Below are 55,239 nucleotides of genomic sequence, written 5' to 3' on the forward strand. Positions count from 1 at the left end.
CCAAATCTCGTCCGCACCCTTCTGAGAGCGCTTGCGCAGCACGTCGGCCGTCGGCGGGAACTCACTGTGTTCGTACCGGCCGCCGACTCGGGATTCCTTGAACAGCTTCATGACGTCGGGGATCGCGGACTTGATGAGCGCGGCCTGGGCGGCCTCCACGTCACCCTCGCACTCCTGCAGAGCAGCGTGGACGTTGTCGGCGATCTGGTCGGTCAGCGCCCCGGACGCATACGTACGAGGGCTCCGCGGCCTCGCCCCGGCCGCCGGTTCCGGCGCCCCGGCCCGGGGTTCCGGTGCCGGGGATGGAGGTGCAGCGGGCGACGGCTCGGGCCGGACCTGCTGCACGGCTGGCTCCGGCGGGAACGGCGCAGCCGGGGCCGGATCGGCGGGAGCCGGAGCGAGTTCGGCCTTCTGCCCGGCCTCCGCCGCCGCTTCCGGCGCGGGCTCCGGAGCCGGAAGCTCGGCGGGGAACTGCTGCGGAACGGATACCGGTGTGGGTGCTACCGGGGCCGCCTCCAGGCCCGGGGGTGCGGCGGCGACGGCGGCCGCGCACTCCTCAGCACTCAGGTGCTGCGGAAACCCGTCGACCTCCTCACTGCACGGCTGTCCGCACAGCACGCACGGCAGCGTGTGCGCAGCGGCCGGCGAGGCGGGCGCCTGCGGGGGCGAGGCCGGGGCAGGGAGCTGCACGGCCGGGAGGGGCAGTTGCGCGGCAGGAGCGGGGGCTGGCGGCGGGGCAGCGATACCGGAGGGGCGCAGGGCGGGGGTCGAGCCGTGGAGCACGCCGACTGCGTGGGTCGGGCCGGCCAGGAGGTCCAGGACGTGCAGACCGAAGTGGGCGGCCAGGCCGTCGACATCCTCCAGCGACCAGTGCTGACGACCGGCCTGCTTACGGGAGATCTGCGCCTGCGAGAGACCAAGGCCGTCGGCGAGGACGTTCTGGCGCACACCTGTCCGCGTCATCAACGCAGCGACCGTCAGCCTGAGAAGCTCTTCCGTACCCATCACCATGATGCAACCCTAGCCCAATCAATACTGATTCCGCATAGAGCATACGCAAATCGATGCCTTGGCTCGGCGCGGCACCGTTCAAGTGCCGTTCGCGGGACAGTGACGGCGATCTCTCGGTTTCATGTCAGTACGTGACACTGACACGAAACCGAGAGATCGCACCCGCGCACGCTCAGGTGGACCGTCGACTGGCAGCGGCACTCCGCCTACCTCACCCAGCTCCAGGACGACGGCGCCCGCCTGACTGCGGCCGTCCCGGAGGGTGACCCGGCACGGCGAGGACATCGGACGGCAGCTCGCCACCCAACAACGGGACTGGGACCGGCTGAACACCGAGCAGCAGCTCGACATGGTGAACCCGGCTTGAAGAAGGCCCCACGCGCCCGCAAGACGACCGCGAAGACGGGCCATGGGCTTCCCGCGGGCCGCGCACAGGCGGCGCAGCCTTCCAGAACGGCCTCCAAGCCCTCCAGCAGTACACCAGTCGGCGAAGTGGGCGGCGGGCCCGACAGACCATCCCCACGGGAATCCTCGTCCACGAGTCATCCCAGCGGGCACAGGGTCGACGCGGCCGCGGTGGAGGCACCCCTGGCCTGAACCGACCGCGTGCTGGCCGTCAGCCGCGGCCGCAGGGGCCGTACGGACCGCGCGGCGCCGTCCTCTGCTGCTCACGGCCGGCGGCGTGGGCTGTCGGGTCGCCGTGGCTGCGGCGGCGTCCAGCTTCGTGCGCGCTCCCTCGAGGAAGTACGGCTTACTTCGGGCGAGACGACCTGCCAATCAGAATATGCAGTCGCAAAGGACAAGACGTTCTTCATGCATTTCCTACCCCCCCTTGTCAAGACCCGACATGCAGTGCCGTGACACGAACCGACGGCCAGGACTTAATTGAGACATGAGTTCACACAGATCGGTGAACCAGCGGAGAGTCCAGAAAGATTCGATTCGCCATCAACCTGCGAGGGTTATTCCTATGCATTGCACACCCCTAAGGCAACGACTCGTGCCACTTGCTATGGCGGCAACCTTGGCCGTCGGAGCGGCAGCGCTTCTTCCCTCCAATGCATTCGCAGCCTCGCCGGAGCAGCACGCCGTAGACACCACCGCGCTCAAGGTAATACCGATCGCGGAGATGAGCGTCCCGGCAAAGCTGCCGAACGATAATTCGGGCGACTTGAACAATGACAAGTCCTATACGGGCTGCTTCCTCCACGGGATGGACCTGCAATCCCGGTATTGGACGGGTCGATGTGATGGCTATCGAGCGGGGCAATCGGCTGGAACTATGGACGGCGCTCAATGCCGCCATTACAGTTTGCCGGGATTTCCTTACGGTGGCTCTTATTATGAGCAGGGCCGCAGGGATGGCTACATAAGAGGCTATAGCTACAACTACAAACTCGCGAAAAGCAATGCGAATTGCTTCACTCCCCCCGGGAAGATCCGACCCAACTATCAGCTGTAAAGATTCCCCCCTCCCTGATTACCTGCCACCGAACTAGAGGCGAGGCCGTATGGGGCGATTTACCCGACGTTCGCTTAGAAAAAGCGACCTGTCCCGCCGGGGTCGGCACAGACGCCTACGACGCGCTCGCGGTCGCCCTTGCGGGGGCGCAGGACGCCGTCCCCGCGCCGGGACGCGGCGCAGCTCCGGCGCTACCGCGGGCCCCAGTACTCCATCCCGTTCCGGGCGTTGTACCGCGCGACCTACTCGGCGACATCGGAACAGTCCGCCAGCGGGAGGCGACGTCGCGCACGAGCTGGAGCGCCTCGGGGACGTTCACGCCCGGGTGCCTCTCGCGGACGCGTCCCGGCCCGGGCCATCGCCAGATCCACCCGCTCGTCCTTGAGGACGAGTTCGTCCGGTGCCCCGCACTGCGCGCACCGGACGTACGTCACCACCCAGCGCAGCCGGGTCACGACCGGACATCGCCGAGCAGGACCCTGTTCTGTTCCTTCGGGCTGGAGCAGGGCGGAGGTTCCCCCTGCCGCAAAGCCCGGCGGCCCAGCTAGTCCTGCAGAAGGCCGGCTGCCTCTTCGATGCTGGGGCCCGGTACCCGCTCTGCCGGTAGGACGAAGCGGTCCCGCTTGTGGCCGCTTACGTTGGTGGCTGTCGCTGTCCACTGGACAACCGCGTCTGCCGCTTCGCTGTAGCTGTAGAGGAGCACCGGAGGGAGCTGTACGGATTCGTGTGGCCGCAGGTCCACCGGCCTGTACCGGACGACGAGGCGACCCTCTTCCTGCTCGACCTGGGGCAGGGGATCCTGCCCGATGAAGACGGGCGGCCGCTGTGCTGCGATCCAGGGGTGCGGGAAGCTGCGTGTGCCGTATGCGGCCGGCTTCTGGGGCCAGTAGATCTCCTCATCTTCGTCCCACGCATAAGCCCGGACGGGCGCGGAGAGAGTCAGGACGACCTCGACCTTGGCGAAGAACGTTTCCCCCGGGTTGGAAAGCTTCACGCGGAGCGGAGTTCCCGCTGTGCCCGTGGCCCGTAGGAGGAACTCCTCTGTCGCAGCGGCGCGCTCGCGAAGGTACTCCTCGACTTCCTCCCGGAACTCGTCCTCCGTTCGGTGGTCGGAAAGGGCGAGGGACCGGATGGCCCACCTGGTGGTCAGGGGCGTCTCGTCGTCGCTCGGGGCGGACAGCTCCTCCAGCAGGTTGTCTCGATACTCGATGAGAGATTGCTCGATGGTGTCCTGGTTGAAGGGCACCAACGCGAGGGCGCCGGCGTTCATCTCGACAGCGACGTCGATGCGCTGGGCTGCGCGGCGCGCCCGTTCGGTCAACGCGTCGATCTCCCCAGGGCCCGCCGGCTGAGTCCTTCCCGGATAGCGGTGGAACACGGTGCCCGCGTATGCCTTCACATGCGTCTTGCGCAGCGGGTGGATGGGGTCACCCCACTTCGGGGGGAACACGTCGACGAACATGACGTGCCGGGTGCCGTCACCGATGTCCATCGGAACGTAGGTGAAGGTGTAGCGGTCGAAGTCCTCGCCGAGGTATCGCGCGATCCAGGGGTCGACCTTCTCGACATCGTGGGTGGTCACGCCGTGCAGTGCGCCTTCTTCCACTCCGACCAGGAGGTAGGCGTGGCCTCCCGCCCATCGGGCGGCTACATCCGGCATGCGGTTCGCAAAGCCGAGGATGGCCCTGGCCACAGCGAAGGCGCCGTCGGGCTTGGAGACGTCGAGATCCGACTTCCACTCCAGCCAGCGTGACTCATCGGCGCTCGTCGCTCCGAGGACAGCTCTGATCAGAGCCTGCTGCCTTCTCAGACCGACTACAGGCTGGTCCTCTTCGAAATCCCCCAGAGCCATGGCACCCCTGCTCTCTTCGTCATTCGCCCTGAATCACAAGCATGGGGGACCGGACCGACAGCAGGCACATAAACGTCCTCGCCCGGAGCGCAGCCACTGCTCGACGCGCGCAGAGGATGCTCAGGACTGTTCGACCCCCGTCATGAGAAGCCGGAGGGTCAGAGAGTGCTTCTCCGGTGGGAGGGCGTCCAGCGCCGCGCGGGCGTGGGCGGTGCCGGCGGCGGTGTCGCCGGAGCGGGCGAGCATCAGGCCGCGGTGCATCTCCAGGTGGGTGGCGAACCGGGGCAGGGTCGCGGGGAGCTGCGCCGCTGCGGCGTCCTGGGCGGCGACGGCGGTGGTCTCGTCGCCGAGGCGGGCGGCGAGCAGGGAGGTGAAGACGTTGACCCGCCACCAGGGGACGGCGTAGTCGGAGGTCTGTTCGTGGGAGCCGGCCTGGTCGAAGATGCGCCGACCTTGTGTGAGGAGCTGTCCCGCGGTGGTGCGGTCGCCGCGGAGGGCTGCCGTGTGGGCCTTGCCGAAGACTGCGTTCAGCAGGCCCAGTGACGGGCGGTCGCTGATGGCCATGGCCTGGTCGGCGAACACGTCCGCGATCGGGAGGGCGGCGCCTTCGTAGCCGAGGGCGATGGCGGCGCGGCCGCGGACCCAGACGCGGGTGTCGACGTCTTCGGAGGCGTCGGCGGCCTTCGCGGCCATCCGGTACCAGTGGACGGCCTTGGCCCCGTCCGAGCCGGGGAACGTCTTCGCGTAGAGGGTCATCAGGCGGGCGGCGACGGACCAGAGGCGGGGGTTGTCGAGCTGCTGCTGGACGGTGACGAGTTCGGCGCTGACGCGGCGCTGGATGTCGGCTGCGCCCAGGCTCATGTACTCGGTCCCGTACACCGCCAGCTTGGCCTCCCATGCCTCCACGGTGGGGCCGCCGGTCAGGCGGGCGGCGAACCCCGCGCTGAGGAGGTCGGAGGCCACCACAGGGGCTATCGCGGCGCCGGCCGCGTCGGTGAGGAACTCACGCCTGTCCACTTGACCCTCCAAGACCCCAAGCGGTATGTCCAGAACGACGGACAGGCACCGCAGGTAGTAGGCGCCCGGCGTCACCGCACCGCGCTCCCACCGGGACACGTACTCGCGGGTCAGGGCCGTCCCGTACCGGGCGTTGATTTGGTCGGACAACCTGACCTGCGACCATCCTCGCGCGATGCGCAGGTCTCTGATCAAGTCCCCCAGGTCCATCACTCCATCTTGCCCCTACCGATGCCCCTGGTGAGGGGACATCAGATCACCGACGGTATGCGTGCGGGGGCCTGCGGAGACGGTCGAGGAGCGGTGACGGCATGACGTACGACAGCAAGCCCGGAGCGCCTGGCGGAGGCCAGGGCGGCCCCGTGCACGTGACACTTCCCCGACTCGACCCCGAACCCGCCCCCAGCTGTCCGCGATGCACCGGCGCAGCCTCGCAGCGGGCCGCGTGCCGGCGGGCCGGGGACCTGTCCGGGGTGTCCGACTGCAACGTCGCCATCCGCCACCACCCCCACGCCTGAGAGGGGGTGCGGGATGATCGACCGGAACGACATCGGACACCGCGTCCAGGACGCACACGGCAGGACCGGCATCCTCCGGGACATCGACCCCACATGGGATGACCCCTCCGACCCACCCGGCAGCCGCCGACAGCAGGTGGTGGCATTCATCTCCCCCGAACACGGCGGACGCGAATGGCACGCCGACCCCACCACCGTCACACGAGCATGACGGCGCCCGGGAGGTTCCCGTACAAGGACAGCTGGCTGTACGCGGGCCAGCGCCCAACGGGCGCCGGACACTCGAGATCGAGCTCCGCGAACCGGTTCGCGGAGCTCGTGGAAACCGGCGTGAGCCGCCTCGGCGGGACACCGCCGAGCGGCGAGCGGGGCGGGCCAGTACATAGACCGCTGCGCTAGGGTGGGGTCCGGTGCTGCGTGAGTGCCTTACGTTTCTGTGTCAGGGACAGACCGCGCTACCTGAGGCGGCCACCGCGCAAGCGGAGACCGTCCGCCCACCGCGTCGAGCGCCGCCAGGACCGGCAGGCGCAGCGGAGGGCCTGATCCGGGGTGCAACCCGGACCAAGCCCCCTGCCAGGTGACGGTGGTGCTAATGAGCCCGGCCGACTTTCACGCGGCCGGGCTCATTGCTGAGCCTGCCGACCGTCCGGTCCCACCACGTCGTCATCCGACGTTCTCCACCAGCCACGTCACCGCCTTGACGATTAGCGGCACCACAGGCGACCAGTCGACCAGCGCCTGAAACATCCTCAGCCGCCGCTCGCGCCGCTCCTCGTGCTCCACCTCGTTCGTCAACTACTTCCTCCAACTCCCTTGGACCACCCACGCGCAGGCGCGCAGGCTCTCCACACGACGGGGTGTCGGTGGATGTTCGGGAGGAGCTGGTGAAGCAGCCACCACTCTACGAGAAGCCCGGACACTCGGAGGACTTGAGGACCACAACCTCTGGGCGGCAGCGCTCATACAACCACTAGATCTTGGGTTGTGACGGATTTACGTGGCCCGGCGTGTCGCGGCGTCAATACACGGAGGCCAGGGCGGCGATGGTATAGGCGACCCTCGGCAAGACGAACGACTCCGGAGCCGCGAAAGGGCTGCTCAGGCGTGGACGGGGTGCAGTCGAAGGGCTATCCAAAGCAGCGCCAGCGGGACGAACCCGAACGTTCGCCAGCCGTGCGTGGGGATGTCCATGCGAGGCGATCTGCAACCTTTCACTCGAACGCACGTTTGGCGCAACCTTTCGAAAGCAACTACCGCTGTCCAGCTAGGAAGAACCTTTCGAGGGGGGGCCGAGGTGACCACCACCACAGACAGTGCCGTCATCGCTGCCCAGCCCAGCGCTCGAAGCCTCGCTCCGGTGCCGCCATGAACGACGCAAACCTGAACCCGGACGCGGAACCTTCAGGACGCAGCTAAAGGTTGTTGCAGAAGGTTGGGTGCGGGCAGGTCTGCGTGTGAGTGGACCTGCTTGTTCACCGTGTCACGGCGAGGTTGTGCATGATGGCGACGGCCTGGACAGCGTGGTGGAGGCCGTCGCCTTTCTGGCGGCAGTCGCGGAGGATCTTCCAGTTCTTCATACGGGCGAAGGAGTGCTCGACGCGGGCACGGACCCTTCGGTGTTCAGCGTTGTCCTCCTGCTGACCACGCAGGAGGGGGCGTCCAGCACGTTTGCGGTGCGGGACGATCAGGCCGGTGCCCAGGTAGGCGCCGTCGGCGATGACCGTCGTCCCCGCGGCCGTGGCCGGCAGGCCGGACTCGCGCCAGACGTGGGCATCGGCCTTGTTGCCGGGCGCGGGCCGGGCCGAGGCGACGACCAGCCGGGTGTCGGCGTCGATGACGACCTGCACGTTCGCCGAGAACCGGCAGTTCCTCGAGGAAGCGCCCACACTGCGGTCACGGACCGGGATCAAGGTGCCGTCCACGATCCACAACCGGTCCACGTCGGCGACAGGCCGCGGCGCCGGCTCCAGTGCCAGCAACGGCCCGAGCCGCTGGATGACCCGGCAGACCGTGGCCGGGGAGACACCGAAGAGCGGGGCGAGCTGCCGCATCGTGAGGTTGGTGCGGTAGTAGACCGCCACCAGCAGCACCCGGTCCGCCAGCGGCAGACACCACGGCCGGCCACCACCGGGCCCTTCCCCACCCCGCTCCCCCACCACCCTCACCAGCTTCGCAAACCGGTCCATCCGCAACCCGGTGAACGTCTCCACCCACACCGGCCCAGCCCACACCGGCCCAGCCCACAACACCCCACCCATACAGGCGCAATGCCCAGAACCGAGGCTTCCGCAACAACCTTTAGAGCGACGGGGTTGGAGAGCATGGGCACGGTCACCGAAACCGGTCAACATCGTGACCTCACGACTGCGGCTGTACGGGGTTGCTCACATATCCCCATCGGCTCCATGGAGTCGAGTCGCCGTCATTGTCAGAAGTGTCAGGATCTCGTCAGCTAGGTCATCAAAGTCATCCGCGGACCGGCCTGTACCAGAAGTCCGGCAATGCCCTCCTTTGCCGCAGGTGAGCACCGTCAGCGGACGCGACCGAGACGGTCGCGACCTAGCCGAGCCAGACGATGTCCAGGACGGACAGGTGGCGCATCGCACGGTTGGCGAAGTAGATGACGGACAGCTGGCCTGCGGACGCGATCCGGACGTCTTCGCCTTCGGCGTCGTCGGCGTCCCACTGGCGGAAGCCCCACGGGGCGGCCGCGGCGGCGTCGAGCAGGTCCCAGACTGTCTCCTCCGCGTGTTCGGGGAGTTCGGCGAGGACCTTCGCGGCCGGTGTCGAGAGGCGGACCGCGTATGGGGGCAGGCTCATCGGCGCCGCCGGCCGCGGACCTCGGCCATGTCCACGAACCCCGTTTCGTCGAAGCCGGAAGCGGTGAACGCGTCGACCGCGGGGGCGGAGGCAAGACGAGCCTGCCAGACGTGGACGACCTCGTAGAGGGTGTTCAGGGAGAAGGTCCGACGCGACTCCTCCAACGCGGCCGTCCACTCGCGCTCGAAGGCCGGCACCCACCGCTCTGCGCGACGGTCGGCTCGGAGCTGGGTGAGGAGTTCGGCCGGTGCGCCGGGTGCGGGTGCGTACGGGGCGGCGGGAGTGTGGTCGGGTTGGGCGCTCATCGGCTCCTCCTCGGCGGGGTGCTACCGGCAACGGTAGAACGACCTCGCCCAGGCCGGGACGGTTCCGGCGGAGCAGTCTTCGGGGCGTCCACGATCGTGAAAGGCCGATGGCGCAGCAGCGCCCCGGGGTGTCCTTGGTCGTCTTCAGCTCTTCAGCCCCGGCGCAGGACCTTCACCGGGCAGGTCAACCCAACGTCGTTCACACCGAAGGCCGACGGCAGGTCTGGCGGGCGGTAGACAGCGCAGCGGACGATGGCGTTCACAAGATGACAGAACGGGGTGGGGGTTCTTGAACCGGGATGATTTCTTCAGCAGTGGGGACGGCTGGGGGCAGCGCTGGGTTTTGGACGCGGCGCTGGTCGAGTCGCTGCGCTTTGGTCCCCTGGCTGACAAGACGGATCTTGATGTGGCGGTCGCCCTGACCAAGCTCCTGTACGAGGACTTCGTCAGCTACGGAACCGACGGCAGGGACAGGCGCCTCGATGACGAGGGCGTGGTGCTCGTCATCAAGGCGCACGGCGCTGTCGTACGGCGGCTGGCCCTGGAGGTGCCGGCGTGGCCGTTTAGAACCTTCGACGGCCCGCAGGGCTTCGGCACCTACTGGCGTAAGAACGAGATGAGCGGCAGTTGGCAGGCCCGGCGGGACTGCGTCGAGGGCATCCTCGGTCCAACCCGGGACGCGTTGGAGGAACTGCAAGAGCTGGAGTACGAGAGTCGCTTCAAGCAGGGGCCGGAAGGCAGCTTCAAGAACCTGATCTTCGCTGCGGTCGGGCCCAAGCCGGAGATCGTCCTGCGGGACGCGGTGAACAACAAGGTCGAGATAGTCCGCAACGCCGAGAACTGCCTGGTGTACTCGGACCCACTGCCGCCCCATGGCCTCACCTGGGGTCAGATGGTCGCCTGGTGGCGCACCCACCATCAACCCGACGCGGACGAGAAGACGGCAGCCGACGCCCTCTATCGTCGCCTCTACCGGTCGTTGGACTCACTCCCCGAGCAGCTCGTGCTGCGCACCTACTGTGCGGCCTACGCGGAGACCGACGGCTTCGAGCTTCCCGCGCTGATCCCGCAGGTCTATCTCCACTACGACCCGTACACGCGCAGGAGCGGCAAGCAGTCCGGTGCGCTGTACCGGCAGCGGATGGATTTCCTTCTCCTCGCGCCTGACCGTTCCCGGATCGTCATCGAGGTGGACGGCGTCCAGCACTACGGCCGCCAGAACCCACCCGATGCCGAGGGGCGGGTGACCTACACCGCCGTACCGCGGCTGTACTCGGAGATGGTCGCGGAGGACCGGCGCCTGCGTCTGGCCGGTTATGAGATCTACCGGTTCGGAGGCTGGGAACTCACACAGCCCCAGGGGGAGGGGGAACGGATCCTCACGGCCTTCTTTACCGACCTTCTCAAACGGCACAGGAAACCTGCCCTGTAGCACGGCGTCACGCGTCAGGCCCGCCCGCACGACGGGCTGCCGCCTGGATCCATACGGCACCCGGACCCCCAGCGCCCCGGCCCCTCCCCCGGCCGGGGCCCAGGGTCGCTCGTACCGTGATCCCCGGGCAACGGGCCCGACGGCAGCCCGCCCGGCATCGTGCACCGCTCGGCCGCCGACGACTAGGACTTGTCCGGCCGATCATGTGACTAGTCCGTGTCCGGGTCGTTGATGTGGACATGGGCCGGGGTGATCTGACGGATGCCGAGTGGGAACGGTTGCGGCCGTTCCTGCCGGTCAGCAACAGGCGTTGTGGCAGGTGGCGGGACCACCGGCAGGTGATCGACGGGATTCTGCACCGGGTTCGGACCGGCGTGCAGTGGCGTGACCTGCCCGAACGGTTCGGGCCGTGGAAGACCGTCTACGAACGCCACCGACTGTGGTCGGGTGACGGGACTTGGGAGCGTCTGCTCCAGAAGGTCCAGGCCGCAGCGGACGCGGCGGGTGAGATCGACTGGGACATCTCGGTCGACTCCACCATCGTGCGGGCTCATCAGCACGCGGCTGGCGCCCGCACCGACCCGCCGCCGGCCCCCGCCTCAAAGGGGGACGAAGTCCCAGAACACCAGGGCGAAACGCCGTGGCAGAGCCTCGTCGCCCGCCTGGTGGAGGTGGTGCTGGAGGTGAGGGCCTGGGCCGCTCGCGCGGCGGGTTCACCACCAAGCTCCACCTGAGCGCGGATGGCCGCTGCCGCCCGCTGTCCCTGGTCGTCACACCAGGTCAGCGGGCGGACTGCACCCAGTTCAAGCCGGTCCTGGAGAAGATTCGCGTCCCGAAACCCGGGCCCGGCCGACCGCGCAAGAAGCCGGACAGCGTCGCGGCCGACAAGGCCTACAGCAACGGACCCTGCCGCCAGTACCTGCGCAGCCGCGGCATCCGCCACACCATCCCGGAGAAAACCGACAGCCAGGCCGCCCGCCTGCGCAAAGGCTCACGCGGCGGACGGCCACCGGCCTTCGACGAAGAGCGCTACAAGAAACGCAACACCATCGAACGGGCCATCAACCGCCTCAAACAGCACCGGGCAGTCGCCACCCGATACGACAAACGCCGCTACGTCTACCTCGGCACCGCAACGCCCGCAGCCCTCACCATCTGGCTCCGAACATGATCGACCGGACAAGTCCTAGTCGACCGTCGCCCTGGCCGTCTGCCCGACCGCGGCCGCCAGTGCGGCCGACAGGTCGGTGCAGCGAACCCCGCCGCCGGGGTGCCACTCCAACACCGGCGCCACCGCGTCGCCGTGCTCGGCGCACCAGGAGACGGGAACCACGCCGCCGCAGTCGTGCCGCGCGCAGACGCAGGCCCCGCCCGGCCCGACATAGGCGACGCCGTGGCGGACCACCCCGCCCGCCGGCCCCAAGGCGGTGGTGCCGCGCAGGCCGGCCGGCCACGCCAGCGTCAGGCGCAGGCCCCCCGACCCGGACCGGAAGCGTTCGATCACCCGCACCTGACCCGGCACCGCCAGCGGGCCGGTACCGGGCGCGGCCAGCCGGCGCAGCGACGCACCGAACTCACCGCCGGCCAGGGCGGCCAGCTCGTCGGCGTCCTCGTCGGTGGACCAGCCGGACAACGTGTCTTCGCCGGCCGCGTCGTCGGCCAGGGACAGCCACGGGTCATCGAAGCGGAACCGGTGCGTGGCGCCTTTGGCCCCGGCCAGCACCAGGGCGGCGATCGTCGGCCCCGTTGGTACTCCGATCTTGTCGTGGGCGAGGAGCCAGGCCACGACCGCGCGGCGGTCGAACTGCGGGTGCACGTCCGTACCCGCCACCGGGTCGGGGAAGTCGGGGTTCCGGCGGCGCCAGTTCACCACCGCGGCCCGCCCCACCCTGGCGATCCGCGCCACCTCCGCCAACAACACCCGCTGCCACCCCGGGAACGGGTCCAGCGCAGCGAGCGGGGAACGGCGGCCCGCCCGGGCGGTGCGCACCGCCCGCCAGTCCACGCAGGGGCGAACCACCTCCAGCAGCGCGATCTCCTGGGCGTCATACAGGGGGACCGTGGTCACCCCGCCGTGGCGCTTGTAGTCGACGTCCACGGAGCCGATCGGGGCCAGCCACCCGAGCCGCACCACCTGGTCGAAGTCGGTACGGCGCACGCCCAGACGCACCGCGGCCTGGTCCGGGCCGAGGGGCACATGCTGGTCGAGGAGGGCGGGCAGGTCCCGCCGGCGGGCCAGGGCGGCCACCTGGTCCGGATGGACGACGGGGAACCGGGGCTCCCCGCCGAGGTAGACCAGGAGGCCGGCCTTGACGAGGTGACCGACCGCCGAGGCGGTCACCCGCGGACGAAGGATCGGGAGCGGCACCCCCAGGGCCTCCGTCAGCCGGTCCGCCGCCACCCCGGCCTCGATCCCCCGCAGCGCCGCCCGCACCTGCTCCGGGTCGGCGGCCTCCACCACCGCCCGCGACCACCGGCCCGGCCCGACGTCCGCAGCCGGGACCAGACCCGAACCCGTCGCCCACCGCCACGCCGCAACCGGCACCCGCAGCCGACCCGCCGCCTGCCCCTCGTCGAACACCTCACGCACCGAACGCGCCAGCGCCATGAACCCCACTCCAATCCGCACACCAAGCCGGCCCGACGATCGGACCGCGCCGGAAACATGCCGAAAGATCCCGTTTGTTGTCAATAGGCAGGATTCTGGGGCGAGTTGGGGGCGCACCGCACAAGTCGCCTACGCGTACGCGAGGGCCGGATTCACTCGCCCGGAGGACGCCTGGCGCCCGGTCCCGAACACAGCGAAGCGGGGCCGCCACCGGTTCGTGACGGCCCCGCTCCACGTACTCACTGCATCCGGCCAGCAGACGCCCGCACCGCTCTGACATGGGGAGTCGTCAATCTGTGCGTTACTCCGCCACGGTGTGCGTCATCGTCGGCGAAGCGCGATCGCGACCCCGAACGCGGTGGCCAGCGCCGAGGCGATCCCGCCCACGGCGCCGATCGGGGCGGCCAACGACGGGTGGACCATGCACAGGTAGAGCGTGGCGCCGAGGACCAGGACGACGACGATCCCCAGCACCAGGAGCAGCACCGGGTCCGTACCCGAGGGCTGCGGGACGGGCGGCTGCTGGGACTGGTTGGTGGTGACGGACATGAGCGGTTGTCCTCCTTGGGACGTGCCTGCGGACTGTCCGCAGGTGGGGAGTGGGGCATGGGGCGTCTACGCCCCAAGGCGGGGCCGGACGGACAGCAGGGTGCGAGACAGCGGGGTTGGCTCCGCAAGGGCAGCCGCGGGGCCGGTGCTCGTGGCCATCGGCCCGAGCAGGAGTCGGCTCACGGTGCCGCGGCTACGGCCTTTTTGGCCTTGCGCGGCTGCACGGCGGCGGTGCGCTTGTACTGGTAGGTCTTGACGAAGCCGGCCGGGGCCAGCGGCGCCTTGATGTACTTCTCGCGTCGTTCGACGAGGTCGAGGGCGAGGAGCTTGTTCAGCCCGCGCTCGTGGGTGTCGGCAGACCAGCCGTACCACTCGGGAGCCTTCTCCAGAGGGAAGGACGACCAGTTCTTCTCGCGGGCGACGACCAGGAACATGGCCAGGCCAGGAAGGTCCAACGGCTCGTCGCGGCCTGTCGTCCAGAACGTGGCCGGGATCTGCAAGTAGCGGTCCTCCTCGATGACGCCCTTGGGGCGGTCGTACGGCTGACCGGTACCGTCCTCGCGCAGGAGGGTGACCGTGATCTTGGTCCCGCTGCGGTGGCAGTCGATCAGCTTGCGGGCGCGCAGCCGCAACAGGGCCCGCCATGCCCCGGTACGGGCAGACTGGTCCTTGTTCGTCGTCTCCACGATGTCCAACATCCGCGCCCACACCAGGCTGTCGCGCGTGGTCGACCAGCCGTTGACCCCATTGCTGCACGCGGCCACGATGAGCAAGTACGCCTTCAGGCCTCGCAAGTCCCTCCCGGTCACGAACTCCTTCAGGGGACCATGCCGGCTGGCACCCCCTGCGTTCGCCTGCACGAAGGTCTTGCGCAGCGGGACGTTCGTCCGGATGGAGCCCTCGAGCACCGCCTTGCGGGTGTCCCGCCCGGTCGCCTTCGCGTCCTGCATGTTCGATGCCGCAGCAGCTGTCGTCTTCATGCCCCAAACGCTAGCTATCTGAAGCCGCGTTACTCAAATGATTCAGCTCTCACAGAGCCGCTGAGACAGCTCATGATCATGGACGCCCCAGCGGGAGATGTAAGGGCAACTTGATAGATCCAGTGATAGTTCACGGTGAGAGTCCCAGGTGACAGTTCAACTGGGATAACCAACTGGTGGGAGTCAAACACGGCTCAGCGCCGCATCCTGCATGCCCGGCCGCGACCACCCCCGCACAGCAGCGAACCCACCTGACTACCTCGCTGCCGCCCGAAACCGCACCCCTGACCTCCGGCCGCGCTCGCACAACAAGAGGGCGCAGGCGGTCCACTGAGCCCCTTTCAGGCATGCCCCCGACAAGGAGGCCAAGTCGATACCCGGAGACGCTCAGCGGGCCACACAGCGGCCACGCTGAGCACCCGCCGACCGAATGGGGGTCTGCCGACCCTCACCCCGCCGCTGAAACCGGACCGCTTCCAAACGGAGGGACATCCTCTGTGGTCACGTCCAGGCGCAGCCGCTGGAACCAGAGGGGGTGGCGGTAGACGCCGCCGCGGTCGATGGCGCGGTCGGCGCTGATCTCGGCGACCAGAGCGGGGTGGACGAGGGTGGTGTCGAGGACGTCGCGGCTCCCCCACGTCGCCGAGAACTTGGCCCCCGTCCACGGGTGTCCGGGCGCGGCCGCGGTGAGGTGCTCGGCGACCTGCCGGGCGGCGTCCGGGCGCAGCGGTACGGTCCGGCCGACCGCGCGCAGCCGGCCGTCGTGGTCGTGGCGGCCGAGGACGAGGAGGCCGGGGCGGGTCAGGGTTCCGGTGATCGCGCCGACGATCGCCTCCGTGGTGTCCCGGCGTCTGATCTTGGTCCATCCCCGGTAGCCGGGCAGGTAGCGGCCGTTCAGGGGCTTGACCAGGATCCCCTCCACCCCGGACACGTCCGTCCAGGACTCCAGCCACTCCCGCGCCCTGGCCAGGTCCGTCGTCATCGGGCAGAGCGTCCACGGAGCGGTCAGGGCATGCTCGGAGAAACAGGTTCCCCAGCAGGGCGCGCCGCTCGGCGTACGGGCGGGTGAGGAGTTCCTGGCCGTCGTGCTGCAAGAGGTCGAAGGCGACGAAGTAGGCCTGCCACTTCACGGCGAGGGCCAGGGCGCCGCGGGCTCGGGGGGCGGCCCGGCGCTGCAACACCTCGAACGACAGGCGGCCGGCCTCGGTGTCCCAGACGACCAGTTCGCCGTCGAGGACCAGGACGTGAGGCAGCTGCGCCTCGGCGGCCGCCACCAGGTCCGGCCACCGGTCCTGGACGAGCGCCCCGCGACGGGTCTGCACCAACACCGGGCCGCCCGGCCCGGCCGCGGAGAACAGCAGCGCCCGGTGACCGTCGTTCTCCAGACAGTGTGGTGTCTCACGAGACGCCTCCGTCGGCAGAACAACCGCTGACGTGGGCATGAAGCACCGCCGCACCCCGGAAGGTCCGCGGACGCCCTGCAACAAAAGATCGGTCCCAGCGGTCCAGGGCATGCCGATGGCGGAGTTGGCGTGCGCGGCCGATGAGGTCCTGCTCGATCTCGGGACAGGGCGCACCGTAGGGAGCGCAATCAGTGCCGGGCAGACCGGTAGAGGTCGTCACGGGCGCGGGGCGCATGTGCCGCACGGCGCGTGCCTTCGGCTCGGCGTGCTGTCGATCCCTGTCGGAGCCGTGTCGGCGGGTACTGACACCTTTCGAAGCGTCAAGGCCGGGCGGCTGCCCGGCGGTGCTTCGGAAGGGGATGTCTCATGTACGACGTGGTGATCGTGGGCGCGGGCCCGGTCGGTCTCTTCCTCGCCTGCGAACTCGGCCTCGCGGGCTGCTCCGTACTGGTGCGGGAGAAGGAGCCGGAGCCGGACTCGCGGTGGCAGGCGCAGCCATTCGAGAAGCGCGGCCTGTTCGGCTTCTCGACCGGAGCCTTCTACCGGCGCGGTCTGCTGGACGCGTTGCGGGAGACCTCTGCCGACGTGGCAGGACACGGGGCCCCGGCGGTGGCTGCGGCCGACGGGACGTCACGCCCGCTCGCCGTGGGCCACTTCGCAGGCGTGATGCTCGATCCGGCCAAGGTCGACCTGGCCGCTCTACCGTACCGACTGCCCAGCCCGGCCCCCGACACCCTGATGATCAGGCTTCCGGCGGTCGAGTCACTGCTGGCCGAGCGGGCGATCAAGCTCGGCGTCGAGATTCGGCGGGGCGCCCCGGTGGACGCGGTCGTCCAACACGACGAGCACGTGGTCGTCTCCGCGGGCGCGGACGCCGTCGAAGCGCGCTGGGTCGTCGGCTGCGACGGAGGGCGCAGTGCCGTGCGGCGTCTCGCCGGATTCGAATTCACCGGCACCGAGCCGGAGTTCACCGGATACACGATGGTCGCCACGCTCGCCGACCCGGAGAAGCTGCGCCCCGGGATCAACGCGACGCCGACCGGCATGTACCTCCGCATGGGTGCCGACGGAACCCTCGGGATGATGGACTTCGACGGCGGCGCGTTCGACCGCTCGCGGCAGCCGACCCTCGATCACCTCCAGACGGTGCTGCGCCGTGTGTCGGGCACCGACGTGACCCTGACCGACGTGCGGCGGGTCTCCACCTTCACCGACCGGGCCAAGCAGACAACGACGTACCGGGAGGGCCGGATACTCCTCGCGGGCGACGCGGCACACATCCACTCGCCCCTCGGCGGGCAGGGCCTGAACACCGGTATCGGCGACGCCGTGAACCTGGGCTGGAAGCTCGCGGCGATCGTACAGGGGCACGCGCCGGACGGCCTCCTCGACACGTACGACGAGGAACGCCGCCCCGTCGGCGCGCAGGTGCTCGACTGGTCGCGGGCGCAGGTGGCGGTCATGCGGCCCAACCGCGGCACGTGGGCGGCCCGCGGTGTGGTCCGCGACCTGCTCGGGACGCGGGACGGGACGACGTACGTCTTCGAGAAGATGTCGGGATTGTCGATGCGCTACGACCTCGGCGGCGCGCATCCGCTGGTGGGCCGCAACGCGCCCGACTTCCTGCTCGAAGACGGCGCCTCGCTGGGTGAGTTGATGCGGGGCGGACTGGGCGTCGTCCTCGACTTCACTGCCGAGCGCCGCTTGGCGGGACCGGCGTCGGCCTGGCGGGACAGAGTGCGGTACGCGGCCGGAACCCCGGTCGACGGTCTCGGCTTGGAGGCCGTACTGATCCGTCCTGACGGCACCGTGGCATGGGCGGAGGTCGACGACGCCGCTGGTGCCGGATTTGAGGAGGCGGCCTCCCGCTGGTTCGGCCGCCCGACGGCCTGACGGGACCGGGTTTCCGGCGGCCCTCCATCCTCCTGATCGACGGCTGCGCACCGACCTGGCACCCGGCGACACGTAGCGAGCAGCCCCTCTCCGACACAGGCACCCCCTGCGAGGACGGGGAATGAAGCACACACGAAGTGTCTGGAGAACCGTCCAGCTTCTGCTCGTACGCCACTCCCGCCCGCAGTGCCGCCGGGCCCGGTACGGCTTCCGCGGCCTGCGCCAGCATCGGCCCAACCGGCGGTCGGAGCGTCACGGGGCCTCCCTCGCGGCTTGGCTGCCCCTCTTCCAGGGTCCGCCAGACCAGCCGGAGACGGGCCCTGCAGGACGGCCATCGCATCATCCATCCGAGGGGCGCCGCGGGCCCGTCCAAGGCGCCCTGCGGGGCGTGTGCGGCACGGTGGCGGCATGCGCCGCTGCCTGCCTCTGCTCCTTGTCGCGCTGCTCGCGGCCCCGGGATGCGTCACCGTCCATCCCGCACCCACCCGGCCCGCCGGGGCCTCGCCCGTCGCGGCAGCGGAAGACCACAAGCACCCTGTCGACCCCCGGCCCGCACGACCGGACACGGGGGTGGCGCTGCCCCTCTCCCCCATGCCCGGCCCTGCGGCCGCACCTCCGACCAGCGCCACTCCTGAGGCCGGCCGTACTCCCGCGCCGGCCCGTCCCGCGCCCGCGGCCCGCGAGGCGGCCGCCGAGACCCAACCCGCCCGCCGGGCTCCCGAGCGCAGGGCCGAAAGCCCGGTTCGGCCGCGCCGGACGACCCCGCCCCGGCCCGCCGCGCACCCCGCCGCCAAGCCCAAGCCCAGGAAGGCGAAGGGGCCGAGACGTACACCCGCACCGCACCGCCCGGTACGCGCCCCAGGGGCGGGGGCCGCGGACATGACGGAGCTGGGCCGCGCCGCGCACACCGCACGGGAGGGTGGGATGCCGGGGCGGGCCGTCTTGGAACGGCTGCCCGACGGCAGTGAGCACCGCACCGGCATCTGGATCGCCAACAGAAAGCCCGCCGCGACAAGCTCGACGCCGAACAGCTGCGGGCACTCGCCGAACTGGGCGCGGAATGGGCTGCGGTGCGGCCTCTGCTGCCGGTGCCGGCCTGGCTGGAGGGGCGGGGTGGGCAGCTGTCGGCGTACTCATGAGAGTGCTCCACCGAGTACAGAGATCTGTGCCACGTCCGCCCCGGCCTCGGCGATCAGATGCCGCATGTCGGCGAGTGCCCTGCGGCCGCCCAGCTGCCTGCGGCAAGCACGCCCACCTTCCGGACCGCGCTACCGAAGAGCTGCCTGGCGGAGCTTCTCTGCTGCCTGGGCGGTGGTGGCGTCGACGAGCTCGGTGTCGTCGCCAGCTGACTCGGCGAACGTGACCGACACGGTGCTCGCTCCGACGCGGATCACGATCTCGTCGAATCGCTGGCCGTTCGCACGCATCCGCACGCCGTAGGACTCATCCCCGCGCGGCGGTGTGCTCAGCACTCCGTATTCGATGGTGTACGACTCCACCGCGGCCCCCGAGCACTTCTGCCGCAACTGACGCACCGTCTCCAACTTTTGGCGCGCGCCCTCAACGCTGGGATACGCGTCGACACTCACTCCCACCACGGTCTGCCGGTTACTATCCCGCATCGTCCTGCTGGCCACGGCGGTCGGCTTGGCGTCGCGGAACGAGCCGGCGACCACCTCGTCGCACGCCGCGTCACCATCCACGCCGATGATGCCGTGGTCACGCTCCTCGACGTGCGGAGACAGGTCCTCGCTTGTCGTCTTCCAGTCCCCGCGAAGGTCGACTGGCGCGAGCACCGCGGCAACCGTCTGCGCCCCGGTCAACGGACTTGGCAATGGACTGCTTGATGCCTTGGCGCCGGCGTCGTGGGACGAGGCATTGCCGCGCGGGGCATCATTGCCTGCCGGGTCCGCTCCGCATCCCAGGACGAAGACCGCGGCCAAAGGAACCCACCCCACTGCCGCAACTACTCGACGGCTCAGCCCCTGCATATAGACCCCTCCCTCTGACATGCACAAACGGGACACTACCGGCCTTCGGCGGAGCCGCGGCCTTGGTGGCCGTCGAAGTACCGCAGCAGCGCCAGCGAACTTCTTCGGGTCGTCCTTATGCCGGAGGGTCTCCCAGTACTGGGCGAGGTGCCGCAGGGTGGTGTCGGCCCGGTCCAGAACGACGATGAGGCGCGGCATGCCGTCGAGAGGTCGGTGCGGCGCTGGGGCTCGGTGGCGAGGCCGGCCAGGGCGTCGTGGATGCCGGCGACGTTTCCGCAGTGCGTCACCGAGCTCGGTGCGGAACGCCTCGACCGGCGGCACCCCGCAGACGGGGAGGCGGCATGGCCAAGCGGACCGACCTCACCGCGTCAGCACCCTCGTCGCCGCGGAGGGCTGCGGCGTGGGCCTTGCCGAAGACCGCGTTCAGCAGGCCCAGAGACGGCCGGTCGCTGATGGCCATGGCCTGGTCAGCGAAGACGTCCGCGACGGACAGGGCAGCGCCCTCGTAGCCCAGCGCGATCGCGGCCCGTCCTCGGACCCAGACGCGGGTGTCGACGTCGTCGGAGGCGTCGGCGGCCTTCGCGGCCATCCGGTACCAGTGCACGGCCTTCGCCCCGTCCGAGCCGGGGAACGTCTTCGCGTACAAGGTCATCAGGCGGGCGGCGACCGACCAGAGGTTCCGCACCTGGACCCACTACTCGGCCAGCGCTGCGTGACAAGCCGTCAGCTGTCCTTGAGATCCTCCAAGCCAGGCACCATCAGCAGTGGTGTGAACTCCACAACGCTGTGTGTGGCCACATCGTTGATGATGTAGGGATCAGTAGCGAGCAGGCGTTCGAGCTCTTCGGCCGGCATCGCCGCGGCGAGGTAGACACCACCCACCAGGGGCACTCGGCGTCCCGCCACGAGAAGCAGCCGCTGTGCGATGAGCTGGTTCAGCCAGTCGCCGTGGGCCGGCCTCCACTGGTCCACTTCGTTCAGCGGTGCTGTGTAAGTCACTGTGACAACGAACATGCGACAGAACGTATAGGCCCGGCCTGCCACACCTGGCCAAGTGATCATTTCGTTAGGACTTACTTGCACGACGGCCGTCACCCGCCGCGATCGTTCGCTGCAGCGGGATCGGCCTTCGAGGTTCTACCGATCCCGCTGCAGCAGCTGGCCCTCTGCCACGCTCACGGCCGGACAACACTCCCCGACAGCACCCGACGAACACCCGAGACCAGATCCCGGCGACAGCCAGAGGGACCACCGCCACCAGATCGATTATCAGGTCGACCTATCAAGCAATGCCACTAGGTCATCCAGGTCACCCGCGAACCGTCGTGCACCAGAAGTCCGGCAACCTGACTGTTGCCCTCCTTCGCCGTGCGCACGCCGTCAGCGGACGCGTACAGGGACAGAGATGGTCGGGACCTAGCCGAGCCAGACAATGTCCAGGACGGACAGGTGCCGCAGCACGTGGTTGGCGAAGTAGACGACGGACAGCCGGCCCGCGGACGCGATGCGGATGTCTTCGCCTTCAGGGTCGTCGGGGTCCCACTGGCGGAAGCCCCACGGGTCGGCCGCGGCCGCGTCGAGGAGGTCCCAGACCGTCTCTTCGGCGTGCTCGGGGAGTTCGGGGAGGACCTTCGCGGCGGGTGTCGAGAGTCGGACCGCGTACGCGGGCAGGCTCACCGGCGCCGCCGGCCGCGGACCTCGGCCATGTCCACGAACTCGGTCTCGTCGTGGCCGGACGCCACGAAGGCATCGACCGCGGGGGCGGAGGCGAGTCGGGCCTGCCAGACGTGGACGACCTCGTAGAGGGTGTTCAGGGAGAACGTCCGGCGTGACTCCTCCAACGCGGCCGCCCACTCCCGCTCGAACGCCGGCACCCACCGCTCCGCACGCCGGTCCGCCCGGAGCCGGGCAAGGAGTTCGGCCGGAGCACCGGGTGCGGGCGCGTACGCCGCGGCGGGTACGGGTGTGTGGTCGGGCTGGGCGCTCATCGGCTCCTCCTCGGCGGGGTGCTACCGCCACCGTAGAACGCCGTGGCCTGGGCCGTGGAGGTTCTGATGGATGCCGCAGCCCAGACCCGGCTGACGGTCAGTCTGCCCGCCCAGCGACGGCCGCAAGGCCGCGTGACCGGGACAGGTCAGTACAACGGATCCCGCCGCCGGGGTGCCACTCCAACACCGGCCCCACCGCGTCGCCGTGCTCGGCGCACCAGGAGACGGGCACCACGCCGCCGCAGTCGTGCCGCGCGCAGACGCAGGCCCCACCCGGCCCGACACAGGCGACGCCGTGGCGGACCACCCCGCCCGCCGGCCCTGAGCTTGCCGTTTAACCTCAGTACGACGGTTCCAGGACAGGCAGTCAGCATCAAGGTCAAGCCGGAGCACGCTCGCGTAGCCTGGATCCGGCAAGGTCACGGGCCTGCGTTGCCCTCAACAGCGCCCAGGTTGATCAGGCTTATTCGGTCGTCCCAGGCATCCCACCGCACACGCTTCTGCGCGCCCCAGTAGTAGTTGTCGTAGCCCATGAGGTCGCCGTATGCCTCGTCTTCGTGCGCCCTGTCGGGTGTGCCGAACACGGCCAGGAGATCCTCGTACGAGGTCAGGTGGGCGAAATGGGAAAGTTGAGGTCCGTAGATCGCGAAGCCGACGACGGCCCCTGCTCGAATCTTGTAGGTGAGCTTGTCGGCACAGTACAAGAACCCGTCTGACTGAGCAGCGTGGTCGACGACCTCGTCGAGGGTCAGCCGCCGCCCGTCGGCGTCGTAGTACTCGCTGTCGATGTTGGTCCCGCCGCGGTACCGGGCGACTACGGAGGACTGGGCCTGGACGATGATCCGGCGTGGAATGCTGGTGGCTGGTGCTCCCAGCGCCGTGCCGCCCATCTCGACGGTCGTGAGGTCGAGGTGTGGTCGGGACAGCACGTCCAGGTTGTCGAGGATCTCGATCATCGTCAGAGTCTAGGCCTGACGTTCAACCAGTGCGCCGGGGCTTGGTGCCAACCTTGTGGTGTGAGGGCCGAGTGTAGGACTCGCCGGTAGCAAGGACGCATCCCACGTCGTAGCGGGTGGCGGGCTGCTGGTTCTTCGAGCCTAGTGGGCGGCCGGGGCCGGGTCGGGTAGGTTTCGGCCTCGCACCACCAGACGTAAATCATCAAGGTCTGGACCGGTCCGGTGTGTGCTTACGAAGTGGACGACGCCCGCACTGGTGCCCACGAACGGCGAGAATGGCCTTCACCTGGCGAAATGGGCGGACCGCATGAGGCTGCTGGTGATGGGGCAACGGTCCCACGCACGCCGACGCGGACGGAGACCGGCACCCCGACCCGCGGGCCGAGGAATCGACGCAGCCATCGCCGCCGCGCTGGCCAGCGGTGACTTGGACGGATTCTTCCCGGACCTAGCCGCGGGCCTCGCCCGTGAGCTGGTGGGGGCGGCCGCTCGCCCTGGCAGCTGCTGGACGGGGCCGACCCGGGTCTGCTTCGACCACCGCCTCCTGTGTGCCGGGGACCGTGGACAGCGTCAGCTGCTTCGTGGCGACCTGGTCCTAGGGCGTGTCCGCAATGTCAGCCGGGGAGCCATAGTCGCAGGCAGGCGAGGGTGACCAGGGCTTTGTAGTGGCGGGCTCGTTTGTCGTAGCGGGTGGCGAGGGCCTTGTTCTGCTTGAGCCTGTTGAAGCAGCGTTCGACGACGTTGCGGCGCCGGTAGACCTCACGGTCGAGACGGCACAGGCTCTCTCCGCGTCGACGCCGTCCGCTGATCTGGTCGACGCGTTCGGGGATGGTGCAGGCGATCCCGCGTTTGCGCAGGTAGGAGCGGATCTTGCGGGATGAGTAGCCCTTGTCGCCGACCACCCGTTCCGGTCGGGTCCGGGGCCGGCCCGGCCCGCACCGCTTGATGCGGATGCGGGCCATGACCGGCTCGAACTGCGTGCAGTCGTTCACGTTCCCGCCGGTGAGCGTGAACGCGAGAGGGCGGCCCCGGCCGTCGCAGGCGAGGTGGATCTTGGTGCTCAGTCCGCCTCGGGACCGGCCGAGTGCCTCACCGGTCCAGGGCCCCCTTTTCGGGCTCCGGCAGCGTGCTGGTGGGCCCGCACGATCGTCGAGTCGACGCAGACAACCGACCAGTCGACTTCGCCGATCGCATCCGAGTGCTGCTGGACGTGGGCCAGGAGCCGGTCCCAGGTTCCGTCCGCCGACCAGCGGCGGAACCGTTCGTAGACCGTCTTCCACGGCCCATACCGTTCGGGCAGGTCCCGCCAGGCAGCACCCGTGGACAGCTTCCACAGGATGCCGTTGAGGACCTGCCGCCGGTCCCGCACCGGACGTCCCATCCGGGGCGGAGCCAGTAACGGTCCGATGATTTCCCAGGCCTGATCGGTCAGTTCATGACGTCGCACCACGAACGGAGTAACGACCGATCGACATTGCGGACACGGCCTAGAGCTGAGTACGGACGTCTGCCGGCAGCGCGGCGACCACGAGGGAGATGGCCTCCCTTGCGCCCGCGGCCTCCTGCAAACCGCCGTCGGACGTCCGCACCTCGTAGTGGTCGTTTCCCAGCGGCCGCACCAGCGGCAGGTCGAAGCAGATCGGCGGAGTGGCCCGACGACTGAAGCGGAGCCAATAGGCACTGGTCCCCGGGGACAGCACGCGCAGCCGGGGCTCGGCGAAGGCGGCTTCGACCAGTTCCCGAATGCCGGACAGGTCCTGGACACCGATCCGCTCGCGCAGCCGTTGCCACCGCGCCTCGACACTGTCGCCAAGACCGTCGACCGGGTACCACAGGACGGGCCCGGGGGTGGGTGGGGTCTCCTCTGACATGCGGTCAAGTCTGCCAGACGGCGCCGGCCCGCCAGCGGCTCCGCTCCAGCACACCGGCGGCGCGCGGCGCGGCCAGCGGCGCGTCCGCGGCCGTGACGTTCAGCCGCTCGGCGATCTCGAACAGGAGCGCGGTCAAGGGCTCGGGCAGCGGTACCGCCCTGTCGCGGACGACGGACAGGCGCGCGGTCCAGTCGGCGAGCGGTCCGGTGAGGTCGACGTCCGCTTCGTACAGGGGCCGGTCGCCGCCCGTCGCCCAGTCCAGCGGGTACTCGGCGGCGCCGCGCCATCCGCACGCACACACGGCCCTGAGGGCCTCGGCGCGCGGGCGGCGGGCCCGGCCGTCGTAGGCCGACCAGCGCCTGGTCGACGGCACGTCCGAGCCACTCCCGACATCGAAATACACCGGGCCGGGCTCGCTGCCGCCGACCAGTACACCCACCGCGCCGGCGTGTGCGTCCCCGAAATCCACCGTCCACCAGTCCCACTCCACCAGCACACCGCCCTCCCCCACGCTCCCGCCGACAGACCGGCCGGATCACGCCTACGGACCTGCCCAGCCCACGAACCCACCCACACCCCCACCGCCCCAACAACCGGTGCAGTTGGACCGAGTCGGCCGCGGACACGACGAACAGCGGCGAAACGGCTTGTACGACGTCGGCCCGGTCGAACTCCGGATGCACGTCGCCCGCGCCGACCGAAAGGGCCGGTCGCCCTCACCCGGGTGACCGACCCCTTCGACGTGTCCCCCGCCGTACGCCTACCCACCGAGGGAGGGACGTCCTGGGGTGTGTGTCGTCACCGGGCGCGGAGCAGTCAGGGTGCTCCGAGGGGTTCGATGTGGAGCTCCCCGTCACCCGGTGCGGGTCCTGCCGAGGCACCGAGCAGTTCGGCGTAGAACTGCGCCAGCAGCTCGGGCTCGGCGCTGTCGAGGACGAGAACGGCTGTCTTGGGTACGGTCATACACCCCGCGTGCCCGGTGTCGGCGCCCGTACACGGGGCGTGCGTGGCCGGACGGCCGCGCTCGATCCCTCAGGAGCGGATGCGGAGTGCGACCTCTCGCTCCTGGTCGCCCGACACGGATCCCATGTCCTCGACCGTGAAGTTGCCGACGAGCGCGGCCTGTACCCGCTGCACCGCACGGGGGCCTCCCTGGAGGGTGACGCTGACCGCGCCCTTCACCCGTACGGGTGCCGCCTGGCGCTCGGCCGGTTCGGCCGGCTTCGCCGCGTCGAGGATCGCGCTCCACACGGTCGCAGCCCGGCCGCCTTGCGCCGCTCCGCCCGCCCCAGGCTCCGCGAAGAAGGAACGTTCGAGCAGGTCGAGGACGGCGCGCGCGTCCTCCTCGGAGCAATCGCCGACCGCCACGACCACTTCGGCCACCGGGATGTCCTTGTCGTGTCCGTCCATCAGGGGGACCTCTCTCGTGCGTGCGGCATCGGTGCGGAGAACGAACCTCCCCGCTCCGAACGTGCCACAGGGGGTGGGGGCCCGCATCATTTGCCTCGGCCTATGGGAGGGGGGCGATGGCGCGGGGCCGCACCGGGAACACGACGCGGCCCCGCGACGCCGGAGCGCCGGGGGCCGCATCGTGGTCACCCGCGAGCCGCGAAGGACTCGGCGGGCGGCTTCAGGTCCTGTCGCGCTTGTCGCGCAGGGAGTCCTGGATGCCGCGGGCGCGCTCCTCGGTCTCGCTCAGGGCTTCCTTCGCCTTGCCCTTGGCCTGGTCCGTCTTGCCCTCAGCCTTCAGCCGGTCGCTGCCGGTGATCTTGCCTGCGGCTTCCTTGGCCTTGCCCTTGGCCTGGTCCATCTTTCCCTTGTCAGCCATGTGAACTCCTTGGTGGGATGCCTCAACTCGGCCCAAATTAGACGAAACCTGACTATTGCGCACGGCGGCGTCGCTGGTTGCCGCGACGTCGAGGACAGCGGCTACCAGCGTCCGCCGCCGCGCGCCGGGCGGGCCACGAAGCCGATGAGCCACAGCACCAGGACAGCGATCGCCACCCACCACAGAATCTTGAGCGCGAAACCCGCGCCGACGAGGATCAGGACGAGCAGGAGAACGAGCAGCAAGGGGACCATGTGTCTTCACCTCCGACAGGCCGCCTGCCCTGTCCCCTCCCTCACATGCACAAGGATTTCGCGTACGGCGCCAGACGCGTACGTACGTGGTGCGGGATGACCAGGCGCCGAGATCGCCGGTGTCGGCGCTGTACTGCTGCCAGGTCGTATCCCGCTCTTCCGGTGCGAGGTACAGAGACCCTGCCCTGGCGGCGCCGAGCCCTCAGCCGCGACGGCTCGTGCGAGGCTCCTGCGGGTCGATTCCGGTAACCGCCGAGGCGTCCCGCGTTCCGCTCGGGCGCCGCGAAGCACCCACGACCCGAAGTGCTCGGGCAGGTCCATCCACGGTGTCCCAGTTCGGTACTTGAACGCGATCGCATCGATGACCTTCCGGTGATCGCGCCACCGACCGCCCCGCTTCGGCGTCCGGTCCGGCAGCAACGGCTCGATCCGTGTCCACTGGGCATCAGTCAACGACACACATCAACCAACGATCAGATGATCCGCAGGAAACGGCCAGACGCGTACCGGAAGCTGCCCGCCTGGGGGTGGGGTGCTTCCGGAACGGGCCCCGCCGAACGCCGCCCTTCTCCTGGCGTCATGCGGCAGGCGAGCCCGCACGACGGGCTGCCGCCCGGATCCGTACGGCACCCGGACACCCCACGGTCTCGGCCCCTCCCCGGCCGGGACGAGGTGTGCGGCGACCCCCCGGCATCGGCGCTCAGACAGCCGCCTTCGGGCAACGGACCCGACGGAAGCAGCCCGTCACATGATCGGCCCCCGCCACCGGGGTGCCACTTCGTCACCGGGCCGGCCGCACTACCCGCTCACCGCATCGTTCGCGCTGCCGACGCGATCCGTGCCCCTTCCCAAGATGGGGCGGCGGCCCTCGCCCGGCGAAGACGCCAATCAGGAAGTGAGGCGCAGCGAGCGCAGTCGGTCGGCGACGTCGTAGATGTTCAGGCGAAGGGCGCGGATGTCGGTGATGAGGGCGTGCCACGGCTCGAACGCGTCGTCCACGGTCTTGCCAGAGGCACGGATGTAGGCGGCGGCGACGCCGTATCCGAAGTATTCGTTGCGGGCCGGCAGCGGGCGCAGAAGCACGATCTGTTCCAGGAGTGCTGCGGCCCGCCAGTACGCGTCGGGTTCGTCGCCGAGCATCAGGGTGTTCACGCGGTGGCGGGCCACCGCGGCGACCAGACCCGAGTAGTCCAGGATCCCTAGATCTTTGCCGAGGAGTTCCTCCTGCCGGTCCAGGAGCCACCGGATGTCGATGTGCAGTTCCAAGGGTCAGGCCGCCCGGCGCGTGCTCGCGGACGATGGGAGTCCGCCGAACGCGGCGTCGAAGGCTTCGGCGATGCCCGGCTTGCTCACGGCCTCCCGGAAGGCCGCGGTCGCCCTTCCGAGGGCGAGCTGGTTCTCTTCTTCGACGGCCAGCTCGGCCAGGTAGGCGCGCACGCTCTTGCCTTGGGCGGCGGCGACGGCGGCGAAGCGGTCCCGGGTCTCGGAGTCGACCTTCATGGTGGTGTCTGCCATGCCTTCGAGTATGCGCCTCTGCATACCTTCACGAATACCCCTTCCGGGGTACCGGAGCCGGCGCGGTACAACCCGGCCAGAATTCGGCGCCGACCATTCGCGCCACTTCGGCCGGCCCGGACACCGACCCCGTGGACGTTGGCCGCCGAGCATCCTGGGCACCCACCCTGCGAGGGCACCCCGGATGTGCTCGCACAGCCCTCGGGAGTCACCGGCCGTCGCGGCCGTAGCTGCCACTGCCCGCCAGATTGAAGGCGCGCATGAGGTGCTTGGTCAGCCGGGGCAGATCAACCATGTCGTGGATGTCATCGAACCGGTCCCGCTGAGGCAGCAGGTTCTGCTCGCGGGACGTTACCCGCCAGGAGCCCGGTACTGGATTTGCTGGGTCCTGCGCAGGGCATCCAGCGTTTCGTCGACGCTCAGGAGAACGGTCGTCTCGAACGAGCTGAGCGCGCCACCTCCGCTGATCGCCAGAGCAACCGCGGCCATGGACACGTTGTCCGGAGCTTCCCAGAGGTTGTAGCCGTCGTGCGTGCCGAAGGCGTACCAGAAGCCGTGGAGCTTTCCACCGACGGATTCGATGTACGCCTGAGCGGCCTTCGCGCGGTCTTCGGGGTGGACGGTCAGCCTCGCCCAAGTCTCCGGTGTGTAACTGAACCTCGATAGATAGAGCGGCATCGTGTGTCTCCCTTTCGTCCTGCCCATGGATGCCCGCGCCGGGTGGAAGAAGGGACGGGTTGGAACGCGGTTCGCCCGAACAGTCGGGGACGATGACCGTCAAGGCCCAGGGCGAATGGGTGAGCAGGCCGCCTGCCCAACCGCTACGAGGGCTGCAAGCACTGGCACCTGTCGTACTGCGCCGGGGCGCGGGGCAGCGCCGTAACGCCTCGGACGGCAGTCGGCCCGCATGCGGATCCCACACGACGAGCCGTCGAGGACCAGGTCGCCATGCAGTCGCGGCGCCACCAGGAGCCCTCCAGCCGGGGCGAACCGGCACGCGCGGCTTGCCCACCGGGGTCCGTGACCGGTCGGCGGGCCAAGCGTGACCGATGCGTCTCCTGGATCGGTCCAACAGCCCTGTGTCCTTCCGAGGTCGGAACCACGGTGGCCCGTCCTCGGCGAACGCGGTGACCGTCCCCTCGGCCGGGACGGCCAGGATGGGCGACCGTGCGTTCCGTCGAGCCATCCCCATCCGTACACGGGCCGTCGGCGCATCAGGGAAGCTCGTCCTTCGTCATCCGCTGGCCGACGGCCGCGAAGGGGGACGCTCACAGCGGGGAGGTGCATGTTGTGACGTCTTCTGAACCGGATTGGCGGCGGCGCCATGCCATCGTCCTGCACTTCGACGAGCAGTACCGGCTGCCCGACCGCTTCCGCAGGCCGAATGGCGCACCGCTGGAGTACCAGGCCGAGGTGCACTCGGCGCACTTGAACCGCGGCCAAGGGCAGGAATCACCTGCGAGCGGGGCCCCTATCGCCTCGCCGCCGGCGTCGAGGGCGGCCCGACGGGCGGACAACTGCCGCCAAGCCCTCGTGCGGCAGGTCGCTGTGCAGTACCGACGCGACCTCCTCGATTCCCGAGGGAGCGCGCTGCCGCACTGAGAGCACCGCCGAACGATCTTCCTGGTCACGCCACCAGCGTCCTCCCGGTCGCGCCGGTCACCAAGGAACCCCGCCGGGTGCGTGCTGTCGCCGTACACGTGAACGTCCCCAGCCGGCCGCGGACAGCGGGAGCCGCCCGGCCGGTGCCTGGTCAGCCTTCGAGCGGTCCGAACGAACCGGGACAGCCACCAGGGAGGAGGACTGGCGCCTCACCGCCGTCACCGCCTTCGGTCATGACGACACCGCGGGTGGCCCCCTTCGGACCGCCTGTCGAACGCAGCAGTGCGGGCCGTCGCCCGGTAGGGGCGACGGCCCGTGCTCGCGTGCCGGTCAGCGGCTGGCTGCCGCGTGGTCCGGCTGCGAGTGGGTCACCTGACGCAGGTTCGCGGCATGGCGCGCGTCCTACGCGTGGTGGGTGTTAGCGGCGGCGGCCCCAGGACTCGGTGTCGACGGTGCGGCCGCGGCCGTCGCGCAGGGTGGCGGTGTCGGAATGGTTGTCCCAGACGTAGTCGCGGCGGTCCTGGAAGAGGTCGGTGCGGGTGTCGCGGCCGTTGCCGGTGTGGATCCGGATCGTGGCGCGGCCTGCGAGGCGGACGCTGTCGAAGCGGTAGCGGTTGCCGTCGCTGTCACGCAGCGTCCAGCCCCGGAGGTTGATCGCGTCGCGGGTGGTGTTGGTGATCTCCACCCACTCCGCGTTCAGGGAGCGGTTCGAGCGGTCGTCACGCCCGGGGCTGTCGGCCTGGACCCGGCTGATCTCCACCCGCGGACGCTGCTGGTGGTGACGGTCACCGTCCGCGGCGGACGCCGGCAACGCGGCAGCGGAGACGATCGCGCCGGCCGCCAGGACGGTGGCGGCGATACGGCGTACGGAGGAAGAAGCAGAAGACATGGGTGACGCTCCCTCAAGAACAGCGCCCCACCAGCCGAAACAGGGTGGTGAAGGCACTTGTCGAGATCGGCCCGGTTGAGCCGAGGGCCACACTCTCGACCCGACACGGACCCCGCCGCAGCCCCCGCCGACGCCGGTTACCGGACACGAACATATCCGTCACACTCGCCTGCCGGATGCACGCATTCCGCCCGAACGTGCCCCTGACATTCACTGACCGCTACACCCACCCGCCACACAAACCGGACACCAGGGCCGACACGCTCCGGCGCACCACCGGGCGCACTCTTGCGCCGCCTCACCCGACCGGACCAGTGGATCAAGTAACAGCCGTTCTGCGGAGTTCTTCGTACGCGAGTCCGTTGGTCGCACATGAATCCCGTCCCGTGGCGGGCCTCGCACCCCTCGCTCGGAGCCACGTACGCCGATGCCGACCGGGTGCTGTCATCCGTCCTGCGCGGCCAGAAGGAGCATCAGGGCCTTGGAGCGGGTAGTCCCGAGCCTGGTGGCCACCGCTTCGGCGGACACGCCGTCCTCCGCCAGCACGCCGGCCGCCTCCCGCCCGACATGCGCGGCGATCCGCTCTAACACCCCGATCGCGCGCAGCGCGGCCAGAGGCGCGCCCTCGGTCGTGGCGGTCAGCCGCTCGGCGACCTCGACCAGGAGCGCGGCCAGCGGCTCGGGGAGCGCTGCCGCCTTGTCACGGACGAGGGACAGGTGAGCGTTCCAGTCCGCGAGCGGCCCGGTCAAATCGACGTCCACCTCGTTACAACGGCCGGTCGCCGATCGCATCCCAGTCCAGCGGGTACTCGGCGGCACCGCGCCATCCGCACGCACACACCGCCCGGAGCGCCTCGGCGCGTGGCCGGCGGTGCCGGCCGTCGTAGGCCGACCAGTGCATCGTGGAAGGCACGTTCGGGCCGCTCCCGACGTCGAAGTACACCGGCCCCGGCTCACCACCACTGGTCAGGGCACCCGCCGCGCCCGCGTGCGTGTCCCCGAACTCCACCGTCCACCAGTCCCACTCCACCAACACACCACCCTCCGACACGTTCCCGCCCGCCACCCTGCCCCGCCCGCGCCGCCGCCCACACCCCCGCCGACCCAACAACGCACGTCGTTGGACCGCCCGGCTACGCCGCGATCACGAGCAGCCCAGGAGCACGGCAAAGGGCCGCGAGTGAAAGGGGCCGAATGTGGGCCCGGCCGCCGGCTGTGGCCGACCCCCGCCGGTGAAGCGACTTCAGCGCGATGAGCTGTGGGCGCGCAACATCGACGGGCCCGGGACCGCCGGAGCCGTCCCGGCCCTGCTCGTGCACGCTGCTGCCGGGGTCAGGCAGCGGGCTCGGGCCGGCGTAGTTCTGCCTGGCCGAAGAGGAGGGCGTAGCCGTCGGGGAGCTGGCGCAGGATCCGGGCGAGGAGGTCGGGTCCTGCGAGGCGGGCGACGACGGCGAGTACGGCGCCGGTGTCCCAGCGGGCGACGGCCGGGGTGGCGCCGGTGCGTTCGGCGAGGTCTTTGACGAAGCCCCAGCCGGTGAGGTGTTCGGTGTCGGGGATCTGGGCGGTCAGGGTGAGGGCGGCCTCGACGGGCAGGCACTGGGCGAGGTCGACGCGTTCGTCGCCGGTGAGCTGCCGGCCGAGGGCGGCCAGGACGGTGCGGACGGCTTTCTCGGCGCGTTCGCGGGTGGGGTAGGCGCCTTCGTAGCGCACGCGTTCCAGCATCTGGTCGAACGTCATGGCGGGGGTGGCCCGGTTCGGTCGAGGCTGGTCGTACATGGCTGCGGTTGCCTTTCTCTGCGAAGGATCCGGCCTTCGGCCGGTGGTGTTCAGGTGGGCTGGGGGTGGCCGAAGAGGAGGTCGTAGCCGTGCGGGAGCTGCAGGAGGACCTCGCGGGTGAGAACATCACCCGCGGCGGCGGCCGCGGTGGACAGGACGGCGCCGATGTCCCACAGGGCCGTCGTCTCGGTGGCTCCCTCGATCCAGGCCGCAGTCGCGCGGACGAACCGCTCCGGCGAGAGCGGCTCCGCGGCCTGGAGCGGATTGAGGAGGATCAGGGCGTACGTCTCGGGGAGCCGGGCGGCGAGCTCGGCCCGCACACTGCCCACCAGGTGCGCGCCCAGCAGCGCCAGTACGACGCGGGCCACACGGTCGGCGTCCTGCAAAGTCTCGTACTCGCCTCGTTCCTGGACGTGGGCCAGGAACGCCTCCCTGCGCATCGACATCACATCACCTCCGGAAAGGGGTGAGGGGGCCAAGGGGGTGCGGAGGGCGGGGTGCCGGAGGGGGAATTGGCTCTGCCCCGCCCTCCGCTGCCGGCTGGTACGGGGGGTCAGCCGGAGATCTGCTTGCGGTCGGCCGCTCCGCCGATGCTGATCTTGCGGGGCTTGGCGCGCTCGGCGATCGGGATCCGCAGGGTCAGGACACCCGCGTCGTAGTCGGCCTGGATGCGCTCGGTGTCGAGGGTGTCGGCGAGCATGATCTGGCGGGAGAAGACACCCAGGGGCCGCTCGGAGAGCTCCATCTGCACGGTGTCGCCCTTGGCGGCCGGTCGGCGCTCCGCCTTGACCGTCAGCATGTTCCGCTCGACGTCGATGTCGACCGCCTCGGGGCTCACCCCGGGCAGGTCGAAGGCGATCACGTACACGTCGCCTTCGCGGTAGGCGTCCATCGGCATGACCGACGGCTTGGACCAGGTCCCAGACGTACCCGACAGCTGCTGGACGATCCGGTCCATCTCGCGGAACGGGTCGGTGCGCATCAACATCGCGAAACACCTCCAGTTGGTTCAGGCAGAAACTGCCAATGCGCTTCAACGTGCTCCCGTTGTAGCATGTCATCGAAACGATGACAAGCAGGATGTCGCCTTATGGATGACAAGCTTTCGGAGGCGCCGTGAACGAGATCGCTAACCCCGTCCCACCAGTCCTCACCCCGGACGCCGCCGCAGCACTGGAGGTCATCCACCAGGCCATCGAGAAGGCACACCGGTCCTCCGCCGGGGAGATGGCGGCCACGACGTCGGAAGGCTCCGGTCCGGAGCAGGCCCTGGCCGCCCTGCAGATGCTCCGCGAGATCCGTGAGCGGCTCACCGGCTGGGAAAGCGTCCTGATCGAAACGGCCCGCACCCAGGGCGCCAGCTGGGCCGAGCTCGCCGGCCCCCTCGGAGTCGCCAGCCGCCAGGCAGCCGAACGCCGCTACCTCCGGCTGCGTCCCGGCGCAGCCGGGAGCACCGGCGAACAGCGCGTGCAGGCCACCCGCGACGCGCGGGCCGCCGACCGCACTGTCACCGCCTGGGCCCGCGACAACGCAGCCGACCTGCGCCGCCTCGCCGGCCAGGTCACCTCCCTCAGCGACCTCGCCCCGGGCGCCGAGGCAGCCGTCGGCGCACTCAACCAGGCCCTGGGCGGTGACGACGCCGCCGGCCTGATCGGCCCCCTGGCCGGCACCCGACCGCACCTGGGAGCCGGCGACGCCGAACTCGCCGACCGCATCGACGCCGTGACCCGCCACACCGACCAGCTCCGTCAGGACAGCAACGACCAGCGCAACTCCTGAACCCGCCCGCACGCCGGCCACGGCGTGCGGGCCGTAGTCCGAGGAGGCAACCCCGTGTCCGAGCGACCCGAGCGATCCCACCGACCCGACCGGGAGACCGAAGCAATACCCGGTGTCGACATCTTCGGGCGCGCGGCCGTCGTGCGGCCCGTCGGCGAGATCGACATCGACACCGCGCCGTCGCTCAGCCGCGCTCTGGCACACGCTCTCACCTTCGTCGCCACGTCCCGGGCCGACCGCGTCGTGGCCGACTGCAGCCATGTCACCTTCTGCGACTCCTCCGGGCTCAACGCCCTCATCGCCGCACGGCTGCGAGCGGTCGAGGCGGGCGCCACCATCCATCTGGCGAACCCCGCTCCCCAGCTCCAACGCCTGCTGCAGATCACCGGGGCGGCTGCCCTCTTCCCCCGGGAAGACCCTGCCTGGCCCGGTGCAGCCACAGCCCTCCAGCAGGCGCCGGGGAACACCCGAACGACAGGTAAGCGGCAGCGACGGACCGGGACGGCCGCCGTTCATGGAGGTCAGCAGGTTCCCTGCTGTGTCACGACGACCGGCCCGGCCACTTCCCGGCTACCCCGATACACGCCCCTACGCACATCCGGTCCGTGCGCGGTCACGGCCACGACGGACACGACCATGGCCTGTTGCTCCCCCTCGTGATGGGGTGCAACAGGCCATGGGTCGCGACCGGCAGTCGGTTCGCTGCCGGGCTACCAGCGGTACCAGCGGCCGCTACTTCCCTTCGGGCGGGCGACGAAGCCGATCAGCCACAGCACCAGCACCGCCAGCGCGACCCACCAGAGGATCTTCACCGCGAAGCCGGCACCGGCAAGGATCAGAACGAGCAGAAGAACGAGAAGCAGGGGAACCATAGTTATCAACCTCCGCAGCACCGACTGCCCGGCAGCTGCCCGGCCATGCACACGACTTTTACGGGTTACTTATTCCTGCAGGCGGGCAGCAGTACGCGCGGACCCGGCGCAACGATCGCCCTCGCGAGGACGTCGAACGGCCCAGCCGCGGTGGGGTTTGCGATCGGCGATCGCGAGCAGACGACCGGTCACGACCAACCCGGTACAGCAACGAGGAGGTCCCCGATGTCGGGCACGGAGAAGAGCAAGGCCCACGCCGAGCATTCCGCCGCTGACCGCGGCCGCGCACAGCTGAACAGCGGCTGGGCCCCGACCCCCTCCCGGGTCGGGGCCCAGCCGCGCCTTGTACGTGCGCGAGGGCATCGAGGCCCGTCACGTGCCGCAACAGCCAAGCGGTGAACCCGTCCCTCGACCCGCCCCTGCCTTCGGTGTCACCGGCCCCGCCTCACGCATCCGGGGCCGGCCACCGGTCGCTCCTCGACTCCGCGTCACCCGCGATCCCGCCGGCACACTGCCCAGCCCGAGCCGCCACCCACACCCCCGCCGACCCAACAACGCACGTCGTTGGACCGCCCGGCCACGCCGCGATCACGAGCAGCCCAGGAGCACGGCAAAGGGCCGCCACCTACGTGGCGGCCCTGACCTTCGGGCCGTTCTACGGGGCGGGGGTGAACTCCACGTCGGTCCCGCCGCAGCCGGCCGCGATGTCGAGCAGCCGGTCCTTCTCCGCCTCGTCGACCGCGAGACCCCACCGGAGCTTGGTCGCGGTCCACTCCGCCCCGTACCGGCACAGCGCATCCGGCGCCGGCGGCAGCCACTCCGCCGGATCCTGGTCCGCCTTCGACCGGTTCGAGCGGGCCGTCACCGCCACCAGCGAGGCCGGCTGGCCCTGGTCGTTCGCGTACGCCTCACGCCGCGCCGCCGTCCACGCCGACGCCCCGGAGTCCCAGGCCTCGGCGAGCGGCACCATGTGGTCGATGTCCAGCGCACCGGCCGGCGTCACCTCCCGCTCGTCGTAGTACGACCACCACACACCCCCGGTCAGGGTGCAGCCCGGCCCGATCTCCGGATACACGACCGCCTCGGCCAAGAGGACCTCCTGGCGGGTGTTGCAGCCGTCGGCCGGGATGTCGCCGGCGTTCCAGTGCCGGAAGGAGGTCCGCTGTTAGCCAGTCCGGTCCTCGACCGCGAGCGGCAGCGCGGACACCGCGACCCCGATCGGCAGCACCTGCGGCACGACCGCCACGGCCGGAGCGAGGGCGGTGGGTTGTGTAGCCGCGTGCGCGGCCGTGGGAAGAATCAGGGTCAGGGTGAGCGCGGCGGCCGCGACAGCGGACCGCTTCAAGATCATCATGGCCTGGTTGTACCGACCCCCGCACCGTCAGCACCAGGCCTCACCGGCCCGGTTCACCCACCCGAGCGCCTCGGTTCACCGCCGAAACGCCACTGCATCCCCGTGGCAACCGCCGGCCGAAGCATGGCAGCGAGCGGCTTCGGACTGCGTTGCGCGGCGATCACTACGCCCACTCAAACACCAAGATCACCGAGAGAGCTGACGTACAAGGCGACAGCGCCTGCCTCCCGATGCCGGAGGCAGGCGCTGTCGTTGCGCTGGCACGTCAGCGGGCTGGTCAGCTCTGCGTGCCCTCCAGGACGTTGGACTTGGCCGGCGATGCGTCCTTCACGAACCGCAGCGCATTGTTGTGGATCACCAGCGGCTTACCACCGTTGTCGCGGGTGCCCTGCCAGATCTCGTACCAGTCGCCCATGTCGTAGAAGCTGACCGGGTCGCCCTTCGTCGACTTCGGCTTCATCCAGCCGTCCGTGGAGTCGATCCACGTGCCGTTCTCGGTACGGCAGGTGACCTGGAGGTGGCCCCCCAGTGCCCGTCCTTCGCCCATCCGTCCACGACCTTCACCCACAGCGCGGGGTTCGTGCGCGGGGCCCAGTCGGCGCCGATGGTCTTCTCTTCTTTCTTCTTGTCCTCGTTCCACTGGTACTCCGGCGCGACCCCGTTGACCCCCAGGCGTCCGTCGTCACCGAACCGGACCACCCCGTGGGAGGTCCGGCCCACCTGGTCCTGGCGCGCCTGCAAGCGCTTCATCCCCGCCTGGAACCTGGCCTCGTTCACCTCACTCTGAGCCCTCATGATGGCCGAGGCGACCGAATGCAGCAGCTTCCCGGCCGGCCCGCGGGAGGTCCCCGTGTACTTCGGCTTGATCTTTTTCTCGTGTGCGGCCATGTCGAAGGTGTCCGGACCCGCCTTCTTGATCTCCTCGGCGAACGCGTGGACCTGCTCCTCGGTGATGCCCTCGATCGTGTGCGCCTGCATCGCGAGGACGGCGGATCCGGGGCGGCCGCCATTGAAGCCCCGGTACCTCCAGCTAACGCCCGAAGACACGAACGTGCCCGGCCGCACCGTGGGGTGCGACCGGGCGCGATGCCCTGCGGCTGGGGTCAGTGGTAGGCGTGGACGACGGCGTGACCCTTGCCGCGGCCGATCATCCACTTGTTGACCGGCGTCGTAATCACGAAGGCCACGGCGAGACCGCCCAGCAGCGTGGTCCAAAACAGCGTGTCCGACAGGTGGGCCTCCATCGCTCCGGGGACCAGGGCGATGATGCCGTTGTCGACGAGTTCCATCACCGCGATCGAGACGGTGTCGGCGGCCAGTGCCACCTTGATCGCGCTCTTCCAGTCGAGGCCTGCCTTGCGGACCGCGAACAGGGTGAAGGAGTAGCCGAAGACGAAGGCCAGCGCGATCGCCAGGATCATCGTCTGGACGTTGCTCCACATCAGGGCGGTGCCGATGACCATGCCGAGGATCTCGCCGATGGCGCATCCAGTCAGGCAGTGCAGCGTCGCCTTGGCTGCGGTCCCCCAGGACACCCCGCCCATCCGGTGCCCGGCGTGACCTGCGTGCGGCTGGTGCGCGGCGTGGTCGTGGGCGGTGCTGGTGTGGTGTGCGCTGTGGTCCATGACCGTCATCCCCAATCCCATTCAGTGTGACCCCGTCCCCGCGGGCTCACACCACCACCGTATACCTCATGGGGGTATACGGTGGTGGCGGCGGTCAGCGCCTTTCGGTTTCGCCGGAACCCTGCCAGGGTGTGGACGGCCTGTCCCCGCCCACCAGAACGGCAGCAGTCAGCTGCTGCTCCCTGGTGAACCGTGTCTGCCCGTAGGTGTGCCCGTGCGCCCTCGGGTCGCGTTCCCCGAACGTGGCTTCAGTGAGCGACCGCCCCCGGGGGGCCTGCGGCGCTGCCACCGCCACCGGCAGGGCGAAGGCGTGCTCGAACGCCAGAACCCCCCGGTCGGCAAGGGCGCTGCTCCTCCGCCCGCGATGAGCTCGACCGCGCAACCGGTCCAGCCATCCCCGGATGCCCCGATGCTGTGCACCGGGCGACGGCAGCACAGCGGCCGGCTGGTCGAGCCGGGTTGAGGCGGCCCGGCACCCGTTCTCGCTAACTTGCCGCGCATGCCTGGGCGTGTCCGCGATGCGTCCTCGGCCAACGCAGATGCCTGCATAGTCTCCCCGGCATGGACATCGTGATCCCGCTCTTCAGGCTCTTCGAGCCGCTCGACGCCATCGGCCCGTACCAGCTCCTGGCGAACGTCCCCGACGTCCGGGTGCGCTTCGTCGCGCCCGAACCGGGGCGGATTGCCGACGTCCTGGGCGCCATGCGGGTGGACGTGCGCACCCGGTACACGGAGGTCGAGTCCTGCGACGTACTGCTCGTTCCGGGGGGTGCGGGGGCGCGCCTGATGCTGAACAACACGGAGTTCATCGACTGGGTGCGCCGGATTCACGAGACGACCCGCTTCACCACCTCGGTCTGTACCGGAGCGCTCATCCTCGGGGCAGCGGGGCTGCTCAAGGGGAAGACCGCGACCACCCACTGGCTGGCGATGGACGACCTGGAGACGTTCGGCGCCACCTACACCGCGGAACGCGTCGTCCGGCACGACAGGATCATCACGGCGGCCGGGATCTCCGCCGGTATCGACCTGGCTCTGGGGCTGTGCACGCTGCTGAGCGACGAACTCACCGCCCGGGCCATTCAGCTCCTCACCGAGTACGACCCCCAGCCGCCGTACGACAGCGGCTCCCTGGCCACGGCGACGCCCGAGGTCGTGGCCAGGGCCCGGGAGCTCGTCGGCGGCGGCTGAGCCCGCTCAGCCCCAGCGTGCGCGCGGCAGCCCGTTTCGGGCCATCAACTCCCACCTCGCAGGACCCGCGTGCTGGCCCCTCCACGGGAAGTCCGCATCAGAGTTCGCCGCTGACCGGCGACGGTGGAGCAGTGAGGATCCGGCCGTCGGCGGCGAGGGCGATGAGCAAGCCGGGCTCGGGCTGCTCCACGGCGACGGCCGCGGGTGCGCTGGAAGGGGTGCGCGAGGGGCCGGGCAGGGACGGCGTACGGCGCCCCTGCCCGGCCGGTGGGGGTCAGCTCCTGCCGAGGAGCTTGTTCATCTGCTCGTTCTCCGCGGACTGGGAGGTGACGATCGCGTCCGCCATGGTCTTGGCGTCGGGGCAGACGCCTTGGGCCTTCTCCGTCTTCGCCATCTCCACCGCGCCTTCGTGGTGCTTGATCATCAGCTCCATGAAGGCGGTGTCGAACGCTGCGCCCGAGGAGTTCTTCGTCAGCTTCTCCATCTCCTGCGGGCTCATCATCCCGGCCATGCCGTGGACGGAATGGTCCATCTCGCCCTCGGCGGGCGCCTGCTCGCCCCAGGAGGTCAGCCACCCCGACAGGGTCTTGATCTCCGGGTCCTGGGCCTTCTTGGTGTCCTCGGCGAGCTTCTTCACCTCGGCCGACTGCGCGCGCGAGTGCGCCAGGCCGGCCATCTCGATGGCCTGGCGGTGGTGGGGGATCATGCCCTTCGCGAACGCCACGTCGGCGGCGTTGTGCTGCCCCTGCGAGAGCGGTGCGGAGGCGGACGGCGAGGTGGCGGTGTGGCCGTTGTGGCCGGCCGAGGCGTCGTTGCCGTTGCCACAGGCGGCCAGCACGAGGGCGGCTGACGCGGCGACGGTCGCAGCGGCGCTGCGGCGCAGGAGGGAACGCTTGCTGATCATGGTGGTGCTACTCCTTGCTGCGCGGCCCGGTCAGCGGGCACGCGCATGGAACGGATGAAGAGAGCTCGCAGCACGAACCCGCCACCGGTCAGGGGGCATGAGGTCGTGCGGGCGGCTCTATATCCGCAGAAGCTGCAGCTCAGCCAGATCAGGCGGCGCCCGACCGCTCCACGCACCGGCTTCGGCGCTGCCCGGCAGGGCCGAGGGCGCCGGGGGCGCGTCGAGAGCCGCGGCCAACGGCGGCGGCGCGTACGCAGAGCCGACACCCGCGGCCGCGCACGTCCCGTCCGCGTGGTCCAGGTGTTCCGTGCCGCCGGCCGAGTGCGAGCACGCCCCGTCCGTCACGGCCTCATGCACGTGGGAGCCGGGGGCGCCGTGAGGCGCGTCAGCCTGTACGGCGTGTCGGGCCTGGGGCGGCGGGCACGGGGGTCGGGCCGAAGCCGTGCATGGCCAGGACGCCGGCCAGGACCGCCAGCACCAGCAGCACGAAGCCGCGCCCGGCAGGGCGGCGGCTCGGCGTGCGCTGAACGGCGGCGATCATAGGTTCATCGTAGGAGCGGCCGGATCCGCGCGTTCAGGAGTGGACCATCCGGGCGCCCCCCTCGCGCGCCTCCCCACCCTGTCGCGGGCCTGGCCGCCGCGGGCCATCGCCTTAGCGGCGGCGCAGGCGTGCAGGTCAGCAGCCGAGGAGTACGGCCAGCAGCCGCTGCGTGGTCGCCCCGGTGTCGGCGGTCTGTCCGGGGCTGCGGGTCATCAGCAGGTGGTGGGTCGTGCCGACGAGGGCGAGCGCGATGGCGGCGGTGTCGCTGCCTGCCGGGATCCGGCCGGCGTGCTGTTCCGCCTGGAGGTAGGCGGTGACGGCGTGCTGGATCGCATCGAACGCCGGCGCGCCGGACCGGAAGCCCTCCCGGGTGTGCGACGCGGCCGCGGGGCGGGTCATCGCCAGACCCACCACCGCAGGCGGCAGGGAGTCCAGCAGGGCCAGGACGACCTCCTGGAGGTTCTCCGCGACCGTGGACCGCCCCACTCGGGCCTGCAGGGCCTCGGCCTGGCGGGCGCTGCGCGCGAAGCGGTCCAGGACCAGCTCGGCGACGAACTCGTCCAGGCCGGCGAAGTGCGTGTGCAGGACGCCCTTGGCGCACTCCGCCTCCGCGGTGACCGCGCGGCTGGTCAGGGCCGCGGCGCCGTCGCGGGCCACCACTCGTTCCGCGGCCACGAACAACCGCTCGCGCAAATCCGGAATCGCCACTCCACGAGGTGACACAACGGTCCCTTCCCCTCGGCCCATTGCGAGTATGGGCGTTCGCCCATACTGTTTGGGCACTTGCCCATACTAGGGCCGGGGCGCCTCGCCGCGCCCCGGCGGGAGGGAGTTCACCCATGGCTGATTTCGCCAACACCGCGCAGGCCGAGGCGTGGAACGGATACGAGGGCGCGCAGTGGGCCCGCAGCCAGGAGCGCTGGGACGCCGTCAACGACGGCTTCAACCAGCCCCTGCTGGACGCTGCGGCCGTCCTCGACTCCGACACCGTCCTGGACGTCGGCTGCGGAGCCGGCCGCACCACCCGCCTCGCCGCCCGGCGCGCCGCACACGGCCGGGCGCTCGGCCTGGACCTGTCGGGGCCGATGCTGGGCAAGGCCCGGGAGAGCGCCGTGCGGGAGGGGGTGGAGAACGTCGCCTTCGTGCAGGGCGACGCCCAGGTCCACCCCCTGGACTCCGAGGCGTTCGATGCGGTCATCAGCCGGTACGGCATGACCTTCTTCACCGACCCGGTCGCCGCGTTCGCCAACCTGCACCGCGCGCTGCGCTCCGGCGGACGGCTGGCCTTCATCTGCGCGGCCGAGGCCGAGGCCAACGAGTGGCTCGCCGCGCTGGCCTCGCTGAGAGACATCCTGCCGCTCGGCGGCTTCGGGAAGACCGGCGGTCCGGGCATGTTCTCGCTCGCCGATCCCGGCCGCATCCGCGAACTGGTCACCGCGGGCGGCTTCAGCGGGGTGGAGGTGCAGCGGGTCGAGGCGGTGGGGAAGTGGGGCGCCGACGCTGCGGACGCCGCGGCGTTCCTGCTGGACTCCGGCTCCGGCCGCCATCTACTCAGCCAGGTCGCCCCGCAGCAGCAGGCCCAGGCGCGCCAAGCGCTGACCGCCGCCCTGGGCAGTTACGAGGCGGACGGGGCGGTGTGGCTGCGCAGCAGCTCATGGCTGGTCACCGCCGAACGCGGCGAGGCCGCACCGCGCTGACCATCGCCGAGCAGGTCCGTGGTGGCTCAGGAGCGGACCATGCGGGCGATCGCCTGCGACGCTTCGGCGATCTTCTCCTGGGCCGTGTCGCCGCTCTGGGCGATGGCGTCGGCCACGCAGGACTGGAGGTGGTCGTCCATCATCGTCAGGGTGAAGGACTGCAGCGCCTTGGTGGTTGCGCTGACCTGGGCGAGGACGTCGATGCAGTAGGTGTCCTCCTCGACCAGCCGCTGCAGACCCGCACCCGGCCCTCGATGCGGCGCAGCCGCTTGAGGACGTCGTCCTCGTTGGCGGTGTAGCCGTGCACCTGGTCCGCGGCGACCTGCGGGCGGCGGCCGACGGAGATGCCCGGTCGAAAGCCGACGGGCCTACCGCCATTACTTCCACGGCGCCTGCGGCGGGGCCCGCTGGGAACGGTGTACTTGGGATCTGCCGACGCCGCAGAGTATGGATCGAAGCCGTCACCGACCTGCCGCCGATCATCGTCGCCGACCTGTTCGGCCTGCCCCCAGCACTGCCAACCGCTGGGCTGGCTACGCCAACGACAGCTGGACCCACTACCTGGCGGCCCGTGACCACCAGCCTCCCGCGCTTCCGTGACAACGGCATTCAGCAGCGAACGCGATCCAGGGTGTTGCTCACGGATGTCAGGAGTTGCGTGGGGCTATCAGGCCGGATTCGTAGGCGAGGATCACGAGCTGGGCGCGGTCGCGGGCGTGGAGCTTGGTCATGGCCCGGTTGACGTGGGTTTTCGCGGTCAGCGGGCTGATCACCATGCGGTCCGCGATCTCGTCGTTGGGCAGGCCCTGTGCGACCAGTACGACGGCTTCACGTTCGCGGCTGGTCAGTTCTTCCAGCCCCGGCTCCGTGGTGCTGGGGAGTGGCTGGCTGACGTACCGGTTGATCAGCTTGCGGGTGATCGAGGGTGCGAGGAGGGCGTCGCCGCGCGCGGCGACGCGTACAGCGTGCAGGAAGTCCTCCGGCTCGATGTCCTTGACGAGGAATCCGGCGGCCCCGGCGGACAGGGCGTTGAAGACGTATTCGTCCAGGCCGTAGTTGGTGAGGATGACGACGTGCACCCCGGTCAACTCCGGGTCTGCTCCGATGCGCCGGGTCGCCTCGATGCCGTCGAGGACCGGCATCTGGATGTCGATGAGTGCGATGTCGGGCACGTGCTCTCTGGCGAGCTCCAGGCCCTCCTGCCCGTTGGCGGCCTCGGCCACGACCTCGATGTCGTCCTCGAGGTCGAGGAACGCGCGGAATCCGCTACGGATGAGCGGCTGGTCGTCGACCAGCAGGACACGGATCACGAGGCACGCTCCACGGGGAGTTCGGCCCGGACGGTGAAGCCACCCTCGTCACGCGGTGCTGCCCGAAGGCGACCGCCGAGGACAGTGACGCGTTCGCGCATCCCGAGCAGTCCCATGCCTGGCACGGGGACGGCGTCTGGTGTGGCCTTGCCGTCGTCATCGACTTGGAGGGCGACAGCGTCCGGGCGGTAGTCGATGTGGACCGATGCCGTGGTGGCGTCCGCGTGACGGGCGATGTTGGTGAGGGACTCCTGGACGATCCGGTAGAGCGTGCGGCCCACCGCGGCCGGCACGTCGTGCTGCCGGCCCTGGATCGTCAGGGTCGCCCGCACACCGGTCTTGCCTGCGCGTTCCACCAGTTCGGGGATGTGGTCGAGGCCGTGTGGCGGGGTGGTGTCGTCGTCGCGCAGGGCCTCCAGGGTGGCGCGGAGCTCGCGGGACGCCTCCCGGCCTGCCTCCCGGATGGCCAGCAGGGCCTCCGGGACCTCTTCGCCGCGCTTGCGGGCCACATGGACGGCGGCTTCGGACTGCACCTTGATGACCGAGATCTGGTGGGTGAGCGAATCGTGCAGCTCCCGCGCGATGTGCAGCCGCTCCTCGTCGGCGCGGCGCCGCGCGGTCTCCTCCCGTGTGCGTTCGGCTTCGTCGGCCCGCTGCTCGGCCTGCCGGAGGGCTTCACCGGCGGCGCCGGCGGCGATGAGCCAGGCGATCTGGAGGGCGCCCCGGGCCTGCGCGAACGCCTCGCCCGTGTCGTGCAAGCCCGAGGCCAGGGCCGCGACGGGGAGAGCCGCCAGCACGGCCACGCTCACCGCCACCGTGACGATGCGGTGTCCCGCCCGCATAGCCGCGTACACCGCGAAGAGGAACGCTACGGCAGCCACGTCGAACCCTGCCGCCTGATACCCCACCGCGCACACCCCGGTGACGGCGAGCACGGCAACCGGAGCCCGGCGGCCCGCGGCCAGCGCCAAGCCGCCGACCGTCAACAGCACGTAGCCGAGCAGGCCGAGGCCCGTGGCGGAGTGCTGCCCGGACAGCCCGGTGACCAGCAGCGCCCCCGCCACCCCGACGGCGATCAGCCAGTCTCTGACACCGGCCCGAACACGGAACCGTCCTTTGCTCATACGCGCACCGTAGCCGGAGGCTGCCACGAGCGAATCCCGCTCGCGGACGAGCGGTCGACTACCACGCGCGCAGTAGCTCGGCGGCACCTGCCGCGTCCGTGGTAGCGCGAAGTGCCTGCGCCTGCCGGATGACCTGCCAGGGGGTCGGCCGACATGCTCGAACCACATCCAGCCGTGGAAAGAGAAGGAGCACCCTGATGTCCGCTCGTCGCCTGATCGCCACCGCCCCGGCCTCCCTGCTCGCAGGCCTCGGGCTTGCCACACCAGCGGCAGCGCACGCCCCGGTCCAGCCCGTCGCCGCCAGCGTCACCGACTTCAGCCTCGGGAGGCTCGGAGCCACCACCGGCGGGCTGCTGGGGCTGGCCGCCGTCGTCATCGCCGTGCTCGCGCTGGCCCGACCCGCCGGTCGCCTTGGCACCGCCAGCGGGTCAGTCGGGGCCACGGCGGCCGTGATCGCGGGGCTGATCGCCATAGCCCTCGGCGGACTGGTCGCGGCCACCGCCGACGGTGGACTCGGCACCGGCAACGGGCTCGGCGGCGCATACGTGGCCCTGCTGCTCGGTCTGACCGGCACCGCGCTGGGCGGGCGGGCTCTGACGCGCTCCCGCCGCACCAGTTGACCACAGCGGATCCGTGTTCTGCCGAGGTCACGCCCTGCGGGCGGTCACCGCGCGACGTACTGCGTAGGCAGCGGCTCCGGCGGCCAGGACAGCGGCGCCGGAGATCACCGAGGAGGCCGGCAGGGCGAAGGCGAGGACGAGGCAGCCGGCCAGCCCGACGACCGGGATGATCCGCGCCGGACGGCCCTCGTCCGGGGCGAGGGTCCAGGCGGAGGCGTTGGCGATGGCGTAGTAGGCGAGCACCCCGAAGGAGGAGAAGCCGATCGCCCCGCGCACGTCGGCGGTTGCGGCGAGTACGGCCACGACGGCGCCGACCACGAGTTCGGCGCGGTGCGGCACCTGGAACTTCGGGTGGACGGCGGCCAGGGCGTGCGGGAGGTGGTGGTCGCGGGCCATCGCCAGGGTCGTACGCGAGACCCCGAGGATCAGGGCGAGGAGCGAGCCGAGCGCGGCTACCGCGGCGCCCACCCGTACGACCGGCGCCAGCCAGTCCGCGCCTGCGGCCCATGCGGCATCCGACAGCGGGGCAGTCGCGTCCGCCAGCCCCCGCGGGCCCAGCACTAGCAGGACGGCGACGGCCACAGTCGCGTAGACGACAAGGGTGATGCCGAGGGCAAGCGGGATGGCCCGCGGGATGGTTCGGGCGGGGTCGCGGACCTCCTCCCCGAGCGTGGCGATGCGGGCGTAGCCAGCGAAGGCGAAGAACAGCAGGCCCGCCGCCTGGAGCACCCCGCCGAAGGTCGCATCGTCACCGATGCCGAGCCGGGCCGCGTCTGCGTCACCGGAGGTGACCGCGGCGACCACCACGGCGGCCAGCACGGCCAGGACCACGGCGACGATGACGCGGGTGAGCCAGGCGGACTTCTGCACCCCGGCGTAGTTGACGGCGGTCAGCGCCACCACGGCGGCGACCGCGACGGCGTGTGCCTGGCCGGGCCACACGTACGAGCCGACGGTCAGCGCCATGGCCGCACAGGAGGCGGTCTTGCCGACCACGAACGCCCATCCGGCGAGATAGCCCCAGAACTCGCCCAGCCGCTCCCGCCCGTAGACGTAGGTACCACCGGAGGCGGGGTACCGGGCGGCCAGCCGCGCCGAGGACATCGCGTTGCAGTACGCCACCACCGCTGCCAGCGCCAGGCCGAGCAACAGCCCCGAACCGGCCGCACCGGCCGCCGGAGCCAGGGCAGCGAAGATCCCCGCCCCGATCATCGACCCCAGGCCGATCACCACGGCGTCGAACACACCCAGGTGCCGCTTCAACCCGCCTGTGCCCGAAGACCCCGACACCGCACCCATCGCTCGCTCCCCAACCACACTCCAACAGACGTACCGGCGCACCGTATAGGAACAAGGTGACGGGACAGGGACCGCACCCAGATGGGCCAGAGACGACAACGTGCGACCCGGCCCCAGAGGAATAGCGCAGCCTACAAATACCGCCCCTCCACCAGTACGGGGGCGGCGTCGAGCCGGCCGAGTACAGCACGTGGGTCACCTCCGAGCAGCTGCGCCCGCTGCCCGGGGTCGACCTGGGCGGCATTCCGGCCCACCCGCGTACCCGTACCTCGGCGTCGGCCCGGTGGGCGTGGCTGCTCGACGGCCGCACCCACGGCCGGCCCGCCACCGTCCACGCCGAAGGCTGCTCCGGCGCCACCGACCGCGCGCACCCGATGGGCACCACGCAGGCACTCGACGTGCTCGCGCGGCCCGGTACGATGGCCTGCACCGTTTGCGAAGCCGCCGAGGCGCTGCTGCCGATCCTCGCCCACGGCCAGGAAGACGTGCCCGCCCCCGGCGACTGACCACAGGTCAGACGGCCGGGGACCCGGTGTAGTCGTGGCGTTGGTAGCCGTGCCAGTCCAGGAACAGCACCGAGTCCCCCAGCGCTCCGCGGCCGGCCCGGTGGCTGATCGTCGGCGTTCGACAGTGGCTGTCATAGTTCGCGCCCGCCGTGACCCGCAAAGGCGCCACCCCCAGCTGGCCGAGGAAACCGGATTCTGCCGGGGGCTGACCGCCCTACCTCCCTTGAGGTATCGCCGAGGCTGGGCGAGGTGATGCGCAACATTCATCTGTGGTAGCAGCGAGCGTCGCGCCGAGCTCACCCCGACGACGCGTCCGCTCACGGGGTTCTGGGGCGGCCTCCGGCGCACAGTGCGTGCTCGATCAGGGCGCTGGCCGCGTTATGCCGGTGGCTTGGCTTCACAGTGCGATCCCCTGTGCCGTCCGGCCGCGGGGCGTCCAGGCGGTCGAGAGGACACTCCGTGGCAGTCGTGATGATCTTTTCCTGGCCCGAGATCACACCCGACGTGTACGACGCGGTGCGCCAGGAGGTGCGCTGGGAAGAGGACACGCCGGACGGGTGCGTGCCGCACGCCGCCTGGTTCGTCAACGGAGGCCTCAACGTGATGGACATCTGGGAGTCGCAGGACCACTTCAACCGGTTCATCGAGGCCAGGATCGCCCCCGTTCTCAAGGGCGAACTGGGCGTGCAGAGCGACCCTGAGCCGAAGTTCTACCCCCTGCACCGGCGCTTCGTCGCCCTGGCATCAGCGGCGCCGGCTCCTGACGCACGTCTCCCGCGCCAGGGGCCGCGTCAGCTCCGTACGGAGACGCGGATGTCGCCCCAGGCGGGCAGGCGTGCGCCCTTCCGGCCTGATGCTCCGTGACACCACGTCACGCAGCTGGGCCAGCCCCCGACCACGGCCATCGGCCGTGCGGCTCTTCGGCCACGGGGCGGGCGTGAACTCCGCGTCGGTGCCGCCGCAGCCGGCCGCGATGTCCGGCAGCCGATCCCGCTCCGGCTCGTCCACCGCCAGCCCACTCCTGATCGCTGCTGAGTTCAGGAGCCTTCGATCGGCCCGGCCCGATCCCATCCAGGCGCCCGCACGTCGATCGTGAGACCTCCCGACCCGACCTCCTCGCCGCAGGTCCGGCACGTCGACTTCAGATCGAGGTCGTGCTCGGCGTCGTGATCTGAGCCGGGCCCGCCGCGGTGCCGGAAGGCGACCGGCGGATTGTCCACCGCCCAGCGGTCACCCCAGGCCAGCAGCGCGTGCATCACCGGTGCGAGATCGCGGCCGGCCTCCGTGAGGTGGTATTCGAAGCGCATGGGGCGCTCGCTGTAGGCGTGGCGCTCGACCACGCCCGCTTCTTCCAGTGCGCGCAGTCTGGCGGCGAGGCGGTCGCGGGGGGCGCCGGTGTTGCGGATGATCCGGTCGAAGCGCTGGTTGCCGTAGAAGATCTCGCGGATCGCCAGGAGGGCCCAGCGTTCGCCGACGAGTTGCAGCGCGGCGGCCACGGAGCACGGCCGACCGGGCACTTCGGGGTGCGGGACCGAGTTCTCGCCCGGCTTCCTGTTCGGGGTCACGTCCTCATCCTCTCCCGAGTCCGTTGCGTTTTCAAACCCACACGCGCTAGCCTCCGGTCCATGATAGTTGGAATTTCAAACTCACCCCGGGTGTCCCGGGCCGTGTTCGCGACGGTCGCGGCCGCGGTCTTCATGTCGAACCTCGACCTCTTCATCGTCAACGTGGCCCTCCCGGCGATCGGCCGCTCGTTCGGCGGCAGCGGCCTCGGCTCCCTCTCCTGGATCCTCAACGGCTACGCGATCGTCTTCGCCGCGCTCCTCGTGGTCGCCGGCCGCGTCGCCGACCGCTCCGGCCACAAGCCGGTCTTCCTGACCGGATTGGCGGTGTTCACCCTCGCCTCGGCCGGATGCGCACTCGCTCCCGGCGTCGGGACGCTGGTCGCGGCACGGCTCGTGCAGGCCGCCGGCGCTGCGCTGCTGATACCGACGTCGCTCGCGCTGCTGCTCGCCACGACGGCACCCGAGAAGCGCGCCGGGGCGGTGCGGGCCTGGGCGTCGATCGGCGGGATCGCCGCCGGACTCGGGCCCGTGGCCGGCGGGCTGCTGGCCGAGGCCGGATGGCACTGGGTGTTCATCGTCAACGTGCCGTTGGGGATCGCGGCGTTCGCGCTCGGTGTCAAGGTGCTGCCGTCGCCCGGACCCGCCGGTACGGAGAAGAGCCCGCTGCCCGACCTGTTCGGCGCCGCCCTTCTCACCGGATCGATCGCAACGCTCGCGCTCGGCCTGGTCAAGGCTCCTGACTGGGGTTGGACGAGCACGGGCACCCTCGGCGGCCTGGCCGGCGCGGTGCTGCTCGGCGTCTGGTTCGTCCTGCGCTCGGCCCGCCACCCCGTGCCGATCGTCGAGCTGCCGCTGCTGCGGGTTCCGGCGTTCGCATCCGCCGCGGCCGCCCTGATGCTGTTCACCGTCGCGTTCGCCGGAATGCTGCTCGGCGCGGTGCTGTGGTGCCAGGGCGTGTGGGGCTACTCGGCTCTGCTCACCGGCCTCGCCATAGCGCCGGGACCCTTGCTGGTGCCGCCGGTCGCGCTGCGGATCGGGCCCGCCGTCGCCAGATTCGGTGCGGGGCGCATCGCTCTGGCGGGAACGGTTCTGTTCGCGGCCGGCATCCTGTGGTGGGCCGCGACACTCGACACCGGCTCGGCCTACGCATCCTCGCTCCTCCCCGGCATGATGCTGACCGGCCTCGGCGTCGGCATGACGCTCCCGGTCCTGACCGGGGCATCGGCGGCCGCCCTGCCGCCGGCCCGCTTCGCCACCGGCTCGGCCATCACCTCGATGGGCCGCCAGATCGGCGCGGTCCTCGGCGTCGCGATCCTGGTCGGCATCCTCGGCACCCCGGCCCCCGGACACGCTGTCGCCGCGTTCCAACACGGCTGGTACGCGGTCGCCGTGGCGTCCCTGCTCGCCGCGTGCGCAACGGTCCCGCTCATCCACAAGCCGCGACCGGCCGCCGCCAAGACGGCCGACGTCGCAGAAGCCGCGGAGGGCGCGAAGGCCGGCACCGCCTGATCCCAGCTCAACGATCCGTCATTCCCACGGTCACCGACGGATCAGACCCACTTACGCAAGCGTCCCTGGCTCGGCTCCAGCCCCACAGCGCGGCTGCGGGATTTCCCTCGCCGTCGATGACCTCGATGTGGGCAGGCACGTACGACCCGCCGCCGGCGCGGGCAGGCACGTACGACCCGCCGCCGGCGACGAGGACGGGCAGCCCGTCCCGGTACTCCGGCGAGAGCGCGGCCACCTCCTCGGGCCTGACCTCGGACGCCAGGGTGGGGGCGGGTCCGGGTGTTTCGGTCGTCGACTGGACCGGTGCCGGGCCCTTGGCGGCGGGCGTGGTCTCGGGCATCTTGCTCTCCTTGCCGATCGGGTCGCTGCCGACCTGGCCAGAGCGCGGCATGACGCACTGTCACCGGACAACGACAGGGTGCGGCCCCAGCGGCCGATACCGGATGGTCTGCGACGGATCAGAGACATCGATGCCGTGGGCCGGCGACCAGGGGACGGACCGGTGGGGTGGACCCGTCGCGGGTGAGCATCAGGGGTGGCGCCCTCCCCTCCGGTCTCCAGTCCCGGTGCGGGTCTACGCCCCCAGGACCTCGTCGAAGTAGCCGGGCCCGGTGTGGGGGACGACCTGAAGGGCGCTGGTGTAGCGGCGGGTCTGGGTCTGCCAGGCCTGGTAACCGCTCATCCAGGCCCCCATGGCCTCGACGTATACGGCCACGGCGGTGCGCTGCGGGCCGGTGAGGCCGAGCTGCAGGCACATGGCCGGGACCTGGCGGGCGAGTTCCCGGAACCTCTGGATGCGCCCGTCGATCTCCCGGCCCGCGGCCGCGAGGGCTTCATCGCGGGTGCAGGACTGCGTGTGTTCGAGGACGAGGACCAGGTTGTCCATGTCGCCGCGGGCTTCCTCCTTCTCCAGCGAATAGACGTCGTTGCACATGAGGGTGACGTCGATGGCGGCCTGGCGCATGATGCGCAGCTGCGGGCTGTGGAAGGCGGCTGCGGGGACGGTGATGCCCGCGGCTCGCTCGCCCAGGGACAGGGGCAGGTCGGTTCCGGCTATGCCCCGTCTGACCTGGCGGTAGGTTTCCATGTCGGCGGGAGTCCCCCGGAGTCGGCCGATCGCCTCGTGGGCCTGGGTGGCGAAGTAGTACTCCCATTCGTGCGCGGTACGGGCCACCCAGGCCGGGTGCGCGCCGTCACGGCTACGCGCCCAGAGGTCGGCGAACGCCACCGAGCACGCGTCCGCTCCCGGGGCGGGGGCGGCGCCGTGCACGAGGTCGATCAGCTGCTGGCACGCGGCTGCGGCGCGGGCGGGGTCCTGGCCGAGGGGGCCGTCGAACTGGTCGTCGAAGACGAAGAAGAACGCCATCGCGTCCGCGCACAGGTCGAGGGCCGGGCCCTGTGCAGAGGGGAATCCGCAGGCGGCCAGCAGCGGCATGTCCCACGAGGTGTACCACTGAAGCGATCTGCCCTCCCCGGCGAGGCCTGTGCGCTGCACCCACGCCAGGTTGCGCCGGCGTGCGCCCTCCAGATCCGGGCTGACCGATTTCGGGAAGGGGAGATGGAACTCGATGTCCTGCGGCATGTGTCCTCCACGAAACAGGCTGGTCGCAGCGGGGGAAGTCACCGCCGGCTTTCCGATGTCGAGTGCACGGTCTCCCGGTTCCGCAGCGTCACGAAGCGGCCTGCCGGCCAGATAGTGGCCGGTTTCCACCGGCAGTGACCGTGCAGCTGCAGTTGGCGGGCTTGTACGTGTCGCCGAGCGGCGCCCGCGCGGACCTTCTCGCACGCCCGTACCACCTGTACCGGGCCTGAGTTGTGAAGACGCACCGCCCGCGCAACTGGAGAGTCGCTGGTCATGGTGGGGCGTGCGGGTCAAGACGGCATTTTCCAGTCTGTTTGTGGCTGATTGGACGCTTTGGCGTATTGGGCGGCTCCTGCACCCCTAGCGTCCTAACTGTCCGTGACTGAATGGTTACGGAGAATCGCCGACGTGAGGAGTTCCGGGTGTCCGACAACGTGGATCCGAGGGAGAACGACCGGCTGGAGCGGCTGCGGGCGCTGCTGTCCGGGACGCATGAGCAGGAACATGCGGGACTGGCGCTGGGGCGCGGGGCCTACGGCAACACGCTGATGGGGGCGATGCTGCACGGCGCCGACCGGATGCGGCAGGGGCATGAGCCCACCGGTCTGGAGAAACTGCTGCTGGACGCGGTGCAGTCGGTGCTCTCCGAGAAGGAGATCAAGGCGTGGGGCGGGGTGTACCGGGAGGTGGCCGACGCCGGCCAGCCGACGGTGCTGCCGCGGATGTTCGCGCGGCGGTCGGCGGACGAGGGCTACTCGATCGAGGACCTGAAGAGGGACCTCCCCGACCTCGTCGCTGACGCGATGTCGATGGCGAACACGCAGATCGTCGACCCGCGAACGCCGGACCGGGAGGTGAACGACCCGGCATTCCTCGCGGCGATGAGGGAGGCGAAGTTCGGCATCACCGCGTTCGCCGCCGTGGACGACCGCATGATCCCCGACGCCGCAGGCCTGGAAGGCACCGAGCAGGCACCGCAGGACGGCGGCCAGGACCGGGACAGCCGCTCAGGGCCGTTCTATGTGCGCGTGCTGGCGGACAGCTTCTACGTCCACCGGGCAGTAGGCGACGCGGGGGCCAGCCGGGACGAGATCTTCTGGACCGCCGCCGGCGGCGGCGGCAGCGGAACGCACAGCTTCCGCTCGGAGGAGTTCGGCGCCGTCACCAAGGGCGACACCCGCACCTTCTCCGCCGGCAACAACATCCTGTTCCAGGGGTGGACCTCCGGTGACTATCTGGGGGTGAACATCGTCTGCTGGGAGAAGGACGACGAAATCACCCCGTGGACGGAGGCGCTGAACAAGGCGCTGAACGACGCGATGAACACCCTCAACCGGACCCTGGCCTTCGATGACTTCGTCACCGGTGTGCTGCCGCTTTGGGTGGCGATCGCCGTCCAGGTCGCCAACATGTTCATCTCCGTGATGGTCTACCTCCTCAACATGAGCGACATCTCGTGCCAGCGCACCATCGGTATGGGCCGCTACGAGCTGGCCATGCTCTCCCAGGGCGGCACGGCCACCTGGAAGTTCGACGGCGACGGCCACCACGACCTGCGCGTGAAGTGGTCCGGCCCCAAGATCCCCTTCGCCGAGGGCTTCCTGCGCGCCTCCATCCGCACCGGCACCGCCTGGCAACCACCGGCCAAACTGCCCTTCAGGACCATCACCACCCCCGCCCTCGCCGTGCACGGCGACCGGCTCCACGCCCTGTTCCTGCGCCCCAGCGACCAGGTGGTGATGTGGACCAGCATGGACAGCAGCGGAACCTGGAGCCCCGCCGAACCGCTCGGCGGCGACCAGAGCTGGTACGCCCCCGCCCTGACCTCCGCGGGCGGCGTGCTGTACTACGCCGTCGTCGGCAAGAACGGCAGTCTGTGGACCCGCACCTACACACCCGCCACCGGATGGACCCCGGCGAAGGTCGGCGGCGGCGGATGGCAGTACGCGCCCGCCCTGGCCACCTACAAGGACCAGCCCTGGCTGGTCATCTACGGCCTCGACCAGAACCTCCACCACGCCAAGAACGGCGCCTGGACCTCCTGGCAGGTCGACAACATCGGCTGGAAAGTGTCCACCCACGTCGCCCTGGCCACACACCGCGACCGCATCTGGCGAGTCGCCACCGGCAAGGACAACCAACTCCACACCAGCTTCAACGGCGGCGGCACCTGGGCCAACCAGGGCCACGTCCCCGGCTGGCGCCCCAGCCACGCCCCCGCCCTCGCCGCCAACGCGGGAACCATGACCGTCCTCATGCGCGGCACCGACGGTCGCCTGTGGGCCGCCGACCACAACGGCTCCTGGCAGACAGCCCACACCGTCACCGCCGCCGCCCCCACAGGAGCACCCGCCGCGGCCTACTACAACAACAAGCTCTACGCGATGTACCTGACCACCTGAGCACCGCAGTCAGAGACCGATCCCCACGGCCCGACGAAGGGTCGCCACCCCGCCAGGGTGGCGACCCTCGGCCCACAAAGCCCTACCGGGCAGGAGTGAACACCACGTCCGTGCCGCCGCCGCAGCCAGCGATGTCCCAGAGCCGGTCCCGCTCCGGCGCAGCGCCTCCCGCGACGGCGGCTGGACCCTGGCCCGCCTTCAGCCGGTTCGAACGCGCCGTCACCGCGACCAGTCCGGCGAAACCGCAAGCCAACAGGGCCGATGTTGTGACGAGCGGTGTCACCGGTCCTGCGCAGCCAGGAGCATGACCAGAGCCTTGGAGTAGGTCGTCCCGAGCCCGGTCGCCACCGCTTCGCGAGCCAGGCCGTCGTCGCACAGCACGCCAGCGGCCTCCCGGCCCACACGAGCAGCGATCCGCTTCAGCATCCCGGCGGCACGCAGCGCGGCCAGCGGCGCGCCCTCCGCCGTGACGATCAGCCGCTCGGCCATCTCCACCAGGAGCGCGGCCAAGGGCTCGGGCTGGGATCGGCCCGGTCGAACTCCGGACGCACGTCGCCCGCGCCGACCGAAGGGGTCGGTCGCCCGGGTGACCGACCCCTTCGACGTGTCCAGCCCCACCGTGCGCATACCCACCGAGGGAGGGGCGCCCCGGGGTCCGCCGTCACCGGGCGCGAAACGGTCAGGGCGCTTCGAGGGGTTCAATGTTGCCCAGGGCGGTCGGTAGTTCGCGGCCTCGGGCCGGATGTAGGCCCGGCGGGTCCAGCGCGGTCCGGTGCGGGTGGCGACTTCCTCGCGGACGACGGCCATCAGTTGGCCCTTGGTGCCGGAGGCGATGTCGC

At 70.4% G+C, this 55,239-nt stretch carries 59 protein-coding genes and 5 pseudogenes (1 of these 64 only partly in view); 13 read left to right on the forward strand and 51 right to left on the reverse strand.

Features of this window, described 5'->3' with window-relative positions; all coding sequences use genetic code 11:
• The 3 genes from JYK04_RS00005 to JYK04_RS00015 all read right to left on the reverse strand — a co-directional run.
• On the reverse strand, positions 1–1,011 hold a 1,011-nt coding region (locus JYK04_RS00005), incomplete at its 3' end, for a helix-turn-helix domain-containing protein (RefSeq protein ID WP_280120913.1).
• A 2,006-nt stretch (positions 1,012–3,017) separates the two neighbouring features.
• Positions 3,018–4,325, reverse strand: coding sequence for an AlbA family DNA-binding domain-containing protein (locus JYK04_RS00010; protein ID WP_189748422.1), 1,308 nt, complete (start codon positions 4,323–4,325; stop codon positions 3,018–3,020).
• A gap of 120 nt (positions 4,326–4,445) precedes the next feature.
• A complete protein-coding gene (locus JYK04_RS00015) occupies positions 4,446–5,552 on the reverse strand; it encodes a helix-turn-helix domain-containing protein (protein ID WP_189748425.1) in 1,107 nt (368 codons plus the stop codon).
• 321 nt (positions 5,553–5,873) lie between these two features.
• Between JYK04_RS00015 and JYK04_RS00020 the strand changes: the two genes are divergently transcribed.
• Positions 5,874–6,071, forward strand: coding sequence for a hypothetical protein (locus JYK04_RS00020; protein ID WP_189748430.1), 198 nt, complete (start codon positions 5,874–5,876; stop codon positions 6,069–6,071).
• Between the two features lie 452 nt (positions 6,072–6,523).
• Here JYK04_RS00020 and JYK04_RS41810 read toward each other — a convergent pair whose 3' ends face one another.
• From JYK04_RS41810 to JYK04_RS00035, 4 genes are all read right to left on the reverse strand, one after another.
• A complete protein-coding gene (locus JYK04_RS41810) occupies positions 6,524–6,655 on the reverse strand; it encodes a hypothetical protein (protein WP_268254196.1) in 132 nt (43 codons plus the stop codon).
• A 677-nt stretch (positions 6,656–7,332) separates the two neighbouring features.
• A complete protein-coding gene (locus tag JYK04_RS00025) occupies positions 7,333–8,118 on the reverse strand; it encodes a transposase family protein (protein ID WP_202185905.1) in 786 nt (261 codons plus the stop codon).
• Positions 8,119–8,419: 301 nt separating this feature from the next.
• Positions 8,420–8,680, reverse strand: a complete 261-nt coding sequence (locus tag JYK04_RS00030; RefSeq protein ID WP_189748703.1) for a hypothetical protein — start codon at positions 8,678–8,680, stop codon at positions 8,420–8,422.
• Positions 8,677–8,985 (reverse strand): DUF6247 family protein, encoded by a 309-nt coding sequence (locus JYK04_RS00035; RefSeq protein WP_189748701.1) that lies wholly within the window; start codon positions 8,983–8,985, stop codon positions 8,677–8,679. Before JYK04_RS00035 ends, JYK04_RS00030 begins: the two co-directional genes overlap by 4 nt.
• A 289-nt stretch (positions 8,986–9,274) precedes the next feature.
• Between JYK04_RS00035 and JYK04_RS00040 the strand changes: the two genes are divergently transcribed.
• Together JYK04_RS00040 and JYK04_RS00045 are read left to right on the forward strand one after the other, a co-directional pair.
• A complete protein-coding gene (locus tag JYK04_RS00040) occupies positions 9,275–10,417 on the forward strand; it encodes a hypothetical protein (protein WP_189748699.1) in 1,143 nt (380 codons plus the stop codon).
• 239 nt (positions 10,418–10,656) lie between these two features.
• Positions 10,657–11,588 (forward strand): IS5 family transposase gene (locus tag JYK04_RS00045; protein WP_425282265.1). Its coding sequence is split into 2 segments (ribosomal slippage): positions 10,657–10,992 and positions 10,995–11,588, totalling 930 coding nucleotides; the frame shifts between segments, so codons are not numbered across the junction.
• Positions 11,589–11,603: 15 nt separating this feature from the next.
• Here the strand turns inward: JYK04_RS00045 and JYK04_RS00050 are convergent.
• The 5 genes and pseudogenes from JYK04_RS00050 to JYK04_RS40870 all read right to left on the reverse strand — a co-directional run.
• Positions 11,604–13,025 (reverse strand): hypothetical protein, encoded by a 1,422-nt coding sequence (locus JYK04_RS00050; RefSeq protein ID WP_189748693.1) that lies wholly within the window; start codon positions 13,023–13,025, stop codon positions 11,604–11,606.
• A gap of 321 nt (positions 13,026–13,346) precedes the next feature.
• Entirely contained in the window at positions 13,347–13,574 is a 228-nt protein-coding gene (locus JYK04_RS00055) for a hypothetical protein (RefSeq protein ID WP_189748691.1), read from the reverse strand.
• Positions 13,575–13,753: 179 nt separating this feature from the next.
• On the reverse strand, positions 13,754–14,554 hold the full coding sequence (locus JYK04_RS00060; RefSeq protein WP_189748688.1) for a hypothetical protein: 801 nt from the start codon (positions 14,552–14,554) through the stop codon (positions 13,754–13,756).
• Positions 14,555–15,002: 448 nt separating this feature from the next.
• Positions 15,003–15,536, reverse strand: coding sequence for an ATP-dependent DNA ligase (locus JYK04_RS40865; protein WP_237410233.1), 534 nt, complete (start codon positions 15,534–15,536; stop codon positions 15,003–15,005).
• Between the two features lie 100 nt (positions 15,537–15,636).
• Positions 15,637–16,068 (reverse strand): annotated as a pseudogene (locus JYK04_RS40870) (ATP-dependent DNA ligase); the annotation flags it as partial.
• Positions 16,069–16,323: 255 nt separating this feature from the next.
• Between JYK04_RS40870 and JYK04_RS00070 the strand changes: the two are divergent.
• The gene (locus tag JYK04_RS00070) at positions 16,324–17,850 is read left to right on the forward strand and encodes an FAD-dependent oxidoreductase (protein ID WP_189748559.1); all 1,527 of its coding nucleotides are present in this window, start codon (positions 16,324–16,326) and stop codon (positions 17,848–17,850) included.
• Positions 17,851–19,118: 1,268 nt separating this feature from the next.
• Here JYK04_RS00070 and JYK04_RS00075 read toward each other — a convergent pair.
• From JYK04_RS00075 to JYK04_RS00185, 23 genes and pseudogenes are all read right to left on the reverse strand, one after another.
• Positions 19,119–19,841 (reverse strand): hypothetical protein, encoded by a 723-nt coding sequence (locus JYK04_RS00075; RefSeq protein ID WP_208809260.1) that lies wholly within the window; start codon positions 19,839–19,841, stop codon positions 19,119–19,121.
• A 373-nt stretch (positions 19,842–20,214) separates the two neighbouring features.
• Positions 20,215–20,517, reverse strand: a pseudogene (locus JYK04_RS00080) (XRE family transcriptional regulator); the annotation flags it as partial.
• A 47-nt stretch (positions 20,518–20,564) separates the two neighbouring features.
• The gene (locus JYK04_RS00085; protein WP_189748565.1) at positions 20,565–20,855 is read right to left on the reverse strand and encodes a YciI family protein; all 291 of its coding nucleotides are present in this window, start codon (positions 20,853–20,855) and stop codon (positions 20,565–20,567) included.
• Between the two features lie 402 nt (positions 20,856–21,257).
• On the reverse strand, positions 21,258–21,518 hold the full coding sequence (locus JYK04_RS00090; RefSeq protein WP_189748568.1) for a hypothetical protein: 261 nt from the start codon (positions 21,516–21,518) through the stop codon (positions 21,258–21,260).
• A complete protein-coding gene (locus JYK04_RS00095; protein WP_189748571.1) occupies positions 21,515–21,829 on the reverse strand; it encodes a DUF6247 family protein in 315 nt (104 codons plus the stop codon). The genes JYK04_RS00090 and JYK04_RS00095 overlap by 4 nt, the downstream gene beginning before the upstream one ends.
• A 419-nt stretch (positions 21,830–22,248) precedes the next feature.
• Positions 22,249–22,785: a hypothetical protein gene (locus JYK04_RS00100; RefSeq protein ID WP_189748574.1), complete on the reverse strand. Its 537-nt coding sequence runs from the start codon at positions 22,783–22,785 to the stop codon at positions 22,249–22,251.
• Positions 22,786–23,399: 614 nt separating this feature from the next.
• Positions 23,400–24,232: pseudogene (locus JYK04_RS00105) on the reverse strand (IS5 family transposase).
• 40 nt (positions 24,233–24,272) lie between these two features.
• On the reverse strand, positions 24,273–24,656 hold the full coding sequence (locus tag JYK04_RS00110; RefSeq protein ID WP_189747536.1) for a DUF6193 family natural product biosynthesis protein: 384 nt from the start codon (positions 24,654–24,656) through the stop codon (positions 24,273–24,275).
• A gap of 4 nt (positions 24,657–24,660) precedes the next feature.
• Positions 24,661–25,152 (reverse strand): hypothetical protein, encoded by a 492-nt coding sequence (locus JYK04_RS00115; RefSeq protein WP_189747534.1) that lies wholly within the window; start codon positions 25,150–25,152, stop codon positions 24,661–24,663.
• 320 nt (positions 25,153–25,472) lie between these two features.
• Positions 25,473–25,619, reverse strand: a complete 147-nt coding sequence (locus tag JYK04_RS42245; protein WP_373297537.1) for a hypothetical protein — start codon at positions 25,617–25,619, stop codon at positions 25,473–25,475.
• Between the two features lie 69 nt (positions 25,620–25,688).
• On the reverse strand, positions 25,689–26,066 hold the full coding sequence (locus JYK04_RS00125) for a hypothetical protein (protein ID WP_189747532.1): 378 nt from the start codon (positions 26,064–26,066) through the stop codon (positions 25,689–25,691).
• Between the two features lie 220 nt (positions 26,067–26,286).
• Positions 26,287–26,484, reverse strand: coding sequence for a CsbD family protein (locus JYK04_RS00130; RefSeq protein ID WP_189747530.1), 198 nt, complete (start codon positions 26,482–26,484; stop codon positions 26,287–26,289).
• Between the two features lie 101 nt (positions 26,485–26,585).
• Positions 26,586–26,738: a hydrophobic protein gene (locus tag JYK04_RS00135; protein WP_189747528.1), complete on the reverse strand. Its 153-nt coding sequence runs from the start codon at positions 26,736–26,738 to the stop codon at positions 26,586–26,588.
• 6 nt (positions 26,739–26,744) lie between these two features.
• Entirely contained in the window at positions 26,745–27,197 is a 453-nt protein-coding gene (locus JYK04_RS00140; protein WP_229876904.1) for a transposase, read from the reverse strand.
• A 429-nt stretch (positions 27,198–27,626) separates the two neighbouring features.
• The gene (locus JYK04_RS00145; protein WP_189747524.1) at positions 27,627–28,004 is read right to left on the reverse strand and encodes a toxin Doc; all 378 of its coding nucleotides are present in this window, start codon (positions 28,002–28,004) and stop codon (positions 27,627–27,629) included.
• A gap of 3 nt (positions 28,005–28,007) precedes the next feature.
• Entirely contained in the window at positions 28,008–28,253 is a 246-nt protein-coding gene (locus JYK04_RS00150) for an antitoxin MazE7 (RefSeq protein ID WP_189747523.1), read from the reverse strand.
• A gap of 351 nt (positions 28,254–28,604) precedes the next feature.
• On the reverse strand, positions 28,605–28,931 hold the full coding sequence (locus JYK04_RS00155; protein WP_189747521.1) for a GYD domain-containing protein: 327 nt from the start codon (positions 28,929–28,931) through the stop codon (positions 28,605–28,607).
• A 1,342-nt stretch (positions 28,932–30,273) separates the two neighbouring features.
• A complete protein-coding gene (locus JYK04_RS00160; protein WP_189747519.1) occupies positions 30,274–30,744 on the reverse strand; it encodes a lamin tail domain-containing protein in 471 nt (156 codons plus the stop codon).
• 444 nt (positions 30,745–31,188) lie between these two features.
• Positions 31,189–31,506 (reverse strand): hypothetical protein, encoded by a 318-nt coding sequence (locus JYK04_RS00165; protein WP_189747518.1) that lies wholly within the window; start codon positions 31,504–31,506, stop codon positions 31,189–31,191.
• Between the two features lie 4 nt (positions 31,507–31,510).
• Complete coding sequence (locus JYK04_RS00170; protein WP_189747515.1) at positions 31,511–31,780, reverse strand: hypothetical protein; 270 nt, start codon at positions 31,778–31,780, stop codon at positions 31,511–31,513.
• Between the two features lie 296 nt (positions 31,781–32,076).
• A complete protein-coding gene (locus JYK04_RS00175) occupies positions 32,077–32,520 on the reverse strand; it encodes a DUF2267 domain-containing protein (RefSeq protein ID WP_189747514.1) in 444 nt (147 codons plus the stop codon).
• 50 nt (positions 32,521–32,570) lie between these two features.
• Positions 32,571–32,966 carry a DUF2267 domain-containing protein gene (locus JYK04_RS00180; protein WP_189747512.1) on the reverse strand — a complete coding sequence of 132 codons (396 nt, stop codon included), beginning with the start codon at positions 32,964–32,966 and terminating at the stop codon, positions 32,571–32,573.
• 107 nt (positions 32,967–33,073) lie between these two features.
• Positions 33,074–33,508, reverse strand: a complete 435-nt coding sequence (locus JYK04_RS00185; RefSeq protein WP_189747509.1) for an Hsp20/alpha crystallin family protein — start codon at positions 33,506–33,508, stop codon at positions 33,074–33,076.
• A gap of 128 nt (positions 33,509–33,636) precedes the next feature.
• Between JYK04_RS00185 and JYK04_RS00190 the strand changes: the two genes are divergently transcribed.
• Together JYK04_RS00190 and JYK04_RS00195 are read left to right on the forward strand one after the other, a co-directional pair.
• A complete protein-coding gene (locus tag JYK04_RS00190) occupies positions 33,637–34,299 on the forward strand; it encodes an HSP18 transcriptional regulator (RefSeq protein ID WP_189747507.1) in 663 nt (220 codons plus the stop codon).
• 54 nt (positions 34,300–34,353) lie between these two features.
• Positions 34,354–34,959, forward strand: coding sequence for an STAS domain-containing protein (locus JYK04_RS00195; protein ID WP_268254186.1), 606 nt, complete (start codon positions 34,354–34,356; stop codon positions 34,957–34,959).
• A gap of 50 nt (positions 34,960–35,009) precedes the next feature.
• Here the strand turns inward: JYK04_RS00195 and JYK04_RS00200 are convergent, their stop codons facing one another.
• From JYK04_RS00200 to JYK04_RS00220, 5 genes and pseudogenes are all read right to left on the reverse strand, one after another.
• On the reverse strand, positions 35,010–35,171 hold the full coding sequence (locus JYK04_RS00200; RefSeq protein ID WP_033226271.1) for a hypothetical protein: 162 nt from the start codon (positions 35,169–35,171) through the stop codon (positions 35,010–35,012).
• 655 nt (positions 35,172–35,826) lie between these two features.
• A pseudogene (locus tag JYK04_RS00205) lies at positions 35,827–36,525 on the reverse strand (HNH endonuclease family protein).
• 277 nt (positions 36,526–36,802) lie between these two features.
• On the reverse strand, positions 36,803–36,985 hold the full coding sequence (locus JYK04_RS00210; protein ID WP_189747506.1) for a hypothetical protein: 183 nt from the start codon (positions 36,983–36,985) through the stop codon (positions 36,803–36,805).
• Positions 36,982–37,503 (reverse strand): hypothetical protein, encoded by a 522-nt coding sequence (locus JYK04_RS00215; RefSeq protein WP_189747504.1) that lies wholly within the window; start codon positions 37,501–37,503, stop codon positions 36,982–36,984. The genes JYK04_RS00210 and JYK04_RS00215 overlap by 4 nt, the downstream gene beginning before the upstream one ends.
• A gap of 125 nt (positions 37,504–37,628) precedes the next feature.
• Positions 37,629–38,150, reverse strand: a complete 522-nt coding sequence (locus tag JYK04_RS00220) for a DUF4396 domain-containing protein (protein WP_189747501.1) — start codon at positions 38,148–38,150, stop codon at positions 37,629–37,631.
• A gap of 561 nt (positions 38,151–38,711) precedes the next feature.
• Here JYK04_RS00220 and JYK04_RS00225 point away from each other — a divergent pair.
• Complete coding sequence (locus JYK04_RS00225; RefSeq protein ID WP_189747499.1) at positions 38,712–39,341, forward strand: DJ-1/PfpI family protein; 630 nt, start codon at positions 38,712–38,714, stop codon at positions 39,339–39,341.
• A 274-nt stretch (positions 39,342–39,615) separates the two neighbouring features.
• Here the strand turns inward: JYK04_RS00225 and JYK04_RS00230 are convergent, their stop codons facing one another.
• The 3 genes and pseudogenes from JYK04_RS00230 to JYK04_RS00240 all read right to left on the reverse strand — a co-directional run bounded on the left by JYK04_RS00230 (position 39,616) and on the right by JYK04_RS00240 (position 41,509).
• Complete coding sequence (locus JYK04_RS00230) at positions 39,616–40,245, reverse strand: DUF305 domain-containing protein (RefSeq protein WP_189747497.1); 630 nt, start codon at positions 40,243–40,245, stop codon at positions 39,616–39,618.
• Positions 40,246–40,362: 117 nt separating this feature from the next.
• Positions 40,363–40,786 (reverse strand): annotated as a pseudogene (locus JYK04_RS42250) (DUF6153 family protein).
• A gap of 135 nt (positions 40,787–40,921) precedes the next feature.
• A complete protein-coding gene (locus tag JYK04_RS00240; protein ID WP_189747495.1) occupies positions 40,922–41,509 on the reverse strand; it encodes a TetR/AcrR family transcriptional regulator in 588 nt (195 codons plus the stop codon).
• A gap of 116 nt (positions 41,510–41,625) precedes the next feature.
• Here JYK04_RS00240 and JYK04_RS00245 point away from each other — a divergent pair, with 116 nt between their 5' ends.
• Positions 41,626–42,483: a class I SAM-dependent methyltransferase gene (locus tag JYK04_RS00245; protein WP_189747493.1), complete on the forward strand. Its 858-nt coding sequence runs from the start codon at positions 41,626–41,628 to the stop codon at positions 42,481–42,483.
• 26 nt (positions 42,484–42,509) lie between these two features.
• Here the strand turns inward: JYK04_RS00245 and JYK04_RS00250 are convergent, their stop codons facing one another.
• The 3 genes from JYK04_RS00250 to JYK04_RS00260 all read right to left on the reverse strand — a co-directional run bounded on the left by JYK04_RS00250 (position 42,510) and on the right by JYK04_RS00260 (position 44,917).
• Complete coding sequence (locus tag JYK04_RS00250) at positions 42,510–42,719, reverse strand: metal-sensitive transcriptional regulator (protein ID WP_373317554.1); 210 nt, start codon at positions 42,717–42,719, stop codon at positions 42,510–42,512.
• A 411-nt stretch (positions 42,720–43,130) separates the two neighbouring features.
• Complete coding sequence (locus JYK04_RS00255; protein ID WP_189747491.1) at positions 43,131–43,793, reverse strand: response regulator; 663 nt, start codon at positions 43,791–43,793, stop codon at positions 43,131–43,133.
• On the reverse strand, positions 43,790–44,917 hold the full coding sequence (locus JYK04_RS00260; RefSeq protein ID WP_189747489.1) for a sensor histidine kinase: 1,128 nt from the start codon (positions 44,915–44,917) through the stop codon (positions 43,790–43,792). Before JYK04_RS00260 ends, JYK04_RS00255 begins: the two co-directional genes overlap by 4 nt.
• 197 nt (positions 44,918–45,114) lie before the next feature.
• On the opposite strand from JYK04_RS00260, the gene JYK04_RS00265 reads away from it, so the two are divergent.
• Complete coding sequence (locus JYK04_RS00265; protein WP_189747487.1) at positions 45,115–45,537, forward strand: DUF6223 family protein; 423 nt, start codon at positions 45,115–45,117, stop codon at positions 45,535–45,537.
• A 27-nt stretch (positions 45,538–45,564) separates the two neighbouring features.
• Here JYK04_RS00265 and JYK04_RS00270 read toward each other — a convergent pair whose 3' ends face one another.
• Positions 45,565–46,836 (reverse strand): APC family permease, encoded by a 1,272-nt coding sequence (locus JYK04_RS00270; RefSeq protein WP_189747485.1) that lies wholly within the window; start codon positions 46,834–46,836, stop codon positions 45,565–45,567.
• A 293-nt stretch (positions 46,837–47,129) separates the two neighbouring features.
• On the opposite strand from JYK04_RS00270, the gene JYK04_RS40875 reads away from it, so the two are divergent.
• Positions 47,130–47,342 carry a DUF6233 domain-containing protein gene (locus JYK04_RS40875; protein WP_229876906.1) on the forward strand — a complete coding sequence of 71 codons (213 nt, stop codon included), beginning with the start codon at positions 47,130–47,132 and terminating at the stop codon, positions 47,340–47,342.
• Positions 47,343–47,801: 459 nt separating this feature from the next.
• Positions 47,802–48,206: a hypothetical protein gene (locus tag JYK04_RS00275; RefSeq protein WP_189747481.1), complete on the forward strand. Its 405-nt coding sequence runs from the start codon at positions 47,802–47,804 to the stop codon at positions 48,204–48,206.
• A 173-nt stretch (positions 48,207–48,379) separates the two neighbouring features.
• Here the strand turns inward: JYK04_RS00275 and JYK04_RS00280 are convergent, their stop codons facing one another.
• Positions 48,380–48,907, reverse strand: coding sequence for a winged helix-turn-helix transcriptional regulator (locus tag JYK04_RS00280; protein ID WP_189747479.1), 528 nt, complete (start codon positions 48,905–48,907; stop codon positions 48,380–48,382).
• Positions 48,908–48,997: 90 nt separating this feature from the next.
• On the opposite strand from JYK04_RS00280, the gene JYK04_RS00285 reads away from it, so the two are divergent.
• On the forward strand, positions 48,998–50,416 hold the full coding sequence (locus JYK04_RS00285; protein ID WP_229876903.1) for an MFS transporter: 1,419 nt from the start codon (positions 48,998–49,000) through the stop codon (positions 50,414–50,416).
• Between the two features lie 7 nt (positions 50,417–50,423).
• Here the strand turns inward: JYK04_RS00285 and JYK04_RS00290 are convergent, their stop codons facing one another.
• Both JYK04_RS00290 and JYK04_RS00295 read right to left on the reverse strand, forming a co-directional pair.
• Positions 50,424–50,756 carry a hypothetical protein gene (locus JYK04_RS00290; protein WP_189747475.1) on the reverse strand — a complete coding sequence of 111 codons (333 nt, stop codon included), beginning with the start codon at positions 50,754–50,756 and terminating at the stop codon, positions 50,424–50,426.
• A gap of 234 nt (positions 50,757–50,990) precedes the next feature.
• Positions 50,991–51,998, reverse strand: a complete 1,008-nt coding sequence (locus JYK04_RS00295) for a terpene synthase family protein (protein ID WP_189747473.1) — start codon at positions 51,996–51,998, stop codon at positions 50,991–50,993.
• Between the two features lie 422 nt (positions 51,999–52,420).
• Between JYK04_RS00295 and JYK04_RS00300 the strand changes: the two genes are divergently transcribed.
• On the forward strand, positions 52,421–54,400 hold the full coding sequence (locus JYK04_RS00300; RefSeq protein WP_189747471.1) for a PLL family lectin: 1,980 nt from the start codon (positions 52,421–52,423) through the stop codon (positions 54,398–54,400).
• Between the two features lie 279 nt (positions 54,401–54,679).
• On the opposite strand, the gene JYK04_RS40880 is transcribed toward JYK04_RS00300, so the two are convergent.
• A protein-coding gene (locus JYK04_RS40880; protein ID WP_229876902.1) for a hypothetical protein crosses the window boundary here: on the reverse strand, positions 54,680–55,239 show its 3' portion. 67 nt of this gene lie beyond the right edge of the window; the window shows 560 of its 627 coding nt (coding positions 68–627); its start codon lies beyond the right edge, outside the window — the gene reads right to left on this strand; the stop codon is at positions 54,680–54,682.

Origin of the sequence: Streptomyces nojiriensis (assembly GCF_017639205.1) — a bacterium.
Lineage (GTDB): Bacteria > Actinomycetota > Actinomycetes > Streptomycetales > Streptomycetaceae > Streptomyces > Streptomyces nojiriensis.

Coding starts and splice junctions, on each gene's coding strand:
- JYK04_RS00010 (WP_189748422.1), bottom strand. CDS start 4,325: ATGGCTCTGGGGGATTTCGAAGAGGACCAGCCTGTAGTCGGTCTGAGA.
- JYK04_RS00015 (WP_189748425.1), bottom strand. CDS start 5,552: ATGGACCTGGGGGACTTGATCAGAGACCTGCGCATCGCGCGAGGATGG.
- JYK04_RS00020 (WP_189748430.1), top strand. CDS start 5,874: ATGATCGACCGGAACGACATCGGACACCGCGTCCAGGACGCACACGGC.
- JYK04_RS00025 (WP_202185905.1), bottom strand. CDS start 8,118: ATGGGTGGGGTGTTGTGGGCTGGGCCGGTGTGGGCTGGGCCGGTGTGG.
- JYK04_RS00030 (WP_189748703.1), bottom strand. CDS start 8,680: ATGAGCCTGCCCCCATACGCGGTCCGCCTCTCGACACCGGCCGCGAAG.
- JYK04_RS00035 (WP_189748701.1), bottom strand. CDS start 8,985: ATGAGCGCCCAACCCGACCACACTCCCGCCGCCCCGTACGCACCCGCA.
- JYK04_RS00050 (WP_189748693.1), bottom strand. CDS start 13,025: ATGGCGCTGGCGCGTTCGGTGCGTGAGGTGTTCGACGAGGGGCAGGCG.
- JYK04_RS00055 (WP_189748691.1), bottom strand. CDS start 13,574: ATGTCCGTCACCACCAACCAGTCCCAGCAGCCGCCCGTCCCGCAGCCC.
- JYK04_RS00060 (WP_189748688.1), bottom strand. CDS start 14,554: ATGAAGACGACAGCTGCTGCGGCATCGAACATGCAGGACGCGAAGGCG.
- JYK04_RS40865 (WP_237410233.1), bottom strand. CDS start 15,536: ATGACGACGGACCTGGCCAGGGCGCGGGAGTGGCTGGAGTCCTGGACG.
- JYK04_RS00070 (WP_189748559.1), top strand. CDS start 16,324: ATGTACGACGTGGTGATCGTGGGCGCGGGCCCGGTCGGTCTCTTCCTC.
- JYK04_RS00075 (WP_208809260.1), bottom strand. CDS start 19,841: ATGCAGGGGCTGAGCCGTCGAGTAGTTGCGGCAGTGGGGTGGGTTCCT.
- JYK04_RS00085 (WP_189748565.1), bottom strand. CDS start 20,855: ATGTTCGTTGTCACAGTGACTTACACAGCACCGCTGAACGAAGTGGAC.
- JYK04_RS00095 (WP_189748571.1), bottom strand. CDS start 21,829: ATGAGCGCCCAGCCCGACCACACACCCGTACCCGCCGCGGCGTACGCG.
- JYK04_RS00100 (WP_189748574.1), bottom strand. CDS start 22,785: ATGATCGAGATCCTCGACAACCTGGACGTGCTGTCCCGACCACACCTC.
- JYK04_RS00110 (WP_189747536.1), bottom strand. CDS start 24,656: ATGTCAGAGGAGACCCCACCCACCCCCGGGCCCGTCCTGTGGTACCCG.
- JYK04_RS42245 (WP_373297537.1), bottom strand. CDS start 25,619: ATGACCGTACCCAAGACAGCCGTTCTCGTCCTCGACAGCGCCGAGCCC.
- JYK04_RS00125 (WP_189747532.1), bottom strand. CDS start 26,066: ATGGACGGACACGACAAGGACATCCCGGTGGCCGAAGTGGTCGTGGCG.
- JYK04_RS00130 (WP_189747530.1), bottom strand. CDS start 26,484: ATGGCTGACAAGGGAAAGATGGACCAGGCCAAGGGCAAGGCCAAGGAA.
- JYK04_RS00135 (WP_189747528.1), bottom strand. CDS start 26,738: ATGGTCCCCTTGCTGCTCGTTCTCCTGCTCGTCCTGATCCTCGTCGGC.
- JYK04_RS00150 (WP_189747523.1), bottom strand. CDS start 28,253: ATGGCAGACACCACCATGAAGGTCGACTCCGAGACCCGGGACCGCTTC.
- JYK04_RS00155 (WP_189747521.1), bottom strand. CDS start 28,931: ATGCCGCTCTATCTATCGAGGTTCAGTTACACACCGGAGACTTGGGCG.
- JYK04_RS00160 (WP_189747519.1), bottom strand. CDS start 30,744: ATGTCTTCTGCTTCTTCCTCCGTACGCCGTATCGCCGCCACCGTCCTG.
- JYK04_RS00175 (WP_189747514.1), bottom strand. CDS start 32,520: ATGTACGACCAGCCTCGACCGAACCGGGCCACCCCCGCCATGACGTTC.
- JYK04_RS00180 (WP_189747512.1), bottom strand. CDS start 32,966: ATGTCGATGCGCAGGGAGGCGTTCCTGGCCCACGTCCAGGAACGAGGC.
- JYK04_RS00185 (WP_189747509.1), bottom strand. CDS start 33,508: ATGTTGATGCGCACCGACCCGTTCCGCGAGATGGACCGGATCGTCCAG.
- JYK04_RS00200 (WP_033226271.1), bottom strand. CDS start 35,171: ATGGTTCCCCTGCTTCTCGTTCTTCTGCTCGTTCTGATCCTTGCCGGT.
- JYK04_RS00210 (WP_189747506.1), bottom strand. CDS start 36,985: ATGAAGCCGAAGTCGACGAAGGGCGACCCGGTCAGCTTCTACGACATG.
- JYK04_RS00215 (WP_189747504.1), bottom strand. CDS start 37,503: ATGCAGGCGCACACGATCGAGGGCATCACCGAGGAGCAGGTCCACGCG.
- JYK04_RS00220 (WP_189747501.1), bottom strand. CDS start 38,150: ATGGACCACAGCGCACACCACACCAGCACCGCCCACGACCACGCCGCG.
- JYK04_RS00225 (WP_189747499.1), top strand. CDS start 38,712: ATGGACATCGTGATCCCGCTCTTCAGGCTCTTCGAGCCGCTCGACGCC.
- JYK04_RS00230 (WP_189747497.1), bottom strand. CDS start 40,245: ATGATCAGCAAGCGTTCCCTCCTGCGCCGCAGCGCCGCTGCGACCGTC.
- JYK04_RS00245 (WP_189747493.1), top strand. CDS start 41,626: ATGGCTGATTTCGCCAACACCGCGCAGGCCGAGGCGTGGAACGGATAC.
- JYK04_RS00260 (WP_189747489.1), bottom strand. CDS start 44,917: ATGAGCAAAGGACGGTTCCGTGTTCGGGCCGGTGTCAGAGACTGGCTG.
- JYK04_RS00265 (WP_189747487.1), top strand. CDS start 45,115: ATGTCCGCTCGTCGCCTGATCGCCACCGCCCCGGCCTCCCTGCTCGCA.
- JYK04_RS00270 (WP_189747485.1), bottom strand. CDS start 46,836: ATGGGTGCGGTGTCGGGGTCTTCGGGCACAGGCGGGTTGAAGCGGCAC.
- JYK04_RS00290 (WP_189747475.1), bottom strand. CDS start 50,756: ATGCCCGAGACCACGCCCGCCGCCAAGGGCCCGGCACCGGTCCAGTCG.
- JYK04_RS00295 (WP_189747473.1), bottom strand. CDS start 51,998: ATGCCGCAGGACATCGAGTTCCATCTCCCCTTCCCGAAATCGGTCAGC.